The organism is Thermohalobaculum xanthum (assembly GCF_016623495.1).
Lineage (GTDB): Bacteria > Pseudomonadota > Alphaproteobacteria > Rhodobacterales > Rhodobacteraceae > Thermohalobaculum > Thermohalobaculum xanthum.
This window is the reverse complement of sequence record NZ_JAEHHL010000007.1, coordinates 222,470-277,946: the sequence shown is the minus strand read 5'-3', so window position 1 is coordinate 277,946 and position 55,477 is coordinate 222,470. Positions and strand designations below refer to the sequence as shown.

The 55,477-nt window shown below is 67.6% G+C and carries 56 protein-coding genes, 1 tRNA gene and 1 pseudogene (2 of these 58 cut by a window edge); 26 read left to right on the top strand and 32 right to left on the bottom strand.

Going from position 1 to position 55,477, the window contains the following annotated elements:
• Both H0I76_RS13065 and H0I76_RS13060 read right to left on the bottom strand, forming a co-directional pair.
• On the bottom strand, positions 1–1,446 hold the 5' portion of the coding sequence (locus H0I76_RS13065) for an aminotransferase class I/II-fold pyridoxal phosphate-dependent enzyme (protein WP_200610484.1). It extends 1,299 nt beyond the left edge of the window; the window shows 1,446 of its 2,745 coding nt (coding positions 1–1,446); it begins with the start codon at positions 1,444–1,446; its stop codon lies off the left edge, out of view.
• 142 nt (positions 1,447–1,588) lie between these two features.
• Positions 1,589–1,783 carry a hypothetical protein gene (locus tag H0I76_RS13060; protein ID WP_200610483.1) on the bottom strand — a complete coding sequence of 65 codons (195 nt, stop codon included), beginning with the start codon at positions 1,781–1,783 and terminating at the stop codon, positions 1,589–1,591.
• Between the two features lie 298 nt (positions 1,784–2,081).
• On the opposite strand from H0I76_RS13060, the gene H0I76_RS13055 reads away from it, so the two are divergent.
• From H0I76_RS13055 to H0I76_RS13025, 7 genes are all read left to right on the top strand, one after another.
• Positions 2,082–3,731 carry a hypothetical protein gene (locus tag H0I76_RS13055; RefSeq protein WP_200610482.1) on the top strand — a complete coding sequence of 550 codons (1,650 nt, stop codon included), beginning with the start codon at positions 2,082–2,084 and terminating at the stop codon, positions 3,729–3,731.
• Between the two features lie 189 nt (positions 3,732–3,920).
• Positions 3,921–4,376 (top strand): hypothetical protein, encoded by a 456-nt coding sequence (locus H0I76_RS13050; RefSeq protein WP_200610480.1) that lies wholly within the window; start codon positions 3,921–3,923, stop codon positions 4,374–4,376.
• Between the two features lie 3 nt (positions 4,377–4,379).
• Positions 4,380–5,609 (top strand): HlyD family secretion protein, encoded by a 1,230-nt coding sequence (locus H0I76_RS13045; RefSeq protein WP_200610478.1) that lies wholly within the window; start codon positions 4,380–4,382, stop codon positions 5,607–5,609.
• Between the two features lie 517 nt (positions 5,610–6,126).
• Complete coding sequence (locus H0I76_RS13040; RefSeq protein WP_200610476.1) at positions 6,127–7,779, top strand: bifunctional aspartate transaminase/aspartate 4-decarboxylase; 1,653 nt, start codon at positions 6,127–6,129, stop codon at positions 7,777–7,779.
• 107 nt (positions 7,780–7,886) lie between these two features.
• Positions 7,887–8,672 (top strand): DUF2092 domain-containing protein, encoded by a 786-nt coding sequence (locus H0I76_RS13035; protein ID WP_200610466.1) that lies wholly within the window; start codon positions 7,887–7,889, stop codon positions 8,670–8,672.
• Entirely contained in the window at positions 8,669–8,890 is a 222-nt protein-coding gene (locus tag H0I76_RS13030; protein ID WP_200610464.1) for a hypothetical protein, read from the top strand. The genes H0I76_RS13035 and H0I76_RS13030 overlap by 4 nt, the downstream gene beginning before the upstream one ends.
• A gap of 77 nt (positions 8,891–8,967) precedes the next feature.
• On the top strand, positions 8,968–9,606 hold the full coding sequence (locus tag H0I76_RS13025; protein ID WP_200610462.1) for a lipid-binding SYLF domain-containing protein: 639 nt from the start codon (positions 8,968–8,970) through the stop codon (positions 9,604–9,606).
• A gap of 258 nt (positions 9,607–9,864) precedes the next feature.
• Here H0I76_RS13025 and H0I76_RS13020 read toward each other — a convergent pair whose 3' ends face one another.
• Positions 9,865–10,749: a bile acid:sodium symporter family protein gene (locus tag H0I76_RS13020; RefSeq protein WP_200610460.1), complete on the bottom strand. Its 885-nt coding sequence runs from the start codon at positions 10,747–10,749 to the stop codon at positions 9,865–9,867.
• A gap of 771 nt (positions 10,750–11,520) precedes the next feature.
• Positions 11,521–11,610 (bottom strand) — tRNA-Ser (locus H0I76_RS13015).
• A gap of 165 nt (positions 11,611–11,775) precedes the next feature.
• On the opposite strand from H0I76_RS13015, the gene H0I76_RS13010 reads away from it, so the two are divergent.
• Positions 11,776–12,075: a hypothetical protein gene (locus H0I76_RS13010; protein WP_200610458.1), complete on the top strand. Its 300-nt coding sequence runs from the start codon at positions 11,776–11,778 to the stop codon at positions 12,073–12,075.
• 7 nt (positions 12,076–12,082) lie between these two features.
• Here H0I76_RS13010 and cobT read toward each other — a convergent pair whose 3' ends face one another.
• From cobT to H0I76_RS12990, 4 genes are all read right to left on the bottom strand, one after another.
• Positions 12,083–13,978 (bottom strand): cobaltochelatase subunit CobT, encoded by a 1,896-nt coding sequence (gene cobT / locus H0I76_RS13005; RefSeq protein ID WP_200610456.1) that lies wholly within the window; start codon positions 13,976–13,978, stop codon positions 12,083–12,085.
• Complete coding sequence (locus H0I76_RS13000) at positions 13,978–14,676, bottom strand: aspartate/glutamate racemase family protein (protein WP_200610448.1); 699 nt, start codon at positions 14,674–14,676, stop codon at positions 13,978–13,980. Before H0I76_RS13000 ends, cobT begins: the two co-directional genes overlap by 1 nt.
• 11 nt (positions 14,677–14,687) lie before the next feature.
• The gene (gene cobS / locus H0I76_RS12995) at positions 14,688–15,677 is read right to left on the bottom strand and encodes a cobaltochelatase subunit CobS (RefSeq protein WP_234455295.1); all 990 of its coding nucleotides are present in this window, start codon (positions 15,675–15,677) and stop codon (positions 14,688–14,690) included.
• A gap of 247 nt (positions 15,678–15,924) precedes the next feature.
• Positions 15,925–16,596: a J domain-containing protein gene (locus H0I76_RS12990; RefSeq protein ID WP_200610437.1), complete on the bottom strand. Its 672-nt coding sequence runs from the start codon at positions 16,594–16,596 to the stop codon at positions 15,925–15,927.
• Positions 16,597–16,698: 102 nt separating this feature from the next.
• Here H0I76_RS12990 and H0I76_RS12985 point away from each other — a divergent pair, with 102 nt between their 5' ends.
• Positions 16,699–16,968 (top strand): BolA family protein, encoded by a 270-nt coding sequence (locus H0I76_RS12985; RefSeq protein WP_200610435.1) that lies wholly within the window; start codon positions 16,699–16,701, stop codon positions 16,966–16,968.
• Positions 16,969–16,976: 8 nt separating this feature from the next.
• On the opposite strand, the gene H0I76_RS12980 is transcribed toward H0I76_RS12985, so the two are convergent.
• From H0I76_RS12980 to fabA, 3 genes are read right to left on the bottom strand one after another with little or no spacing between them, the layout of a single operon-like run.
• Positions 16,977–17,780 carry an enoyl-ACP reductase FabI gene (locus tag H0I76_RS12980; RefSeq protein ID WP_200610433.1) on the bottom strand — a complete coding sequence of 268 codons (804 nt, stop codon included), beginning with the start codon at positions 17,778–17,780 and terminating at the stop codon, positions 16,977–16,979.
• A 14-nt stretch (positions 17,781–17,794) separates the two neighbouring features.
• Entirely contained in the window at positions 17,795–19,021 is a 1,227-nt protein-coding gene (gene fabB / locus H0I76_RS12975) for a beta-ketoacyl-ACP synthase I (RefSeq protein WP_200610431.1), read from the bottom strand.
• Positions 19,022–19,062: 41 nt separating this feature from the next.
• Complete coding sequence (gene fabA / locus H0I76_RS12970) at positions 19,063–19,578, bottom strand: bifunctional 3-hydroxydecanoyl-ACP dehydratase/trans-2-decenoyl-ACP isomerase (protein ID WP_200610429.1); 516 nt, start codon at positions 19,576–19,578, stop codon at positions 19,063–19,065.
• A gap of 170 nt (positions 19,579–19,748) precedes the next feature.
• Between fabA and irrA the strand changes: the two genes are divergently transcribed.
• On the top strand, positions 19,749–20,174 hold the full coding sequence (gene irrA / locus H0I76_RS12965) for an iron response transcriptional regulator IrrA (RefSeq protein WP_200610427.1): 426 nt from the start codon (positions 19,749–19,751) through the stop codon (positions 20,172–20,174).
• A 12-nt stretch (positions 20,175–20,186) separates the two neighbouring features.
• On the opposite strand, the gene H0I76_RS12960 is transcribed toward irrA, so the two are convergent.
• The gene (locus H0I76_RS12960) at positions 20,187–20,786 is read right to left on the bottom strand and encodes an SH3 domain-containing protein (protein WP_200610426.1); all 600 of its coding nucleotides are present in this window, start codon (positions 20,784–20,786) and stop codon (positions 20,187–20,189) included.
• 163 nt (positions 20,787–20,949) lie between these two features.
• On the opposite strand from H0I76_RS12960, the gene H0I76_RS12955 reads away from it, so the two are divergent.
• From H0I76_RS12955 to H0I76_RS12930, 6 genes are all read left to right on the top strand, one after another.
• Positions 20,950–21,936 (top strand): 2-hydroxyacid dehydrogenase, encoded by a 987-nt coding sequence (locus H0I76_RS12955; protein WP_200610424.1) that lies wholly within the window; start codon positions 20,950–20,952, stop codon positions 21,934–21,936.
• Between the two features lie 33 nt (positions 21,937–21,969).
• Positions 21,970–23,001 carry a GNAT family N-acetyltransferase gene (locus tag H0I76_RS12950; RefSeq protein ID WP_200610422.1) on the top strand — a complete coding sequence of 344 codons (1,032 nt, stop codon included), beginning with the start codon at positions 21,970–21,972 and terminating at the stop codon, positions 22,999–23,001.
• An 81-nt stretch (positions 23,002–23,082) separates the two neighbouring features.
• Positions 23,083–23,826 carry a poly(R)-hydroxyalkanoic acid synthase subunit PhaE gene (locus H0I76_RS12945; RefSeq protein WP_200610421.1) on the top strand — a complete coding sequence of 248 codons (744 nt, stop codon included), beginning with the start codon at positions 23,083–23,085 and terminating at the stop codon, positions 23,824–23,826.
• Positions 23,823–24,917, top strand: coding sequence for an alpha/beta fold hydrolase (locus H0I76_RS12940; RefSeq protein WP_200610420.1), 1,095 nt, complete (start codon positions 23,823–23,825; stop codon positions 24,915–24,917). The genes H0I76_RS12945 and H0I76_RS12940 overlap by 4 nt, the downstream gene beginning before the upstream one ends.
• 159 nt (positions 24,918–25,076) lie before the next feature.
• Positions 25,077–26,828, top strand: coding sequence for a tetratricopeptide repeat protein (locus H0I76_RS12935; protein ID WP_200610419.1), 1,752 nt, complete (start codon positions 25,077–25,079; stop codon positions 26,826–26,828).
• A 53-nt stretch (positions 26,829–26,881) separates the two neighbouring features.
• Positions 26,882–27,721: a 4-(cytidine 5'-diphospho)-2-C-methyl-D-erythritol kinase gene (locus H0I76_RS12930; protein ID WP_200610591.1), complete on the top strand. Its 840-nt coding sequence runs from the start codon at positions 26,882–26,884 to the stop codon at positions 27,719–27,721.
• Positions 27,722–27,788: 67 nt separating this feature from the next.
• Here the strand turns inward: H0I76_RS12930 and H0I76_RS12925 are convergent, their stop codons facing one another.
• Entirely contained in the window at positions 27,789–28,805 is a 1,017-nt protein-coding gene (locus tag H0I76_RS12925; RefSeq protein WP_200610418.1) for a polyprenyl synthetase family protein, read from the bottom strand.
• Positions 28,806–28,932: 127 nt separating this feature from the next.
• On the opposite strand from H0I76_RS12925, the gene H0I76_RS12920 reads away from it, so the two are divergent.
• The 6 genes and pseudogenes from H0I76_RS12920 (at position 28,933) to H0I76_RS12900 (ending at position 32,093) form a co-directional block, all read left to right on the top strand.
• Complete coding sequence (locus H0I76_RS12920; RefSeq protein ID WP_200610417.1) at positions 28,933–29,163, top strand: putative signal transducing protein; 231 nt, start codon at positions 28,933–28,935, stop codon at positions 29,161–29,163.
• A complete protein-coding gene (locus H0I76_RS12915; RefSeq protein WP_200610416.1) occupies positions 29,160–29,963 on the top strand; it encodes a tRNA1(Val) (adenine(37)-N6)-methyltransferase in 804 nt (267 codons plus the stop codon). Before H0I76_RS12920 ends, H0I76_RS12915 begins: the two co-directional genes overlap by 4 nt.
• Positions 29,960–31,159, top strand: a complete 1,200-nt coding sequence (locus H0I76_RS12910; protein ID WP_234455294.1) for a M20 aminoacylase family protein — start codon at positions 29,960–29,962, stop codon at positions 31,157–31,159. Before H0I76_RS12915 ends, H0I76_RS12910 begins: the two co-directional genes overlap by 4 nt.
• Positions 31,144–31,203, top strand: a pseudogene (locus H0I76_RS19805) (hypothetical protein); the annotation flags it as partial. The gene H0I76_RS12910 and the pseudogene H0I76_RS19805, both read left to right, overlap by 16 nt.
• Before the next feature lie 94 nt (positions 31,204–31,297).
• Positions 31,298–31,471 carry a YdcH family protein gene (locus H0I76_RS12905; protein ID WP_200610414.1) on the top strand — a complete coding sequence of 58 codons (174 nt, stop codon included), beginning with the start codon at positions 31,298–31,300 and terminating at the stop codon, positions 31,469–31,471.
• Between the two features lie 157 nt (positions 31,472–31,628).
• Positions 31,629–32,093, top strand: a complete 465-nt coding sequence (locus tag H0I76_RS12900; protein WP_234455293.1) for a DUF302 domain-containing protein — start codon at positions 31,629–31,631, stop codon at positions 32,091–32,093.
• Between the two features lie 22 nt (positions 32,094–32,115).
• Here H0I76_RS12900 and H0I76_RS12895 read toward each other — a convergent pair whose 3' ends face one another.
• The 5 genes from H0I76_RS12895 to H0I76_RS12875 all read right to left on the bottom strand — a co-directional run bounded on the left by H0I76_RS12895 (position 32,116) and on the right by H0I76_RS12875 (position 36,238).
• Positions 32,116–32,859, bottom strand: a complete 744-nt coding sequence (locus tag H0I76_RS12895) for a type 1 glutamine amidotransferase (RefSeq protein ID WP_200610412.1) — start codon at positions 32,857–32,859, stop codon at positions 32,116–32,118.
• A gap of 67 nt (positions 32,860–32,926) precedes the next feature.
• Positions 32,927–33,874: a transcriptional regulator GcvA gene (gene gcvA / locus H0I76_RS12890; protein ID WP_200610410.1), complete on the bottom strand. Its 948-nt coding sequence runs from the start codon at positions 33,872–33,874 to the stop codon at positions 32,927–32,929.
• A 117-nt stretch (positions 33,875–33,991) separates the two neighbouring features.
• Entirely contained in the window at positions 33,992–34,150 is a 159-nt protein-coding gene (locus H0I76_RS12885) for a hypothetical protein (RefSeq protein ID WP_200610409.1), read from the bottom strand.
• A 105-nt stretch (positions 34,151–34,255) separates the two neighbouring features.
• Positions 34,256–34,978, bottom strand: coding sequence for an acetoacetyl-CoA reductase (gene phbB / locus H0I76_RS12880; protein ID WP_200610408.1), 723 nt, complete (start codon positions 34,976–34,978; stop codon positions 34,256–34,258).
• Positions 34,979–35,062: 84 nt separating this feature from the next.
• Positions 35,063–36,238 carry an acetyl-CoA C-acetyltransferase gene (locus tag H0I76_RS12875; RefSeq protein ID WP_200610407.1) on the bottom strand — a complete coding sequence of 392 codons (1,176 nt, stop codon included), beginning with the start codon at positions 36,236–36,238 and terminating at the stop codon, positions 35,063–35,065.
• A 267-nt stretch (positions 36,239–36,505) separates the two neighbouring features.
• Here H0I76_RS12875 and phaR point away from each other — a divergent pair, with 267 nt between their 5' ends.
• A complete protein-coding gene (gene phaR, locus H0I76_RS12870; RefSeq protein ID WP_200610406.1) occupies positions 36,506–37,177 on the top strand; it encodes a polyhydroxyalkanoate synthesis repressor PhaR in 672 nt (223 codons plus the stop codon).
• Here the strand turns inward: phaR and H0I76_RS12865 are convergent.
• From H0I76_RS12865 to H0I76_RS12830, 8 genes are all read right to left on the bottom strand, one after another.
• Positions 37,158–38,483 (bottom strand): EAL domain-containing protein, encoded by a 1,326-nt coding sequence (locus H0I76_RS12865; protein WP_200610405.1) that lies wholly within the window; start codon positions 38,481–38,483, stop codon positions 37,158–37,160. The genes phaR and H0I76_RS12865 overlap by 20 nt on opposite strands.
• Positions 38,484–38,682: 199 nt before the next feature.
• Positions 38,683–40,158 (bottom strand): M20/M25/M40 family metallo-hydrolase, encoded by a 1,476-nt coding sequence (locus H0I76_RS12860; RefSeq protein ID WP_200610404.1) that lies wholly within the window; start codon positions 40,156–40,158, stop codon positions 38,683–38,685.
• 69 nt (positions 40,159–40,227) lie between these two features.
• Positions 40,228–40,497, bottom strand: a complete 270-nt coding sequence (locus tag H0I76_RS12855) for an HPr family phosphocarrier protein (protein WP_200610584.1) — start codon at positions 40,495–40,497, stop codon at positions 40,228–40,230.
• Between the two features lie 8 nt (positions 40,498–40,505).
• On the bottom strand, positions 40,506–40,913 hold the full coding sequence (locus H0I76_RS12850; RefSeq protein WP_200610402.1) for a PTS sugar transporter subunit IIA: 408 nt from the start codon (positions 40,911–40,913) through the stop codon (positions 40,506–40,508).
• Positions 40,914–40,939: 26 nt separating this feature from the next.
• Positions 40,940–41,860 (bottom strand): RNase adapter RapZ, encoded by a 921-nt coding sequence (rapZ, locus tag H0I76_RS12845; protein WP_200610401.1) that lies wholly within the window; start codon positions 41,858–41,860, stop codon positions 40,940–40,942.
• On the bottom strand, positions 41,857–42,345 hold the full coding sequence (locus tag H0I76_RS12840; RefSeq protein ID WP_200610400.1) for an HPr kinase/phosphorylase: 489 nt from the start codon (positions 42,343–42,345) through the stop codon (positions 41,857–41,859). Before H0I76_RS12840 ends, rapZ begins: the two co-directional genes overlap by 4 nt.
• On the bottom strand, positions 42,342–44,003 hold the full coding sequence (locus H0I76_RS12835; protein WP_200610399.1) for a stimulus-sensing domain-containing protein: 1,662 nt from the start codon (positions 44,001–44,003) through the stop codon (positions 42,342–42,344). Before H0I76_RS12835 ends, H0I76_RS12840 begins: the two co-directional genes overlap by 4 nt.
• A 101-nt stretch (positions 44,004–44,104) precedes the next feature.
• Positions 44,105–44,806 (bottom strand): response regulator transcription factor, encoded by a 702-nt coding sequence (locus tag H0I76_RS12830; protein WP_200610398.1) that lies wholly within the window; start codon positions 44,804–44,806, stop codon positions 44,105–44,107.
• Positions 44,807–45,221: 415 nt separating this feature from the next.
• Here H0I76_RS12830 and H0I76_RS12825 point away from each other — a divergent pair, with 415 nt between their 5' ends.
• Positions 45,222–46,826 (top strand): phosphoenolpyruvate carboxykinase, encoded by a 1,605-nt coding sequence (locus H0I76_RS12825; RefSeq protein WP_200610397.1) that lies wholly within the window; start codon positions 45,222–45,224, stop codon positions 46,824–46,826.
• 136 nt (positions 46,827–46,962) lie between these two features.
• The gene (locus tag H0I76_RS12820) at positions 46,963–48,483 is read left to right on the top strand and encodes a gamma-glutamyltransferase (protein ID WP_200610396.1); all 1,521 of its coding nucleotides are present in this window, start codon (positions 46,963–46,965) and stop codon (positions 48,481–48,483) included.
• A gap of 3 nt (positions 48,484–48,486) precedes the next feature.
• Here the strand turns inward: H0I76_RS12820 and H0I76_RS12815 are convergent, their stop codons facing one another.
• Positions 48,487–49,266 (bottom strand): sulfite exporter TauE/SafE family protein, encoded by a 780-nt coding sequence (locus H0I76_RS12815; RefSeq protein WP_234455292.1) that lies wholly within the window; start codon positions 49,264–49,266, stop codon positions 48,487–48,489.
• 289 nt (positions 49,267–49,555) lie between these two features.
• On the opposite strand from H0I76_RS12815, the gene H0I76_RS12810 reads away from it, so the two are divergent.
• On the top strand, positions 49,556–51,250 hold the full coding sequence (locus tag H0I76_RS12810; protein ID WP_200610395.1) for an acyl-CoA dehydrogenase family protein: 1,695 nt from the start codon (positions 49,556–49,558) through the stop codon (positions 51,248–51,250).
• A gap of 31 nt (positions 51,251–51,281) precedes the next feature.
• On the opposite strand, the gene H0I76_RS12805 is transcribed toward H0I76_RS12810, so the two are convergent.
• The 5 genes from H0I76_RS12805 to H0I76_RS12785 form a co-directional block, all read right to left on the bottom strand.
• Positions 51,282–51,947, bottom strand: coding sequence for a hypothetical protein (locus H0I76_RS12805; protein WP_200610394.1), 666 nt, complete (start codon positions 51,945–51,947; stop codon positions 51,282–51,284).
• A 171-nt stretch (positions 51,948–52,118) separates the two neighbouring features.
• On the bottom strand, positions 52,119–53,657 hold the full coding sequence (locus H0I76_RS12800) for a M81 family metallopeptidase (RefSeq protein ID WP_200610392.1): 1,539 nt from the start codon (positions 53,655–53,657) through the stop codon (positions 52,119–52,121).
• Between the two features lie 44 nt (positions 53,658–53,701).
• A complete protein-coding gene (locus H0I76_RS12795; protein ID WP_200610390.1) occupies positions 53,702–54,292 on the bottom strand; it encodes an MOSC domain-containing protein in 591 nt (196 codons plus the stop codon).
• 73 nt (positions 54,293–54,365) lie between these two features.
• Positions 54,366–55,007 (bottom strand): uracil-DNA glycosylase, encoded by a 642-nt coding sequence (locus H0I76_RS12790; RefSeq protein ID WP_325166448.1) that lies wholly within the window; start codon positions 55,005–55,007, stop codon positions 54,366–54,368.
• Positions 55,008–55,028: 21 nt separating this feature from the next.
• Positions 55,029–55,477 carry the 3' portion of a LabA-like NYN domain-containing protein gene (locus H0I76_RS12785; protein WP_200610381.1) on the bottom strand. Its footprint extends 145 nt past the window's final position, so only the last 449 of its 594 coding nucleotides appear in the window; its start codon lies beyond the right edge, outside the window; it ends in the stop codon at positions 55,029–55,031.

Genomic DNA, 55,477 nt, shown 5'->3' with positions numbered 1-55,477 from the left:
CACGCGGCGGGTGTTGTAGATGTGCCCGTCGAAGGTGCAGTTCGTGAGGTCGACCATCTTAGCCCGGTCGAGCCGCCCCTCGGCCTTGAGGTCGAGCAGCGCCTTCTTGATCGAGGCGAGCGGCACCGCCCCGTACATCGAGTACTCCGTCATCGGAAACGCCTCGATGTAGAGCGGCTGGCCGCCGGCCAGCACCAGCCCATAGTGGTGCGACTTGTGGCAGTTGCGGTCGAGCAGCACGATGTCGCCGGGCGCCACCAGCGCCTGGTGCACCATCTTGTTCGAGGTCGAGGTGCCATTGGTCACGAAGAAGACGTGGTCGCAGCCGAAGGCGCGGGCCGCCATCTCCTGGGCTTCCTTGATGTTGCCCGTGGGCTCAAGCAGGCTGTCGAGCCCGCCGGTCGTGGCCGAGGACTCGGCCAGGAAGATGTTCAGCCCGTAGAACTCGCCCATGTCGCGGATCCAGTCGGACTTGAAGACCGACTTGCCACGCGCGATCGGCAGCGCGTGGAAGGTGCTGATGGGCCGCATCGCATACTTCTTGAGATTGTCGAAGAACGGCGTGCGGAAGCGGTCACTGATGCCCTCGAGAACGCAAAGATGTAGCTCGAGCAGTTCCTCGACCGAATAGAGGACGCGACGGATGCCCGCGGCGCGTGGATCGCCCGCGATATGTTCCACGTGGCGGTCCGAGAGCATGTAGAGATCAAGCTCCGGCCGGATCCGTTTCAGCACATCGGCGAGTGACAGGGGAAGGTCGTCGCCCGCGATATGTGCCGCGTCATATCCGGCCGAGGCGAGGAAGTCGCGAAGAACCGGGGCTTCGCCCTGCGCCTCGTGAAAGAACCCCTCGTAGAGGGTTACCGCGGCGATCGTGGGATTGAGAATGACCGCGCAGATCGCCTCCTCGAAGCTGCTGACCGGTACGGCCTCGTAGATGAACGCATCCTCCGGCCGGCGCAGGCGGCGCACTTGCTCGATGATGCTGTCGCCACGGGTCGATGCGCCTGGTGCGACAACGAGCATCTCGAAATACGGACGCCGTCCCATGCCGCGGGCCATCGTGGGGGTGTTCAGGTCGGGCGTTGCCTCGGCCGCCGCCTCGGCGGATTGCCAGTCCGTCGCGTCGGCCTTGTACGATTTCGTGAGGATCGCCTCGGAAATCCGCTGCGCCAATGCCGCCGCGGCTTCGGCCTGGTCGCCGTCGATCCGCTCGCGGAGGCTGGAGAGAAGCTTGTTACCCGGATAGGCGAAGAAACCCTCGTAGGAACCCAGAGCATCGAACAGCGCGCGTACGCCCGCCCGGTCGCTGCGGCCGCGGCGGGCCCAATCGCGCGCGGATGCGTGAAGGGCGCGCCATCGGTCGGCGCGTGCGCCCGGCAGCGAAAAGAAATGGTCAATTCTGCGGTTGGAAGCGCCTTTTGAGGTGGCGGCTTTGTCCGTCATCGGTGCGTTCCTCGGTAATGCTTCTCGTTGGGCAATTCTGGGCATCGGAATGCTACGGGCCGCGCGCCTTCGGCCTCCATCGCGTTTGTGTAGCTTACTGTTAGCAAGGGGCATCGAGCGCTGCCCGTGCGCTCGACCCGAGCTACCCGCTGCCACAGGACGAGAGGTACTTGTGAAGTTCGTCCTCGAGCTCGCGCAGCAATCTCCGATAATCCTGGACCTCGGGGCGAAGCTCGGCGTCGTCCCGCGCCTCGAATCGTCGGAGAGACGCGATCGAAGCCGCGTAATCCTCGCAGGCCTCACGGAATCGTTCATCCTTGAGGTAAAGCTGCCTCACGTCGGTCGCACGTTCCGGGAAGTGCTCCACAACATAGTCAATAGTGCGCATTGGTGGTCCGCGCCTCCTTGGGTCATGCTCCCGTGGACGCAAATCAATTGCCTTGATCATCGCAAGGAAATGCATTTACATTCATGGTGATCGGGTAATTTACAGTAAATCTTCGCCATCAGCGAAGTGCAGAGAATCAATGATTGAGCCGGAATGGACGTGACGATTCTCCGTTGATGCCCGACTTCAAAGCGCTGCCGACGGCACGCCACCATGAGTTTGCCGAAGACTGGCAAGGTGAGAACCGATGGATCCGGAAGTTGAGAAGGTGACATCGGACGACGATGAAAGCGCGCGACAGGAACTTCGGCGTATCCTGGCGTCGGCATCCTTCGAGGTGTCGGAACGCAACCGGCAGTTTCTGAGTCACGTCGTCGAAGAGACCCTGGCGGGCCGCGCCAGCCGGATAAAGGCCTACAGCATCGCAACCCAGGTTTTCGGGCGCGGAGACGACTTCGATCCCATCCAGGACTCGATCGTCCGGATCGAGGCCTCGCGGTTGCGCCGGGCGCTCGAGCACTTCTACCTCAAGGAAGGCGAGACGCCGGGCGTGCGCATCCTGATTCCCAAGGGGACATACGTGCCCGAGTTTCAGGCCGTCGAGCGTCCCGGTGCCAAGAACCCGAGTCCGCCGCAGGCAAGCACCGTGCTGCCGCCACACAGCCGCGGCCCCCGGATCCTGGTGTGCAACTTCGAGCAGGATGGGGACCTCGACCGGTATCCGACGATCGGCCGGCAGCTCACGCGCCAGGTCATTTCCGCGCTCACGAAGTTCTACGAGATCTTCGTCTACGGGTTCGAGACGTCCGATCAACAGGGCGACGGAGCCCGCAGCGGAGCCCATGCGGCAGCGCTGGATGTCGATTACAAGCTGTTCGGCACGGTCACGATCTCGAGCAAGGCATTGAGCGTCGAGCTCTTGCTCCAGAATGTTCATGATTGCCGTTTCGTTTGGGCCTACAGCGTCGAGAGACCGATCGGCGGCGCGCCGGAACCTGCCCAGCATCTGAGCCTTGGCGCCGAGATTGCCGACCACCTCGCGCGCATCATTGCCGAGCGGGACGGCGTCATCGACAGCCAGGCACGCGACTCGGCGGGCAACCCGCCGCAGCATTTCGCGGGATACCAGAAGATCCTTGAGTTTCACGACTACTGGCGAAGCCTCGATCCGAGCCTGTTCGAGCCGCTCCGGCGTGATCTGGAAGCGACCGTCGCGACCGACCCGCACTTCGCGACGGCGTTTACCTGCCTCTCGCTCATGTATTCCAACGCGGCGCGCTACGGGTATGACCTTGGACCGGAGTGTCGCACGCCGCTGGAGCGCGCGATGGACCTGGCGAAGAAGGCGATCTACCTCGCCCCGAACTCGAGCCGGGCATACCATGCAAGGGCAATCGCCGAGTGGTTCTCCGGCATGCCGCTGGTAAGCATCGCGACGCTGAAGATTGCCCGCGCGCTCAACCCGAATGACTCTGAAATCATGGCGGAACTCGGGTTTAGACACGCGATGCGGATGGAATGGTCGTTGGCGAACCCGTTGATCGAGCAATCCTACGAAAGGAACCCGCTGCAGCCGGCCAGCTACCGGATGGGCATGTTCTTTTATCATTTCGCGGAGGGGCGCTACGAGCGCGCCTTAAGCGAGGCGATTGCGACCCAGGCGCCCACGGTGCCCTATGTCCACATCGCCGCCGCCGCAGCACTGAGCGGGATCGGCCGGTTCGACGAGGCATCTGATCGCCTCGATGAGGCCGAGCGGCTCAAGCCCAACCTGCTGCGAAGCCTGCGGGCCGATCTGACCTCGCGCCAGATCCATCCCGATCTTGTCGATGCCATCGTCGGCGCAATCGATCGGATCAGGCCGTCAACCAGCGCAGGAAGCAAGAGGACCGCCTGAGCCCGATGACCGGCAGCAACCGTAACAGCGACTTACATCCCGCTGTCTCGGCCTGGCACGGCCTGGCTCGTAAGCTTTTTTAGGCTCGGCCCTTCGGCATGGGCGCGATATGTTGAACGTCCTGGTCCCGAGCGATGCTACCCGCTGAAGGATCCGACACTCTGCTTGCAGCGATCACGGAGGCTAGCCGTGGCTACGGAAACTGGACACGGCGGTGCGCATCCGGGACTGCATCCTGACGCGACGCATCATCTGCCGATCTTCGTGACGGCACCCGGCGAAACGGACTGGCTGTTCGTCACGATGGCCATTTTCGTCGTGCTCCTGATCGTTGGCATCGGCGTCTTCTATTTCAGGCTCCACGCCCTGCCCGAGCACATGGCTCACCGCGGCCAGAAGCTGCAGTACGAGATCGTCGCGGTGCTGGCACTGCTCGCGCTCTTCACGCACAACCACGCCTTCTGGATCGCGGGGTTGCTGCTCGCGATGATCCCGATTCCGGATTTCGTGACGCCGGTCAGCACCATGGCGCAATCATTGCGCACCATCGCCGAGCAAAGAGCGGGCGGCAAGCCGACGCCGCCCCCCGGCGCGGCCGATCCGGAGGCGGATCAGCCGGACGCGGAACATCGGACCGAGGGCTGATCCATGTTTGAATTCATGCTCTGTTCGATGCTGACGATCCTGCCCGACTATCTCTACCGCCGCTATGTCCAGGGCAAGCGGATCGGACACGAGATCACGCTCTACTCGGTCTGGTACGAACTGCGGTGGGGCATCACGCTGTGCCTGATGCTGACCATCAGCCTGATCACCGCGATCTTCTATTTCCACCCATCGACGAAGGCCGCCACCTCGACATTCCGCACGGTCACCATCCTGCCCGAAACGAATGGGCGGGTTGCCGAGACCTTCGTCGACATCAACCAGGCGGTGAACGAAGGGGATCCATTGTTCCGCCTCGACGACGCGAAGCAGAAAGCGGCGGTCGAGACGGCGACCCGCGAGGTTGCCGTCATCGACGCGCAGATGAACGTGGCCCGGGCGGAACTCAGGGAAGCCGAAGGCAAGGTGAGCGAGGCACGCGGACGACTGCAGCAGGCCGTCGACGAGTTCGAGACCCGCGACACCCTGTTCCGGGGCGCTGCCAGCACGGTCTCGGAGCGCGAGGTCGAACGCGCGCGCGTCCAGGTGGAAACCGCGCAGGGCATGGTGGAGGCGGCTCTGGCCAACCGCGAAGCGATCGCGGCGCAGATCGACACCTACTTGCCGGCGCAAAGGGATCGCGCCGAGGCCGCGCTTGCCGAGGCAGAGGTAGAGCTGGCGAAGACACTTGTGGTCGCCGGCACTGACGGGATCGTTCAGCAGTTCGCGCTGCGCCCGGGCGATGTGGTGAACCCGATGCTTCGGCCCGCGGGCATTCTCGTCCCTGCGCGCAAGGTCACCGGCCTCGCGGTCGGCTTCGGGCAAATCGAGTCGCGGGTCATCAAGCGCGGCATGATCGGCGAGATCACCTGCCTTGCGAGGCCATGGGAAATCATCCCGATGACGGTGACCCAAGTTCAGAACGTCATCGCCGCGGGTCAGATTCGCCCCACGGATCAGCTTGTCGACATCGAGAACATGTCGAAGCCGGGCACGATCACGGTGATCATGGAGCCGCTCTTCCAGGGCGCACTGGACGACTTGCCGCAAGGTGCCGTCTGCATCGCCAACGCCTATTCGAGCTTCCACGACAAGATGCAAGACGAGAACCTGAGCACGCTCAAGCGCTTCGGGTATCATGCCATCGATACCGTCGGGCTCGTTCACGCGGCCATCCTGCGCGTTCAGGCGTTACTCCTGCCCATCCAGACGCTGGTGCTCAAAGGCCACTGATCCCAGCCCGAATGCCCCGTCCAAAAAAGGGGTGCCCTTCGCCGGGATGGCGGTTCAGGGGCATCTGCGTGGGCGCATGCGGCTTGCCTGTTCGGATGGATGGCGCTGCGGCAGTCGTCGAATCTTGTCCAGCCCGACGGGTCAATCGCGTGGGCCAAGTGCATCCGGCCCTAGAACGCTCACGCCTGACAGTTATTAACCTGTAAAGCGATGGCGAGAGTGCGGACTCGCATCAAAAATGCCTGAAAATTCATGAGTTTTGGGCGCCAGAGTGTCGGTTCATCCGCCGTCATTCTGGCTTTCGCCCAGCCGGATGGCAGGCGCAGACATGAGTGCCGTTTGGGAAATGAAACAGATCTCAATCAAGGGGCCTTGGAGATTCAAGTCAATCTCGATCGAGAAATGTTGTTGAGAATGATGCGGCTCGTAAAGCGCATGGCTCCGAAGGATTGATCAAAGAAGTTAGTGCGAGAGCGCATCACCGATAGGCGCTCCGACAAGCAAAAGGACAAGGGTGGTGGACAGAAGTTACTTCGAAAGTCTCTCGGTTCTCAGCCCGTTCGAGATCAAGGACGAGTTGATCAAGCTTGCGCGCGCCGGATCGGAACGGTCTGCGAAGGCGTTCCTGAATGCCGGCCGCGGGAACCCCAACTGGATCGCCTCGCGCGCGCGTGAAGCCTTCTTCCTGCTTGGCCAGTTCGCCTTGATCGAGGCCAAGCGCACCTATCATGACCCCGAAGCCGGCATCGCCGGAATGCCGCCGCGCGATGGCGCCTACATACGCTTCTCCCGCTGGGTGAAAAGGCAGCAGCAGGCGCAGGAGGAAGGCTGGATCGAGGAGGATGGCGTACCGCCTGCCCGCACCCTGGGCGACGCGGTCGATTTCGCCATCGAGAAGTTCGGTTTCGATCCGGATGACTTCGTGCACGAGCTGACCGACTCGATCATCGGCGACAATTATCCCGTGCCGGACCGGGCCCTCCATCACAACGAGATCATCACCCACGAATACCTGATGTGGGCAATGTGCGCGGGTCACCGCCCCGACGTGAAGTTCGACCTCTACCCGGTCGAGGGCGGCACCGCGGCCATGTGCTACATCTTCAAGGCCCTGAAGAACCAGCGGCTTCTCAATCCCGGCGATACGATCGCGCTGGGCACGCCGATCTTCACGCCGTATCTGGAGATGCCCGAGCTCGAGGATTATGCGCTTCACACGATCAACGTGAGCGCCGAGCAGGAGGACAAGTTCCAGCTGACCGAGGACGATCTGAAGGCGCTGGAGGATCCCAAGGTCAAGGCGCTCTTCCTGGTGAATCCGGGCAACCCGTCGGCGGCAGCCATGGACCCGGATGCGATCGCGCGGCTGGTCAACCTCGTCAACACCAAGCGCCCGGATCTGATGATCCTGACCGATGACGTCTACGGGACCTTCGTGCCGGGCTTCGAGTCGCTGCTCGGACACCTGCCGCGCAACACGATCGGGGTCTACTCCTACTCGAAGTACTTTGGCTGCACGGGGTGGCGGCTGGGCGTCATCGCCGTGGCACAGGACAACATCTTCGACACAAGGATCCAGGAACACCCCGAGGAGATCCAGAAGCTGCTCGATGACCGGTATCGGGCACTCACCCCGAAGCCGCGCGAGATCAAGTTCATCGACCGGGTGGTGGCCGACAGCCGCGACGTTGCTCTGAACCACACGTCAGGGCTCTCGCTGCCTCAGCAGGTGATGATGACGCTGTTCGGGCTGGTCGAGATGATGGACAGCGAGAAGGTCTACCAGAAGGCCTGCATTGCGATCTGCGAGCGGCGGTTTCGCAATCTCGTCGAGGGAATGGGGGTCGAGTCCAATCCCGGAAAGTACTTCGACTACTACTACGGCATCATCGATCTGGAATTCTGGCTGCGCAAATATGTCGGCGAGGAGGTCGTGCAGTGGGTCAAGGAGAACATCCACCCGCTCGACATCCCGTTCCGCCTGGCCGAGGACCATGGGATCGTTCTGCTGAACGGGTCGGGCTTCGCCGCTCCGAACTGGTCGGCACGGGTGTCGTTCGCAAACCTGCACGACGACGCGTATTCCGAGATCGGCCGTGCCGTCCGATCGATCGCGCGCGGCTATGTGCAGGCGTATCAGGCGTCGAGAGGCGAGGAGATCACCGCCTGACAACCGGCGCGCCACGCGCGCCGGGTTTCCGTGATTGCCGCTGTGTTGGTGGCCGACCCTGAACCGCTCGAGAACCGGAGGACAGCATGTCCGCGAAGCGACCCAGAATGACACAGGCCGTCCAGGCTTCGGCGCGGGCGATCTCGCTGGCGGTGCCTCTCTTGCTGTTCGACGGGTCTGCCGCGCGGGCCGGCGAGAGCCACGCGAAGGAAATCCTGAAGGCGATGTCGGACTATCTCGCCGCGCAGGAGCGGTTCTCCTTCGAATACGACAGCACGCTCGAGGTCGTCACCAAGGAGGATCAGAAGCTTCAGCTGGCGAGCTCGGGAACGGCCGCGATCGAGCGTCCCAATCGGATCCGCTCGACCCGTTCGAGCGGCTTTGTCGACGTGGAGATCATCTTCGACGGCTCCACGCTCACGCTCTTCGGCAAGAATGCCAACGCATACACGCAGGTCAGGATCGAGGGGTCGATCGACCACTTGGTGGAGGAGCTTCGCTACACCTATGGCCGTCCATTGCCGGCGGCCGATCTGCTCCTGTCACAGCCCTACGCCGAGTTGATGAAGGATGTGACGGACATCAAGGATCTCGGCAGTGGCGTGATCGGCGGTCAGGAATGTGACTTTCTCGCCTTCCGGACCGAGGAGGTCGACTGGCAGATCTGGGTTGCTCACGGCGACGCACCCTATCCCTGCCGATACGTGATCACGTCGAAGGACATTCCCGGCGCACCGCAATACAGCATTCAGCTGCGAAACTGGTCGACGGATGCTGCTGACGTCGACTTCAGTTTCCAGCCGAGCGCCGACGCGAGAAAGATCGAACTTGAGGATCTCCAGACGAAGATCCGGGAACTCCCTGAGCACTTCAAGATGGGAGAAGCGCAATGAGAACCTCGAAGCGACTGGCGATCGCCGTTCTGATGCTTGCAGGTTTCGCGATTGGGTTGGAGGTCGGTCATGACGCGGGCGTTCCGGGCGTACCAAGCGTGGTGTCCGAGGCTCAGGCCGTGGTCGGCCGGCCGCTCACGCCGGTCAGCGTCGCCGGCGTCTCGCGACGAACGTCCCGCCGTGCCGTCCGCCGCTGTGCGGCTGGCGTGACCTGCTGACGCGGGAATGCCCGAGTTCATGCTCAACCATACCAATTGGTTACGAAACGGGTCGGTAAAGCCCAGGAGGTAAACAGATGGCACTCAAATCCATGGCCTCGTTACGGGGCCTCCTAGCTGCCTCGCTCGTCGGAGCGCTCGCCTTTGCGCAGGCCCATCCGGTCACCGCGGCAAGCATCGAGCACCCCGTGATGTCACAGTACTCGATGCCCGAGCCTCTGCCGTTCAGGGCGAAACAGGAGGAGATCGATCAACTCGACGCGGACACAAAGGCCCTGGTCGATCAACTCAGGGCGGGAAGCCCGTCCGCCGTCGCTTACGCCGAGCGCGCCCATGGCGTTCTGATCTTTCCGAGGGTCGAGACCTCGAACTATTTCCTGCTCGGGGAAACGAAGGCGTTCGGCGTCCTGTACGTCAAGGACGATGCGGGCAAGTACGAGAAGTCCGGGTATTACTTCGGCGAGCGAAACGCGCTGGGCTTCAGCCTGGGCAAGCAGACGTCCAGCCGGGTCTTCATGTTCATGAAGGAGAAGACGCTCGAGGAGTTCCTGGCGGGCGATGTCACGGCATCCTATCTGGTCGTGGATCCCGAAACCGGTGAAACGGCGGGTGAGCCTGACGCAGATGTCGCGCTCTTCATCACGAACGTCGAAGGCGACGTGAGCGAGATGAGCTTCAAGGGCCTGATGATCGTCCCGGTCAGCTTCATCGAGTGAGCTGCCACCGCTCGGCCCAGCGGCACCAAGCCCATTCCAGGGCACCAGGCGCTGGCGCCGAAAAAATGGCGAGCACGACCGCCGCCTCGTGAGGGGCAGGTCGCGCTCGCCGCGCGGGGCCGAGTGACGGTCGCCTGAGCGGCTCACCTCAGTCCCGTTTGCCGGTCGTCGATCGATAGTCGCGAGGTTACGCCGACCGCAGTCGGCATTGACTGCCCTGCGCGCACGTGGAGACGCGTATTCCCTCGGCCCGAGGCGTCAACCGGCGTCTGCCACTCGCCGTGAGCCGGGTCCGGTCATGCGGCGCCGGATCAAGTGGCAATACGCCAGCATCAGGGCAGCTTGAATCAGGCAAAATCCGCAGGCGAAACCCAGGATCGCCTCGTTCGCCATGAGCCCCTGACCGACGAGAATGATCGCCGCGCCGTTGCGCGTCGACACTTCGATGATGACGGCGCTGGAATCGCGCGGGGCCAGGAACCGCGTTGTGACGTATCCAACGACAATCGCCCCGAGCGTGAACAGGACAGTTGCGAGCAGGATGTCGCCGAACTTGCCGACGAAGTAGTCCCAACCCGCATGGACGCTCAGGGCCAGCGTTACCACCACGGTGACAGACACGACCCGTTCCAGGTGGCGGCGGTACTGTGAGACCCTCTCGGGGAACAGATGCCTGATCAGTGCTCCAGCCGCCACCGGGAAGGACAGAACGAGCACCAGCTTTAGCATCGCCGTGTTGGTGGTGATCCCGTCCACGACCTGACGGAACCCGGGCTCCATGCTGGCCAGGGCGGCAACCTGCGGGAAGAGAAGCGTGAATGCGAAGGTGCTCACGATTGTCAGGGCAATCGACAGGGTCACGTTGCCGCGCGCAAGGTAGGTGTATGCGTTCGAAAGCGATCCGCTCGGCACCAGGGCGACGACGGCCAGCCCCACCGCCACCATCGACCCGACCGGCGCAACCGTGGCCACCGCCATCGCGACGACCGGCAGGACGGCAAGCTGCGCAGCGGTGCAGAGGAGGACGGATCGGGCCGAGAGCGCGCGAAGTTGCTTGTCGACGACGACGTCGGTTCCGACCACGAGCATGAGCAACGCGGTGGCCATCGGCACGACGATCTCGACGAGAACCTGGGCTTCCATCGCAATCAGCTTTCCGCATCCCGTGCCGAGACCGCCCAGTCACGTAACCTCGGTCCCGATGTTCGACCACCGATCGCGGTTGGCGCTTCGGATGCTAACCTGTTCGGCAACTGACCGCGGCCGACGCGGCGCCTGCCTTTGCGCTCCACTACAAGACTCCGGTCCCTCTCCTCGGTGCTCACCCTGAAGTCGAACGCCCCCCAGATCAACAGTTCCCAAGCCATGCCCGACATCGCGGAACTCGGTGACAGCCACGCAGCCCGGATCGCCGAGCGTCAGCTGCATCCTGCATGGAGCACCGGGGGGCGAAGCGCAGATCCAGATGGCCGCGTAACGCTTCGTCGCGATGAAGGTCCGTCGCCGACGTGCTTTCAGGAACCGTGAGGTCGAGCGCGCAAGCATGTCCCGTCAGATCAATTTGAGCCAGCCTCAGATTGGTGGTCAGCGCTGGCTTTCAAGCCAAGCCGAAGCCGCTCCTGACGAGCGGCAGTTCTGTCGACGCTGACCTCTTCTCGGCTCGAAGCGCATCGTCCCGGGCTGAAGTGGTTCGAGACTGAGGCATGACCAGCGGCGACCTTCCGCAGACTTCGCATGCGCCCGAACCGGAGCAACGTGCGCACCCGTTATTGGAGTGGCGCCCCGCGACGCTCGGCATTTCCAGGAGCGGATCTGAAAACCTGAAGATCTCAGATGCGTTGCCGCCCCGCTAACGCAGGGAAGGTCCGGGAAATTCCGTCGCACACGGGGACTAGCCGCGGAGGCCGGTCTGGGTGGCGGAGAGAGCGGGATTCGAACCCGCGATACCGTTGCCGGTATACACGCTTTCCAGGCGTGCGCCTTCGACCACTCGGCCACCTCTCCGACGCGCCGGGACGCTAGCGGCAGTGCGCATGAATGGCAAGTGTTGCGAGGGGCTGATTTCGCTGCCAGAAGTTCCGCTGCACTGGCGCCATCGGGGTGGCGGTCGCGGTCGGGGCGGCCGTGACACGGCGGCACGTCCCGGCACGCGCATGGGAAGGATGACGGATGCTTTTCTGCAGGTTTCTCGGGCTCGTGTTTCTTGGTTTCGGGCTCGTCGTGCTGGGCGCCGACGTGGCGGCGGCTTACTCAAGCGACGACGGGTTTCGCCTGTCCGCTCTGGGCGAGTGGTGGTTCGCGATCCACCCCGATAGCCTTCAGCTGCTGCAGCCGGCGGTCGAGCGGCATCTGAGCCCGGCGCTCTGGGACCCGGGGATCCAGAGCTTGCTCGAATGGCCACTGGCGCTCGAGGCGCTGGCGCTTGGCGCGCTGTTCCTGCTCCTCGGGCGCCCCTGGCGGCGGCTCTGAGGTCGTCTCAGGCCGCGCGCCGGTTGCGCCGCCCAGCACGTTGGCTCGCGCGCTCGCGCAGCTTCGGGTCGCTTTCGAAGAGAGCGGCAAGCTGCTCGGTCACGGCGCCGGCAAGCTGCTCGGCATCGGTGATCGTGACCGCGCGCTGGTAGTATCGGGTCACGTCGTGTCCGATCCCAATCGCCAGCAACTCGACGTTGCGGCGGCGCTCGATCATCGAGATCACCTCTCGCAGGTGCCGCTCGAGATAGTTCGACGGGTTGACGCTGAGGGTCGAGTCATCCACGGGCGCGCCGTCGGAGATCACCATCAGGATCTTGCGCTGCTCGTGCCGCGCGGTGACGCGCTGATACGCCCACTCCAGCGCCTCGCCGTCGATGTTCTCCTTGAGCAGGCCTTCGCGCATCATCAGGCCGAGATTGCGGCGCGCCCGCCGCCACGGCGCGTCCGCCCCCTTGTAGACGATGTGGCGAAGGTCGTTGAGCCGGCCCGGGTTCGGCTGCCTCCCGGCGTTGAGCCAATCCTCGCGACTTTCGCCACCCTTCCAGGCGCGCGTGGTGAAGCCCAGGATCTCGACCTTCACCTGGCAGCGCTCCAGCGTCCGGGCGAGCACGTCGGCGGTGATGGCGGCGATCGAGATCGGCCTGCCGCGCATCGAGCCCGAGTTGTCGATCAGCAGCGTCACCACCGTGTCGCGGAACTCGGTGTCCTTCTCGACCTTGAAGCTCAGCGGGGTCGTGGGGTTCGCGACGACGCGGGCGAGACGGCCGCAGTCGAGGATGCCCTCTTCGCGGTCGAACTCCCAGCTGCGGTTCTGCTGGGCCTGAAGCCGGCGCTGAAGCCGGTTGGCGAGGCGCGACACGGCGCCCTTGAGCGGCTCGAGCTGCTTGTCGAGGTAGCCGCGCAGCCGTTCGAGCTCGGCCTCGTCGGCGAGCTCTTCGGCCGTGACCACCTCGTCATGCTTCTGGCTGAAGACGCGGTAGTCGGGATCTGCCGCGGACGGCGGGGGCGGGGTGCGCTCCTCGGGCGGCGGCATTCCCTCCTCGGCATCGAGCGCCTCCATCTCCTCGGCATCCTCGTCCGAGTCGGCGAGCTCGACCTCCATCTGGCGGCTGTCCTCGCGCTCGCCGCGCTGATCGTCCGGCAGGTATTCCTGGTCCTCCTGCTGGTCGTCGCCGCCGTCCTCGCCTTCCTGCTCCTGATCCTCGGACTCGCCCTCGTTCTGGTCATCGATCTCGTCCGGGTTGGGCTCGTCCGGGTCCTCGCCAAGCTGGTCGCCATAGCCCAGCTCGTCGATGATCCGCCAGGCCTTCTTGGCGAAGGCGACCTGGTTCTCGAGATCATTGCCGACGTTCTCGACGCTTTCGCCGAGATGGCTCTCGAAAAACCCGCGCCAGATATCGAGGAGGTGGCTCGCGTCCTTCGGCAGGGGGCGGCCCGTGATCGCCTCGCGCAACATCAGGCCCGCGGCCTCGGCCATCGGGGCGTCCTGCGTCGAGGTCATCGAGGCATAGCCGCGCTTCTCGGCCACGCTCGTCAGCCGCGCGTCGAGATTGTCAGCGACCCCCGGCATGGCGCGCGCGCCGATCGCCTCGCAGCGCGCGTCCTCGAGGGCATCGAAGATCGCGCGGGCCATCTCGCCGCGTGGCGCATAGCGGGCATGGCAGCTGTCGGAATGGAACCGTTCGCGCAGGGCGTAGGCGTCCGCGGTGCCGCGGGCGAGCATCACCTCGGCCCGGGTCATGCGGCGCGACACCTGGGGCAGCCGGATGCCGGTATTCGTCCGGCCCGGCGGGTCGGCGGAATAGGTGACCTCGATCTCGTCCTGGCCGGCCAGCGCCCGGGTCGCCTCGCCGAGGGCCTTCTTGAACGGGTCCGCCGGATTGTCGGACTTGTAGCTCATCACGCGGCCTCCAGGTCGCCCGGCGTCACGGCACCGGTTGCAAGCCGGGCAAGCAGACCGACGTGAACATCGAGCGCGTCGATCACCCGGTATCCCGTCTCCTGCCCGTCGAACGCGAGGTTGAGATCCGTCCCCGCGAGCACCACCGCGTCGGCGCCGTGCTCCTCGACCATCCGCCTGCCGGCATCGAGGAAGAGCGCGCGCTGCGCCTCGGTGCAGCGGCCCGCCACGGCCATGTCCTGATAGGCCTGGCCGATCGTGTCGATCTCGTCCCCGAGCACAACGGCCTCGGTCTTCCGCAGCTGACCGAACAGCCCGGTGCGCATGACCACGCGCGTTCCCAGCAACCCGACCCGGGCAAGTCGTTCGGCCGCGAAGAAATCATCGAGCGGGCTGACCGCCGAGATGAGAGGCAGGGATGAAATCGCCCGCGTCTCCTCGAAGCAGAAATGCCCGCCAAGCGACGTGATGGCGGCACACTGCGCCCCGGCTGCGCGCAGGCGGTCGATCAGTGGCGCATAGATCGCCGCCTGCTCGGCTCGCGCATCGGCAAGGTTGTTGCGGATCAGCTCGTGCACATCGGCATGGACGATCGTCAGATCGAGCTTACCCCCGAGCCGCTCGACCGCGGCCGTAAGGCGCTGATAATAGACGACCGTTGCCGCCACGCCGATCCCGCCGATCAGCCCGATATGCATGCGGTTGCTCCTCAGCCGAGGCTCACGCTCGCGGCGCTCTCCGGCAATTCCTCGCCAAAGCACTTCTGGTAGATCTCGGCCACCAGCTGGCGCTCGAGCTCGTCGCACTTGTTGAGGAAGGTGAGGCGGAAGGCAAAGCCGATGTCGTTCCCGAAGATCTCGGCGTTCTGCGCCCAGGCAATCACCGTGCGAGGCGACATCACGGTCGAGAGGTCGCCATTCATGAAGGCCTGGCGCGTGAGGTCGGCGACCGTCACCATCTGGCTGATGGTCTTCTCGCGGCCGTTGGCGTATTCGGGGCACTTCGCGAGCACGATCTGCGCCTCGGCGTCATGCGGCAGATAGTTCAGGGTCGTGACGATCGACCAGCGGTCCATCTGGCCCTGGTTGATCTGCTGCGTGCCGTGATAGAGCCCGGTGGTGTCGCCAAGCCCGACAGTGTTCGCCGTCGCGAAGAGGCGGAAGGACGGGTGCGGCTTGATCACCTGGTTCTGGTCGAGCAGCGTGAGCTTGCCGTCGACCTCGAGAACGCGCTGGATCACGAACATCACGTCGGGGCGGCCGGCGTCATATTCGTCGAAGACGATTGCGGTCGGCGTGCGCAGGGCCCAGGGCAGGATGCCTTCCTGGAACTCGGTCACCTGGACGCCTTCGCGCAGGCGGATGGCGTCCTTCCCGATCAGGTCGATCCGGCTGATGTGGCTGTCGAGGTTGACGCGCACGCACTGCCAGTTCAGCCGCGCGGCGACCTGCTCGATATGGGTGGATTTACCGGTCCCGTGATAGCCTTGGATCATGACCCGGCGGTTGTGGGCGAAGCCCGCGAGAATGGCCAGGGTCGTGTCGCGGTCGAAGCGGTAGGTCGCGTCGATCTCGGGTACCCGGTCGGTCGGCTCGGCGAAGCCCTTGACCGTCATGTCGGTGTCGATCCCGAAGAGATCACGCACCGAATATTCGACGGTCGGGAGTTCCGCGGGGTTTCTGTTGCCGCCGTCTGCCATCTCGTCCTCCATCAGCGTCCGCGACCCCGTGTGAACCATAGACCGGGGCGATGCAAGAGCAAGCGCGACATCGCGCGCGGCGCGTGTCGACCTCCTGCGGTCACGGCTGGGTGATCGGGATCCGGCCGATATAATGCGCTTTCCGCATTCAGGGAAGCCTGAACCGCAAGGGCCCGCGGATCGGGCGCGGATCGCCTGAATGCGGGCACGATCGCGCGCCCGATGGCCCGCGCGCGCGGCTTGACTGTCAGCTTCGGAAGTTGCGGCTCTTGCGCAGGATCTGCCATGCCTTGAGGACCTGGGCGAGCCGCTCGGGCTCGGGGTTCTCGCCGCCGTTCATGTCGGGATGCAGGTCCTTGACGAGGGCGCGGTAGCGCTGGCGAACCTCGGCGCGCGTTTCGACCTGATGGGGCAGGCCCAGGGTGTCCATCGCCTTCTGTTCCTCGCGCGTCAGGCGCCGCCGCGGTCGCTCGGCGCCCGCGGGACGCGCGGGGTTGAGCGTCGCTGCCGCGCCCAGAACCTCGAGCGGATCACTCACGCCAAAGCGCTCCCAGGCGCGGCCGTCGGTGTGGCCGTGCAGGAAGCCCATCGCCGCCGAGGGCCCCTTTCCCATGCGCCATGTCGGCCGTTCCCAGACATTGGCGTCGCGCAGCTGCTGTGCCAGAGCGTCCTCGTCGAGCCCCTCGAAGAAGTTCCACGCCGCGTTGTAGTCGCGCACATGGTCGAGGCAGAACCATCGATACTCGTTCAGCTTGTCGGGGCTCGCCGGGGCGCGGTAGCTGCCCTTGGCGGCGCATCCGGGCCATTCGCAGCCGCGCCCGGATGCCTCGAACGCGCCCGACATGCCACGGGTGCGCGTCCGGCGCCGCTTGTCCGCGGAGACCGAGACATCGTAATCGAGGTGCGGGTTCGGCGGCATCGGCTTCCGTTCGCTTTACCGTGGTCTTGCCCCTCATGTAGTGAGCACAAGATCATAGCCTATAGAAAATGAAGTCCAATTCTTGACATGAGGAATCCGTGAATGCCGGTCGCTACGACAATCGAGGACAAGTTGCGCCAAGCCTTCGCGCCCGAGGCGCTGGAACTGATCGACGAAAGCGAGCGGCACCGTGGTCACGGTGGCTGGCGCGAGGGCGGCGAGACGCATTTTCGCCTGCGCATGACGGCGGCCGCGTTCGCGGGCCAGGGCCGCGTGGCGCGTCAGCGCGCCGTCAACAAGGTGCTGGCCGAGGAACTCGCCGGCCCGGTGCACGCTCTCGCGATGGAGCTGCGCGCGCCCGGCGAGGCCTGAGACGGTCGTCAGCCGGTTTGGTTCGGCAGGTTCTCGAGCTGGGCCATCCCCAGCACGTGGTATCCGCCGTCGACGAACAGCACGTCGCCCGAGGTCGATGCCCCGAGATCCGACAGCAGGTAGACCGCCGCGCCACCGACATGCTCGAGGGCTGCATTCTTGCGCAGCGGAGCGTTGTCCTCGGTCGCCCGGAACACGCGCCGCGCGCCGCCGATGGCCGAGCCCGCCAAGGTGCGCATCGGTCCGGGGCTGATCGCGTTCACCCGGATGCCCTGCGGCCCGAGATCGTTCGCGAGGTAGCGCACCGAGGCCTCGAGCGCGGCCTTGGCGACACCCATCACGTTGTAGTTGGGCATGACCCGCTGCGCGCCCAGATAGGTCATGGTCACCAATGCGCCGCCGTCGGGCATCAGGTCTGCGGCGCGGCGTGCCACGTCGACGAACGAGTAGCAGGAGATGTCCATCGAGCGCAGGAAGTTGGCCCGGCTGGTGTCGGCGAAGCGGCCGGTCAGCTCGGCCTTGTCGGAATAGGCGATTGCATGGACAAGAAAATCCATGCTGCCCCACTGGGACTTGAGCGCGGAGAACACCTCGTCGAGGCTGGCGTCGCTGGTGACGTCCGCGTCCATGACGACATTGGCGCCAAGGCTTTCGGCGAGCGGGCGCACCCGGCGCTCGAACGCATGGCCCTGATAGGTGAACGCCAGCTCGGCACCCTGCGCGTGGAGTGCCTTCGCCACGCCCCAGGCGATCGAATGGTCATTCGCGACGCCCATGATGAGCCCGCGCTTGCCCTGCATGAGACCGGACATCGGAAGCCCTCCGCTCACCCGTGATACCGGCTGAGCGCGAGTGTCGCGTTCGTGCCGCCGAAGCCGAAGCTGTTCGAGATCATAGTATCAAGGCCCGCGCCGTCGACCCGCGAGGTGACGACCGGAGCGCCGGCAAAGTCGGGGTCGAGATCCTCGACATTCGCGCTCGCCGCGATGAAGTCGCCCTGCATCATCAGCAGGCAGTAGATCGCCTCCTGCACGCCCGTCGCGCCGAGGCTGTGGCCGGTCAGGGATTTGGTCGACGAGAAGCGCGGCTCGGTGCCCGTGCCGAAGACCTCGCGGATCGCCTCGACCTCCTTCTTGTCGCCGACCGGGGTCGAGGTGCCGTGGGTGTTGATGTAGTCGACCTTGCGCTCGCCAATGGTCGAGATGGCCTGGCGCATGCAGCGCACGGCCCCCTCGCCCGACGGCGCCACCATGTCGTAGCCGTCCGAGGTCGCCCCGTATCCGGTCACCTCGGCATAGATCTTCGCCCCGCGGGCGAGCGCGCGGCCAAGTTCCTCGAGCACGACGACGCCCGCGCCGCCCGCGATCACGAAGCCATCGCGGTCCTTGTCGTAGGCGCGGCTCGCGCGCGTCGGCGTGTCGTTGTACTTCGAGCTCATCGCGCCCATGGCGTCGAAGAGGCAGGACAGGGTCCAGTCGAGCTCCTCGCCGCCGCCGGCAAAGACGATGTCCTGCTTGCCCCACTGGATCTGCTCGACGCCATTGCCGATGCAATGCGCCGAGGTGGAGCAGGCCGAGGTGATCGAGTAGTTGATGCCCTTGATCTTGAAGGGCGTGGCAAGCGTCGCCGAGTTGGTCGACGACATGGCCTTGGGCACCGCGAAGGGTCCGATCCGGCGCGGGCCGCCCTTGTGCAGCACCGTCTGGTGCGCCTCGAAAAGCGCCTTGGTCGATGGCCCGCCCGACCCCATGATCAGGCCGGACCGCTCGTTGCTCACCTCGGCCTCGGTCAGGCCCGCATCGGCGATCGCCTGCTCCATCGCAATGTAGTTCCAGGCCGCACCGTCGCCCATGAAACGGCGAACGCGCTTGTCGACAAGGCCCTCGATATCCACCTCGGGCTTGCCGTGAACCTGGCAGCGGAAGCCATGCTCGGCGTAATCGGGCGCGAACACGATGCCCGAGCGCCCTTCGCGCAGGCTGGCTGTCACCTCCTGCGCGTTCGAGCCGATGGATGAGACGATACCAAGTCCGGTGATGACGACACGACGCATGAGCCGCTGCTCCCCGTGTTTCTCCGCCCCTCGCGGGGCCGTCAGGCGCCGGCTTCCGTGAAGAGGCCGACCCGCATGTCGGTGGTGGTGTAGATGACCTGCCCGTCCGCTTCCATCTGCCCGTCGGCGATACCCATCTTGAGCTTGCGATCGATCACGCGCCTGAGCGTGACCGTGTAGCGAACGAGCTTCGTGACCGGCGTGACCTGGCCCGAGAACTTGACCTCGCCCACGCCCAGTGCCCTGCCGCGTCCGGCCATCCCGCGCCAGCCCAGATAGAAGCCGGTGAGCTGCCAGAGCGCGTCAAGCCCGAGGCAACCGGGCATCACCGGGTCACCCAGGAAATGACACTTGAAGAACCAGAGATCGGGATTGATGTCGAGTTCCGCAACCACCTCGCCCTTGCCGTGAACCCCGCCATCCGCGGTGATCGAGGTGATCCGGTCCAGCATCAGCATCGGGGGAGCGGGCAGCTGCGCATTGCCCGGGCCGAACAGCTCGCCCCGCGCACAACTCATGAGGCCTTCGTAATCATAGCTGTTCGCGCGCGCGCTCATCGGCCTTCCCATCTCACGTCCTCGTCCGCAGCCTCCCTAGCACCCGTGCCAGAACCAGACAAGAACGTGATTGCCCAAGCGGAAGGCGCAAAAGCTTTGGTCTGGCGGCGTCGACGCTTTTCGGGTTAAAAGACCGGTTGGAAAACTTGGGCTGCGAAGGGTTTTGCGCGATGGACGAACGGGCAGGGACGCCCGCCTGGCGCGCGGCAAACTGGTTGGCAAGCGCGGGGCTGCGGCCGACGCGCCAGCGTCTCGTGCTGGCCGAGCTGCTGATCGGCGACGGGAACGACCGCCATGTCACGGCCGAAAGCCTCTACGAGGCGGCATGCGGGACCGGCACCAATGTCTCCCTCGCGACGGTCTACAACACGCTGCGCAGCTTCACCGTGGCGGGCCTGCTGACCGAGATCACGGTGGATGGCACGCGCTCGTATTTCGACACCGACGTGTCGGACCACGCCCATTTCTACTGGGAGGACGACGGACGCCTTACCGACGCCCCGCTTGGCGCGGTGCAGTTCGAGCGTCTTCCCGACCCGCCGGAAGGCGCCGAAATCGCGAAGGTCGACGTGGTGATCCGCCTTCGCCGCAGCTGACGGCGCGTGGTCTCAGTCGGGCAGCGTCTCGTCTGGATCGACGCCCCAGACAGCGTCCTTGCGGACCCAGCCCGAGATGTCGTCGGTCTCGATCTCGCACCAGTCCGGCTCGCATTCCACCAGCGTGGCGACCACGCCTTGCTCGGCGCGTGCGGTGACGGGGGCGCTCGCGCTCGGCTCGTCGTGCAGTTCCGCGATGGGTGCGGTCACCAGCACGGTGCGGCGCCCCGACAGCAGCGAATGGAAAACCCAGCCGCCGGCATCGTCCGAGTCAACGATCCGGCGCCAGTCCCGGTACTCGTCGATGATCCGCACCGGCAGGCCAGCCCTGCGGAACACCCAGTCGATGCGGTAGATCTGTCCCGGGCCACGGCGGACATTGATCTTGTTCGACCGGAGCGAGACATACCGTGGCATCGGCAGCTTGGTGACCGGACCCACGGCGGCGTCGCTGGCCTCGGGCGTGTCCTCGCGCGCGGGTGGGGCGGGCGGCGTGGTCTGGGCCTTCGCATCGGGCACCGCGCCCCATGTCATGAGCCCGACGATAACGAGAAGCGCCGCGCGTCGCGCGCCGGACCGGGCCCGACCGGACCCACTTCCTCGATGTGTCATGGCCCGCACTGCCTTCACGTCCCGCGTCGTCTCCCGCGCCGTGCTCATATGCGCTGGCGTCCCGGGTGTCGCGTGATTTCTTGTCCGGGGAGGAAATGCCCTCTTCAATCCACCCGCGCAAGAATCTAACACATGGGACAGGCCCAAAGGAAAGGGAATTGGGATGACCCGCAAGCGTCTCTCCGTCGTCGTGACCCGCAAGCTGCCGGAGGCCGTCGAGACACGGATGCGCGAGCTCTTCGAAGTTCGCATCAACGAGGACGACCATCCGATGAGCGAGGCCGAGCTTGCCGAGGCGATCCGTACCGCCGACGTGCTGGTCCCGACGGTGACCGACAGGATCGGCCAGAAGCTCCTGGCCCAGGCCGGCGAACAGCTCAAGCTGATCGCCAATTACGGCGCCGGCTTCGACCACATCGACGTCGAGACGGCGCGCGCCCGTGGCATCCTCGTGTCCAACACGCCCGGCGTGCTGACCGAGGACACGGCCGACATGACGATGGCGCTGATCCTCGCCGTTCCGCGCAGGCTGGCCGAAGGGATCGAGCTGATGCAGTCGGGCAAGTGGGAGGGTTGGACGCCCACCGCGATCATGGGCCACCGCATCTGGGGCAAGCGGCTCGGGATCGTCGGCATGGGCCGGATCGGACAGGCCGTGGCGCGGCGCGCGCGGGCCTTCGGCCTGCAGATCCACTACCACAACCGCCGACGCCTTCACGAAAGCATCGAGGAATCGCTCGAGGCCACCTACTGGGAAAGCCTCGACCAGATGCTCGCCCGCATGGATATCGTCAGCGTCAACTGCCCGCACACGCCGGGCACGTTCCACCTGCTCTCGGCCCGGCGCCTCGCGCTGATGAAGAAGAGTGCCTACATCGTGAACACCGCGCGCGGCGAGATCATCGACGAGAACGCGCTGACCCGAATGCTGGTCAAGGGCGAGCTGGCGGGGGCGGGGCTCGACGTGTTCGAGCACGAGCCCGGCGTCAATCCGCGCCTGATGGGGCTGCCGAACGTCGTTCTGCTGCCGCATATGGCGTCGGCCACCTTCGAGGGGCGGCTCGAGATGGGCGAGAAGGTCATCATCAACATCAAGACATTTGCCGACGGTCACCGGCCGCCCGACCAGGTGCTGCCCTCGATGCTCTGAGCCGAGTGTCCGTAACCCGGGAGGCGGGGCTCTATGCATGTGATCCGGCCGGCGGTGCCGACGGACGCCGCAGCGATCGCGGCGATCCACACCGCCTCGTGGGGCGATGCCTATGCGCCGCTCCTTCCCGACGGCGCTCTGGGCCCGGGCCTCGCCGCCGAGCATCGCGGGTTGTGGGAGCGCGTCCTCGCGCCGTCGGCAAGCATGCGGGCGGTGCTCGTGGCGGTCGAGGGCGCGCGGGTGCTCGGCTTCGCTGCGACCCATCCTGACCGCGACGATCCCGGCGCCGACCACCTGGCCGCACTTCACACCGATCCGCGCGCCCGCGGGCAGGGCGTCGGCGCCGCGCTGATGCGCGAGGTTGCGGACCGGCTCGGCGCGCTCGGCCGCCAGCGGCTCTGGTGCTGGGTGCTGAGCGCGAACGCGGGCGCGCGGCGCTTCTATGCGCGCCTCGGCGCGGTCGAGGGTGCGGCCACCCTGGCCGAGATCGTGCCCGGCATCGCCGCCGAGGAGGTGCGGGTCGAGTTCGCTTCGCTGCGCGCGCTTGGGGCCGCGGCACGCGCGTCGCGCGTCGCGCGGCTGGATCCGCCTCTGGTTCTCGCCTCGGCGGACGTGGCGGGCGAGCAGGGCGCGCCCCATCCGGTCGCATCGGCCGAGAGCGCGCGCCGGCGGGTGAAGCGGCGCCTCGGCGACCCGTTCGGCCTCTCGCAGTTCGGGGTTAACCGGCTGGAGCTCGAACCCGGCGCATCGTCCTCGATCCCGCATGCGCACAGCCACGAGGACGAGTTCGTGATGGTGCTCGAGGGCGAGGCCTGGCTCGTCTCGGGCAAGGCCGAGACGCGGCTCGGTCCGGGCGATTGCGCGGGCTTCGCGGGCGGCGGCGGGCGGGCGCATCATCTCGAGAATCGGAGCTCGGCACCGGCCGTGGTCCTCGAGATCGGCAGCCGCCTGCCGGATCGCGACGAGATCGACTATCCGCGAGACGGCCTGCGGATCGTCCAGCGCCCGGACGGGCTCAGGGTGTATCGCCGGCGTGACGGGTCCGAGATCGGGCCGAGCGACTGAGCCGCCCGCCACCCTTGGCGCACTGGCGATCCGTGCGAAAGCGGTGTAGCAACCTCCAGAGAGTGACGAAGGGGGCACGCTATGTCCGATGGCGGCGGCGCCGAGGGCGATCTCTTCCGGCTTTGGCTGGAAGGCGCGCGCGCCTTCGCCGACTCCAACGCCGCCGGATCGGCGGCCTGGCAGCGGGCCGAGGCGCTGCACAAGGCGTGGTCGCGCTTTGCCGAGGCCTTCGCCGAGGCCCACGCAGCGCGCCATTCCGAGCCCGGCGCGAGCCCGCTCGATCCCGCGGGCTGGCTCCGCCCCGCGGGCCAGGGCGGCATGGCCGATCTCTGGCGGTGGTTCGAGGGCCCAGAGCTTGCTGATATCCTGCGCGAGGAGCGCGAAGCGATCCGGTCCACGCGGGAGTGGATCGCCTTCTCCGCCGCACTCGAGCAGTTCCGCGCCGTTGTTGCCGAGGGCTGGATGCGCGCCTTCAAGGCGTTCGTTGAGCGGCTCTCGGCCGAGCTTGCCGCCGCGCGGGACGAGAAGCGCCCGGATCCCGACTGGGCGCAGATGACGGCGCTCTGGCGCGAGGTGGCGGATGCCGAGATGGCGCGCACGCACCGCTCGGACGCCTTTCTTGCCGCGCAGCGCGATCTCATCGAAGCCCAGATCGCCGTGCGCGGAACGCTGCGGAAAAGGATCGACCGGCTCGCGGGGTTCCTCGGCTTGCCCACGCGTGCCGAACTCGACGACCTCCATGCGACCGTCCACGCGCTCCGGCGCGAGGTCAGGGCGTTGCGGGCCGGCGGTGGCGGCGAACAAGGTCCGGATCACGAGAGGTGAGCGCGGGGGCAGAAAGCGATCGTAGCGTGGCGCGCATGGCCGAGCTCACGCGGCGCATGACGAGGCTCGCGAGGCGGCTCGGCGAGTCCGGCACACGCCAGGTCGAGATCGCGACCACGCCGAAGGACCTCGTCTGGCGCGACGGCAAGGTCAGCCTGTCGCGCTACCGGCCGGTTGCCGAGCCCCATCTTGGTCCGATGGTGATCGTGCACGGGCTGATCGGCCGGGCGACGATGAGCGATCTCGAGCCGGGCCGCTCGCTGGTCGAGCGCCTCGTCGCCGCCGGGGTCGACACCTATGTGGTCGACTGGGGAAACCCGACCCGGGCCGATCGTTTCCTCGATTTCACCGATTACGCCGATGTCTTCCTTGGCGAGATCCTCGCCGCCGTCGCCCGCACGAGCGGCGAGAGCCGCGCGGTCATCTTCGGGATCTGCCAGGGCGGAGATTTCGCGCTTTGCCACGCGGCGCTGCACCCGCATCGGCTGAAGGGCCTCGCGCTCGCGGTCACGCCGGTCGATTTCCACGCCGATGTCGAGGACCCCGAGCCGACACATGGGCATCTCAACCTGTGGACGCGCAGCCTCGACCCCGACCTGATCCGGCGGATGGTCGACGACTGGGGCAATCTCCCCGGCGAGCTGACGGGCGCGGTCTTCCAGAACCTCGCGCCGGCGCGAACCGTGTCGAAATACAGCGCCGACCTGCTCGAGATCGCCGAGGACGACGACGCCTTCGAGACCTTCCTCAGGATGGAGAAATGGCTCGCCGACCGGCCCGACCATCCCGGCGAGGCGGCCAAGGACTGGCTCATCGGCCTCTATGCCGAGAACCGGCTCGTGAAGGGCAGCTTCGTGGTCGGCGGCCGGCCCGTGCGGCTTGGCGACATCGCCTGTCCGGTCATCAACATCTACGGCCTGCGCGATCACATCATTCCACCGCCGTGCTCGAAGGCCCTGCGCCGCCACCTGCGCAATGTCGCCTACCGTGAGGTCGAGGTTCCCACCGGACATATCGGTGTCTTCGTCTCGCGCCGCGCTCAGCAGATCGTGCCGCCCGCGCTCGTCGATTGGCTGTCGGGGCTGGACTGAGTGCAACGCTTCGGGCTCGACGCACGGCCGCGCGGCGATATTTCCTTTCCGGAGGACCGTATTGCGATAATCTGTCGGTCGGTTGGCGCGATGCGCTAGGATTTCCACGCTGCGGCCCCCATGTGCCGCCTGTAAGGCTACCATTCCGAGGAGACCGCATTGGACTGCTGCTTCTCTTTCGTGACCCGCGCGGTGGGCGTTTCGGCCATCGCGCTCCTCCTCGCAGGCGCGCCCCGGCCGGGCATTGCCGAGCCTGCCGTTGGTGCCTATCTCGCGGCCGAGCAGGCCGTGCGGAACGGTGATGCCGCCGGCGCGGCCGAGTATTATGCCCGGGCCCTTGCCGGCGATCCGTCGGACAAGACCCTGCTCGAACGCACGATCCTCGCCAAGGTCGCAGCCGGTCAGGTCGATACCGCGATTCCCCTTGCGAGGCGGCTCGAGGAGGTCTCGCCTGGCCACAATCTCGGCGCCCTCGTCCTCGCCGCCGACGGCCTGAAACGCCGGAAGCCCGACGAGGTGCGCGCGGCGCTGGACGCCGTGCCCGAGGATGGCGGCCAGTTTCTCGGGCTTCTCATCGAGGCATGGGCGCATGTCGCGGCTGGCGACACGAATGCCGCGCGCATGGCGATCACCGACCTCCAGGCGGACACCAACCTCGGCCCCGCGGGACAGCAGCTGGCATCTTATCATCTCGGACTGATGGAGGCGCTGGCGGGCAATGACGAGGCCGCGGTCGAGGCCTTCTTGAAGGCATCCGACAGCCCTGACACGGCGGGATTTCGCCTCGTCCGCAGCCAGGCCGGCGCGCTGGCGCGGCTCGACCGCACCGACGAGGCGCGTGCCCTGATCTCGCAGCGCCTGGGCCGCACGCTCGGCGACGACCGGCTCGAGGACCTGGAGCGCTCGATCGCGCAGGGCGACCTGCCGTCTCCCGTCGTCACGAGCGCCGAGCAGGGCACGGCCGAGGCGTTCTTCGACCTCGCGGGCTTTCTCGCGCGCGGCGCGAACCGGATGGTCGGTCTTGCCTACGCGCGGCTGGCGAATTTCCTCGACCCCGACCTGATCGAGGCCAAGCTCTTGACGGCGCAGATGCTGCGTGCGTCCGACCAGTACGACCAGGCGATCGCGGCCTACGAGACGGTGCCGCGCGACGTGCCCGAGGCGATGCAGGCCCAGATCGGCCGCGCCGAGACCTTGCAGCTCTCGGGTCGTGTCGAGCCCGCCATCATCGCGATGCGCGAGGTCGCCGCCCGCTTCCCGCGATCGATCGAGGCGCAGAACGCGCTCGGCGACCTGTTGCGGCGCGAGGAGCGTTTCGACGAGGCGGCGCTGGCCTACGACGCGACGATCCGCCTTTTGCCCGAGGTCGAGCCCTATCACTGGGTGCTGTTCTACCAGCGGGGCATCGCCTATGAGCGCTCGAAGCAATGGGACCTGGCCGAGCCCGACTTCCTGAAGGCCCTTGAGCTCGAACCCGACCAGCCTCTGGTGCTGAACTACCTGGGGTATTCCTGGGTCGAGATGGGCCTCAATTTCGACGAGGCGCAGGCCATGATCGAAAAGGCGGTCGAGCAGCGGCCGCAGGATGGCTACATCGTCGACAGCCTGGGCTGGGTCCTGTACCGGCTGGGCGATTTCGAGGCTGCCTCGACCCATCTCGAGCGCGCCGTCGAACTGATGCCGGTGGATCCGGTCATCAACGATCACTATGGCGACGCCCTGTGGATGGTCGGCCGCAAGACCGAGGCACGATTCCAGTGGAAGCGCGCCCTGTCGTTCGAGCCCGAGGAAAAGGATCTCAAGCGGATCCGCCGGAAGCTTGAGGTCGGCCTCGACACGGTGCTTGCCGAGGAAGCCGCGAGCGGAACGCCCGCGGTGATCGGGGCGACGGACGCGAAGAACGGCGGCTGACAATGACCCTGACGTCGTCCGACCCCGCCGCGTCCCGCGCGGCCGGCGGGGGCATGTCCGATGCCGCGCCGGCAAAGGTCAACCTGTTCCTTCATCTGCGCGGCCTGCGGGCCGATGGCTATCACCTGCTCGAAAGCCTCGCCGTGTTTCCCGGGGTCGGGGACGTGATCGAGGCCGAGGACGGGCCGGGCCTGTCGCTTTCGCTCGATGGTCCGTTCGGCTGGGACCTTCCGGCGGGTGGCGACAACCTCGTGCTGCGGGCGGCCGAGATGCTGGCGCAGGCATGCGCGATCGCCCGGCCGCGTGCGGCGCTTCGCCTGACCAAGAACCTGCCTGTCGCGTCGGGCATCGGCGGCGGTTCGTCCGACGCCGCGGCGGCGCTGCGGGTTCTCGCCAGGCGCTGGGGCGTCTCCGTGCCCGAGGGGCTCGCGGAACGGCTCGGGGCGGACGTGCCGGTCTGCCTCGCCGCACCGCGCGCGACGCTGATGGCGGGTGTCGGCGAGCAACTGACACCCGGGCCCGCGATGCCGGACTTCTGGATGGTGCTCGTCAATCCGCTGCGCAGCGTCGAGACCCGTGCCGTCTTTCGCGCGACGGTCGAGAAGGATCATCCGCCGGGTCCTGCTGCGCCCGGCCAGGGGTTTCGGGACTTCCCGTCCCTGGTCGACTGGCTCCGGGCACAGCGCAATGATCTCGAGCCCGCCGCACGACATCTCTGCCCCGAGATCGGCGAGGTTGTCGCGGCGCTTGGAGATGCCCCGCTTGCGCGGATGTCGGGGTCGGGTGCCACATGCTTTGCCCTGCACCAGACGGCCGAGGCCGCGCTTGCGCATGCCGACCGGATCCGCGCGCAGGCGCCAGGCTGGTGGGTGACGGCGGCGCCCGTCGCCTAGTGCGGCGGCCAAACACCAAGGTTAGCCGCAGCCGTCAGTTCACGCTTCGTCGGGTATTGACGCCGCGTCACACCGTGCGCGCGACCACGAACTCGGCGATATCGGTCAGTGCGGTCTTGATCGGCCCCTCGGGAAAGGCGGCCAGGGCGCCGATCGCGCGCGCCGCCTCGTCGCGCGCGGCCTGCCGCGTCGCTTCCAGCGCGCCGGTCGCATCGAGGTAGGCCAGAGCCTGTTCGAGATCGCCCTCGCCCTGCTGCCCCCTGGCGATGGTGCGCTGCCAGAAGGCGCGCGCGGCCGCGTCTCCCCGCTGCACCGCGAGGATCACCGGCATCGTCACCTTGCCTTCCCGGAAGTCGTCGCCGGTGTTCTTGCCAAGCGCGTCGGCCGACCCGCCATAATCGAGCCAGTCGTCGGCCAGCTGGAAGGCGATCCCCAGCGCGTCGCCATAGGTGCGCATCGCCGTGACCTCGTCTTCGGGCCGCTCGGCGATGACCGCGCCCACTTCGGTCGCGGCGGCGAAGAGCGCCGCCGTCTTTCCCCGGATGACCTGCTCGTAGCGGTCGAGCCCCGTGGTCAGGTCATGCGCGGTGATCAGCTGCAGCACCTCGCCCTCGGCGATCACGGCCGAGGCCGAGGAGAGGATGCCGAGCACCCGCACCGACCCGGTCTCGACCATCAGCTGGAACGCGCGGGAAAACAGGTAGTCGCCGACCAGCACGCTCGACTTGTTGTCCCAGAGGATGTTCGCGGTGGCCCGTCCCCGCCGGCGCGCGCTCTCGTCGACCACGTCGTCGTGCAGCAGCGTGGCGGTGTGGATGAACTCGACCGTCGCCGCCAGCTTGATGTGGTCATCGCCGCGATAGCCGCAGAGCCGGGCTGCGGCCAGCGTCAGGATCGGCCGAAGCCGCTTGCCGCCCGCCTCGATCAGATGGGCCGAGATTTCCGGAATGCGCGGCGCGTGCTCCGAACTCATGCGCTCGCGGATCACCAGGCCCACGCGCTCGAGATCCTCGGAGACCAGCGCGACCAGCCGCTCGAAAGGGCCGGGCGCGGTGTTGGGGCTCGTCGCGGAGGTCGAAGGCATGCGCACAGGATCCTTGGGCTGGGTCAGTCAGGAGATGTGGGCGAATCGATGCCGCGGATGCCCGTTGCGGCGTGCTGGCTGTGCCGCCACTCGACGCCGCGGGACGGTTCGCGTAACGCTGCACGGCATGGAAGAACTCGTCCGCACCACCGACCCGACGCTGATCCCCTTCGCGAGGGCGCTCCTCGCGGCCGAGGATATAGACTGCTTCGTCTTCGACCACAACATAAGCGTCCTCGAGGGGGGCATCGGCGCCTTCCCGCGCCGGATCATGGTGCGCCGCGAGGATCTGTTCCGGGCGCGCGTGATCCTGCGCGAGAACGGGATCGACATCTACGAGCCGGGGCGGTGGGGATGAGCGCCGGCACCAGCGAGCCAGCATCGCCCCGAAGCGCCGATCCGGAACTGCGCGAGGACCGGCTGCTTGGCGGCCGCGTGCGCCTGCTCCAGCCCCTCTCGGGCTACCGCGCCGCGACGGATCCGGTGCTCCTCGCCGCGGCGGTGCCGGCAACGCCAGGCCAGAGCGTGCTCGAGCTCGGGATCGGTGCGGGTGCCGCGACGCTCTGCCTTGCCGCGCGGGTTGGCGGCCTCTCGCTCGCGGGGCTCGAGATCGAGCCGCTCTATCTCGGCCTCGCGGCGCGCAATGCCGCGCTCAATGGCGTCGAGATCTCGCTTGTCGAGGGGGACATCGCCGCGCCGCCGCCCGAACTGCGGGCGCGATCGTTCGATCACGTGATCCTGAACCCGCCCTATCACCCGAGTGCCAGCCCCCCGTCGCCGGTCGCGGTCCGCGACCGCGCGCATCGCGAAGGTGGTGCCGGCATCGACGACTGGATCGGGGCGGCGCTGGCGCGGGCACGGCCGCGCGGGCGCATCGCCTTGATACACAGGGCAGAACGGCTGCCCGAGATCCTCGCCGCGTTGACCGACCGCGCGGGCGCGATCGAGGTTCTGCCGCTCGCCGCCCGCGAGGGGCGCGACGCCAAGCGCGTGATCGTGCGTGCGCGCAAGGGCGTGCGCACGCCCTCTAGACTGCTCGCGCCTCTTGTCCTGCACGAAGGCCAGGCGCATCTTGCGGATCAGGACGACTTCACCCGACGCGCCCGCGCGATCCTCCGCGACGCCAGGCCGATCGATTTCGAGGAGACCAGCCGTTGACCGCATCCGCCACCGGATCCCTGAAGCCCATCGCAAACTCGATCGCGGCCATGGCGCCCGAGCTCGCCGAGTGGAGGCAGGATTTCCATCGCCACCCCGAGCTTGGCTATCACGAGGAACGGACCGCGGCGCGGGTGGCGAGCCTGCTCAGGGACTTCGGCCTCGATCATGTCGAGACCGGCATCGGCGTCACCGGCGTGGTTGGCGTGCTGCACGGGCGCGGCGGCCCGGGCACCGAGGCGATCATGCTTCGCGCCGACATGGATGCGCTGCCGATGCACGAGGCCAGCGGCGTGGCGCATGAATCGCTCGAGCCGGGAAAGATGCATGCCTGTGGCCATGACGGGCACACGACGATGCTGCTGGGCGCGGCCAAGCATCTGGCCTCGACGCGCAACTTCGCCGGCACGGTGTATTTCTGCTTCCAGCCGGCCGAGGAAGGGGGCGCGGGCGCCAAGGCCATGCTCGATGACGGGCTGCTGCAACGCTTCCCGGCCAGCCGGGTCTTTGGCATGCACAACTGGCCCGGCATGGCGGCGGGGCACTTCGTGCTCCAGGATGGCCCGGTCCTCGCCTCGGCCGACGAGTTCACCATCACGGTGAAGGGGAAGGGTGGCCACGCGGCCAAGCCGCACCTCGCGCGCGACCCGATCGTGGCGGGTGCCGCGCTCGTGTCGGCGCTGCAGTCGATCGTCAGCCGGGTGGTCGATCCGCTCGAGCCCGCGGTTGTGTCGATCACCCAGTTCCATGCCGGCTCGACCCACAACGTCATTCCCGAGAGCGCGCTGCTGATGGGCACGACGCGCACCTTCTCGGACAAGGTGCAAGCCGTGATCCAGGCCGAGATGGACCGGATCTGCGCCGAGATAGGCCGCAGCTTCGCGGTCGAGATCGAGATCGACCGCGGGCCGACGCCATATCCGGCGACGGTCAACGACCGCGCCGTCACCGATTTCACCGAGGCCGCGCTGCGCGACATCTTTGGCGACGCGCGCGTGGTGCGCGGCCACCCGCCGACCATGGGAAGCGAGGATTTCGCCTTCCTCAGCCGCGAGGTTCCGGGCTGTTTCGTGCTGATCGGCAACGGCGACAGCGCGCCCCTGCACCATCCTGCCTATGATTTCTCGGACGAGGCAGCCCCCGCCGGCGTCGCCTTCTGGTCGGGGCTGGTGGAACGGGCGCTGCCGGCGGGCTGAGTCTTCCACAGCCGGGTGTGAGTAACCGGCGGCACTGGGGATAACCACTTGTGACTGAACCGGTTTCGACGAATTCGTGACAGCGGGCGCGAATCCTGCTGTAGTTGTATCGTCACAATCGGCAACAGGAGGACGGATATGAGTCTCACCTCACATCTCGACCAACTCCGGCAGAAGCATCAGGCGCTTGAAAAACAGATTGAGGACGAGCAGCGCCGACCGAGTTCAGATCCCCTCGCAATCGCGACACTGAAGCGTCAGAAGTTGCATCTCAAGGACGAGATCACGAGGCTCGCTCCCGACTACCACTGAGAGAGACGACACACGGGGCCGGGTAACCGGCCCTTTTTTAACGCGCGGGCATCATGCCCCGCGCGAATGTGAGTTTTGTGACCCGGAATGCGCCGTGCGGCGCGCACCATGTCGGGCTAGGCTGGGGCCTCACACCGACGCAACCGGGGGTCAAGCCATGACTGTCACGACCGTATTCCGCCCGCTCGTTGCCGGCGCCGCGATGTTCGCGCTGGCAACCGGGTCCGCGATGGCGGCGGATCTTGTCCGTGTCGCAAGCCCGCATACGGTGAGCGAGACGGCTGATCGGCTGGTGGCGGCTGTCGAGGGCGCCGGCGCGAAGATCTTCCTGCGGGTCGACCACGCGGCCGGCGCGCAGTCCGTGGGCGAGGCGATCCCGGCAAACCAGGTCGTGATCTTCGGGAACCCCGCGCTCGGCACCGGGGCGATCAAGGACGCTCCCGGCATGGGGCTCGATCTTCCCCTCAGGGTCCAGGTCGTCGACGAAGGCGGAGCGACCGTGATGATCTACCACGCCCCGGCCAGCGTCGCCGCCGATCATGGCCTTGCCGCCGACCACCCGGTGATCGTCACGATGACCGGCGCCTTGGGCAAGCTCACGGCCAGCGCGGCTGCCGAGTGAGCCTTCTCGGGCGGCGGGGGCCTCAGGCTGCCGCGGCGCGGCGTTTGGCGTATGCCGCAAGGTAGTTCACGCACCACCGGGCGAAATCGTCGGCATGCACGGCGCTGCCATACGTGGCCAGCGCACGGTCGGCCTCATCGTCGGTGAAACGCACGCCCTTTCCCATGGCAACGAGGTCGTAGCCGTACTCGGCGTCGAACTCGGGATGCGGCTGGATCGAGATCGCGTCCGGTGTCTCGGGGTCGCCATAGGCGACAAAGGCGTGCTCGCAGAACGGCGAGGTCGCAAGGGGCGTCGCGTCGGCGGGCAGCGACACGACCTGGTCCTGGTGGATCGCGTGGAAGGCGAGGCGGTCCGGGGCGTCCGCCATCCAGCCGGGGCGCCGGATCACCTCGTATTCGTGCACGCCGATGCCCCAGCCCTTCTCGGACTTCACCGCCTCTCCGCCCAGCGCCTCGGCCAGGATCTGGTGGCCGAAGCAGATGCCGATCATCGGCCGGCCGGCCTTGCGCGCGGCACGCAGGAATGCCTTGAGCGGCTCGATCCAGGGCAGGTCGTCATAGACGCCGTGGCGCGAGCCGGTAATCAGCCACGCGTCGCATTCCTCGGCGCTTTCCGGCAGCACGCCGTCGACGACGGAATAGGCCTGGAACTGCAACTCGGGACCGGCCAGGCCCAGAAGCCGCTCGAACATCGGGGGGTAGGTGCCGTGCTTCGACACCAGCGACTCGTTGACCTTCCCGGCCTCGAGAATCCCGATCAGCATCTTCGTCAGCCTCCGCGATCACCTGCGGCGCGAACATAGGCGAGCGCGGGCACGCGGAAAAGGGGGCTCAATCCGGGAAAGGCCGCAAATCGAAACGCGTGCCCATCGCGGCGATCGAGGCGACCTCTTCGCGCATCCAGTCGAGGAAGGTTTCGATCCGCGGCTCGGCCTCGGCACCCTTGCGACAGAGGAAGTAATACTTGCCCGGCGTCATCAGCCCCATCGGCAATGGCGTCACCAGCCGGCCGGCCGCGAGGTCGCGCTCGATCAGCGAGGCGCGCGCGAGGATCACGCCTGCGCCCTCGACCGCCGCGTCGATCGCGTGATCCGCGCTCGAGAACCGCGAGCCGCGCTCGGCCTCGGCGCCGGGCGCGAGCCCCGCCGCGCGCAGCCAGACCGCCCATGTCATCGCCGGGCGAAGATGGTTGATGCTGTCGTCATGCAGCAGCGTCTCGTGCAGGATGTCGGCCGGTGTCGCGATCCGCTCGGCCACGGCGGGCGCGGCGGCGGGGATGACCCACTCGTCGATCATCAGTTCGCAATAGGCAGTATCGTCGGGCCGCGGCGTGTAGCGCACGGCCACGTCGATGCCGTCGCGGTCGAAATCCATGATCTTCAGCGACGCCACGAAACGCAGCTCGATCTCGGGATGCGCCTCGGCGAAGCGGAAGAACCGGGGCGCGAGCCATTTCGCGGTGAAGGCCGGACCCGCCGTCACCGTGAGGGGCGCGCCCTCCTTCATCCGCTCGACCGCGCGCACCGCCTCGTGCATCTCGCGAAAGGCCGCCGCGAGCCCGGGCTGGAGCGCGCGGCCCGGCTCGGTCAGTTCGACGGCGCGGTTCAGGCGGCGGAACAGGGTGACGCCGAGGTGCTCCTCGAGGCTCTTGATCTGGAAGCTGAGTGCCGCGGGGGTCACGAACAGCTCCTGCGCGGCCTTCGCGAAGCTCAGATGACGGCTCGCGGCCTCGAAGGCGCGCAGCGCGGTCAGCGGCGGGAGGCGCGATGAGTCGGACAAGATTTTCTTACCTGACGCTCCGAGGAAACTCGTTTGTAAAAGCCATAACTAACCACGATCTTTAGGGTCAGCAAGAGCGCATTGCCTTGCTTGATGAAATGGAGATTGACTGAAATGTCACAGCACGATCGCCATGAATTCGAACGGATCGATCTCGCTGCGGCGCAGCGCGCCGCTTACGAGCGCGGCATGGCCGAACGCTCGCGCATCCTGCGCAGCATGGTGCGTGCCGCGATCGCGTCGGTGCGTGGTCTCCTCACGGCGCCGCGCCGTCATCGTCCCAAGCCTTGCGTCGCATGCTGACGTGACGCAGGCGCACAGAATCCAAGCGGCCGGCCACCGTTTCCGGGTGGCCGGCCGCAAACACGCTCTCCGTGGGCGTCAGCTGAAGAACTGGGCGCCGTTCGCCGAGATGGTCGAGCCATTGATGAAGCTCGCATCCTCCGAGGCCAGGAACACCACGCAGCGCGCGATTTCCCCGGGCTCGCCCAGCCGGCCGGCCGGGATCTGGGCGATGATCGACTCGCGCACCTTCTCGGGCACGGCCATCACCATCTCGGTCGCGATGTAGCCGGGGCAGATGGCGTTCGCCGTGATGCCGTTGCGCGCGCCTTCCTGCGCCAGCGACTTGACGATGCCCAGGTCGCCCGCCTTGGTGGCCGCATAGTTGACCTGCGCGAACTGGCCCTTCTGGCCGTTCACCGACGAGATGACGATGACGCGGCCGAACTTGCGGTCGCGCATGCCGGGCCAGACCGGGTGGACCGTGTTGAAGACGCCGGTCAGGTTGGTGTCGATCACCTGCTGCCACTGCTCGGGCGTCATCTTGTGGAACGGCGCGTCGCGGGTGATGCCCGCATTGGCGACCACCACGTCAACGGGTCCAAGATCGGCCTCGACCTTCGCGATCCCGGCCTTGGACGCCTCGTAATCGGCAACGTTCCATTTGTAGGTCGGGATGCCGGTGTCGGCGGAGAACTTCGAGGCGGCCTCGTCATTGCCCGCGTAGTTCGCGGCAACCGAGTAGCCGGCTTCCTTCAGTGCGACCGAAATGGCCGCGCCGATGCCGCGCGAGCCGCCGGTGACCAGAGCAACACGTCCCATGGTCGTCTCCTCTCCTTTGTTCGTTGATCTCTCGTCGGGTCGTGGAATGGCCGACGGGGCCGCAAGGCCCCGCCGAAATCCTGGTCAGGGGCGCTCGACGCACATCGCGACACCCATGCCGCCGCCGATGCAGAGCGTGGCCAGCCCCTTCTTCGCGTCACGCCGCTTCATCTCGAACAGCAGCGTGTTGAGCACGCGGCACCCCGAGGCGCCGATCGGGTGGCCGATGGCGATGGCGCCGCCGTTCACGTTCACGATCGAGGGATCCCAGCCCATGTCCTTGTTGACCGCGCAGGCCTGGGCGGCGAAGGCCTCGTTGGCCTCGACGAGATCGAGATCGCCGACCTTCCAGCCCGCCTTTTCGAGCGCCTTGCGCGAGGCAGGGATCGGCCCGGTGCCCATGATCTTGGGGTCGACGCCGGCGGTGGCGTAGCTCACGATCCGCGCGAGCGGCTCGATCCCGCGGCGCTCGGCTTCCTCGGCCGTCATCAGCAGCACGACGGCCGCGCCGTCATTGATGCCCGAGGCGTTGCCGGCGGTCACCGTGCCGTCCTTCTCGAAGGCAGGGCGCAGCTTCTGCATGCCCTCGAGGGTGGCGCCGTGACGGATGTACTCGTCATCCTCGACCATGACGTCGCCCTTGCGGGACTTGACGGTCACGGACGTGATCTCGTCCTTGAACTTGCCGGCCTTCTGCGCGGCCTCGGCCTTGTTCTGGCTGGCAAGCGCGAACTCGTCCTGCTGCTCGCGGCCGATCTGCCACTGCTTGGCGACGTTCTCGGCGGTCGTGCCCATGTGATAGCCGTTGAAGGCGTCCCACAGGCCGTCCCGGATCATCGTGTCGATGAACTTCACGTCGCCCATCTTGGTGCCGGCCCGCAGATAGGCGGCGTGGGTCGACAGCGACATGCTCTCCTGGCCGCCGGCGACGATGATGCCCGCGTCGCCCAGCATGATGTGCTGTGCGCCCAGAGCGACCGCGCGCAGCCCCGAGCCGCAGACCTGGTTGATGCCCCAGGCGGCCGCGCCTTCGTGGAGGCCGGCGGCGATATGCGCCTGGCGCGCGGGGTTCTGTCCCTGCGCCGCGGTCAGCACCTGGCCAAGGATCGTCTCGGAGATCTCGGCGGCGTCGACGCCGGCGCGCGACAGGGCGGCGCGGATTGCCGTTGCGCCAAGCTCATGCGCGGGCACCGTTGCGAAGGCGCCGCTGAAGCTGCCCACCGGCGTTCTTGCAGCCGAGGCGATCACGATATTGGTCATGGGCCTTACCTTTCTCCCCTTGGACGAAGCGTCTTGAACCGACGCCTTGGGGCGTTGTGTTGCACGTTGGGCGGGGTCGGCACAATGCGACAATTGTGCGGTGCACAATAAATTTTCCGCCGGCCCCGCCAACGTTTCCGTTTGTCGGGCGAGGATGCCGCGCCGCGCGGCGCGGGGCAATGGGGAGGACGCGATGCGGCGCAGTTTCGCAAGTGCAACGAAGTGTTGCCCTGACCGGCGGGGGATGCAAGATTGAGATCGCCAGCGATGGCGTTCGCGCGCGAAGTCTGGGAGGAGGCGCTAGTGTCTGCAGCTGAAAAGGAAGCGCCGGAAGCGGCCGAACGCGTGATCATCAAGAAATACGCCAATCGACGCCTCTACAACACGGCCCGCAGTTCCTACGTGACGCTCGATGATCTGGCCAAGATGGTTCGCCAGGGTCAGGACTTCGCGGTCTTCGACGCGAAGACGGGCGAGGACATCACCCGCTCGGTGCTCACCCAGATCATCTTCGAGGAGGAAGCCAAGGGCCGAAACATGCTGCCCACGAACTTCCTTCGCCAACTGATCCGACTTTATGGCGATGCGCTGCAATCCGTGGTGCCGGGGTATCTCGATGCGTCGATGGACGCCTTCGCCAAGAACCAGGAACGCATGCGCGCGGCTTTTGCCGCGAACCCCGCCATGCAGAATTTCGAGGCGCTGACCCGCTCGAACATGGAGTTCGTCGAGCAGGCAATGCGGATGTTCAGCCCCTTCGGCGCACAGCAGGGTCGCCCCGGCGGTGAGGGGGAGCAGCCCGCCGGGCCGCGTCCGGTCCCGACGCCCGAGGCGCCGCGCGGCGCGCCCGGGAAGCTGAGCGAAGATCTCGACGCGCTGCAGCGTCAGCTTCGCGAGATGCAGGCGCAGCTCGAGAAACTCACCCGCGATAAAGGCTGAAGCGCGCCGGCAGCTTGCGCGGCGCCATCGGCGCCGACAACTCGTCGGGCGCCGAATCGGGAGCCGCGATGAGGCGGCCCTGGACATGGCTCGCGCCCGCCTCGCGCAGCCAGTCTGAATCGTCCGCGCGCTCGATCCCCGTCGCCACGACCATCAGGTCGGCTGCGCGTGCAAGCGCGATCCGCTCGCGCAGGCGAGCGTGCCGTCCGGGCGCATCCGCGATCAGGTGGCACAGTTCAGGGGCGAGCTTGACGATGTCGACCCGGAAGCTCGCAAGCTCGGCCGCGGACATGGGCGCGACGCCGTAGCGATCGAGCGCGAGCGCCACGCCGCAGCGGCGCACCGCCGCCAGAAAGCCGCCGGCGATCGCGGGCACCGCCAGGACGTCGGACTCCGTCAGCTCGACGATCAGCCGGTCCCCGAGGCTGAGATCCACCGCCGAGCGCCCCGTCAGCAGGCCAAGCCACTCGCGGTCCTCCATCGTCTGGCGCGAGACGTTGACCGAGAGCCGCGCCATCGGGTTGACGGTCATCAGCAGAAGCGCGCGCTCGAGGGCAAGGCGGTCGAGCACCGGTGCCTGACCCGCCTCGATCAGACTGGACATGAACCGCACTGCCTCGACGGGCGGCGCCCCCTCGTTGGGCAGGCGCGCGAGGCATTCGAAGAAGGCGGATGGTCCGCCCTGGTCGGCCCTGCGCACGGGCTGGTAGGCGAAGGTGACGCGCCCCGCCTCGAGATCCCGCAGCGCTGCGGCCCCGATGTCCGGCGCGTCGTCGCGCCTGGCCGCCGGGACGATCCGGCATCGCCCGCGCCCCGCGCGCCGTGCATCGCCAAGCGCGCGTTCGGCCGTCGGTCCAAGGAAGGGCAGCGCTTCGGCGTCGGCGACGGCGCATCCGGCCGAAACCGTCACGAAGAGCCGCCCCGCCGGCGTGGCGAGCCCCTCCTGCGCCACGAGGCGCTGAAGCTGTCGCGCGGTCATCCGGATCCCATCGAGGTCGGCGCCGGGCAGGCTGATCGCGAGCTTGCCGCGCCCGGGATTCCAGAACCCCGCCTCGGCCGTCAACGCCGGCAGCACGCGTTCCTCGATCGCGTGAAGGATCCCGCGCGCCGCTTGGTCGCCGAAGAGGGCCTCGTATGATGCGAAGTCGTCGATCGCGAGCAGCACCAGGCCGTGCATCTCGGCCGCAAGGTCGTCTGCCGCGCGCAAGGGCTCGGCCGGCCGGGCAGGCTGCGCTGGCGGCTGGTCTTCGGCGGTGATGGGCTCGGCGGTGCCGGCGTCGATGCCAAGGCCCGGGTCCGGCGCCACGGGCTGCCGCCGCCGTCGGAGGCCGATGCGCCTGAGAAACTCTTCGATACGCTGCACTCGCAAACCCGCGCCGGTCTCGGCGCGCCCCTTCACTGACTCCCGGATGCCCAGCGAGGGTGCCGCAGTCCGCTTTCCAAAGCGTGAAGACCAATGGTTAACGAGGCGTGAGGGCGGCCCGGCCGATCCCGCGCCGCCCGGCTCAGTCCGGCGCGGCGGCGTTGCGGATCAGCTGTTCGTAGAACGTGATGATCTCGGCATAGTTCTCCGTCGAGATCCGCTCGTCGACGCCGTGCAGACGCGGCACGTCCTCGGGTCCAAGCCGCGTTGGCAGGAACCGGAAGACTTGGTCCGCGACATCGACGTAATGGCGCGCATCGGTGGCGGCGAGCACCAGGGCCGGCGCGACCAAGACGTCCGGAAACACCTCGCGGACCGTCCTGGCGAGCAGTGCGTACTCTCGCGATTCGGGATCCGCGACCGGCGAGGGATCGCTCGGCGCGCCGAGCACGTCGACCGCGATGCCGGATCCCTCGAGCGCGTCGCGGATCAGGCCGATCTGGCCCTCGACGGGGCGGCCGGGCACCAGGCGGTAATTCACGATCGCACGCGCGTGGCTGGGCATCACGTTGTCGGTGTCGCCCGCCTGGATCACCGTGAGCGTGCCGGTCGTCGAGATCATCGCGCGTGCCTCGGGGATGGTCATGAGAATGTCGACCAGCACCGGATCGAACAGCCACCGGTTCGCGAGCGCCAGCCGTGGCAGGAAGCCCATATGGGGTGCAATCGCCGCGAGCGTGTCCGAAAAGGGCGGCGCGATCGCGCCCCTGTCCGAGACGCGGTAGAGATCGACCATCGCCTCGGTCATCACCCGCATGGCCGAGGCGCGCGAGGGCACCGACGAATGTCCGCCGCTGGTATGGGCGTTGAACTCGACCGACAGATAGCCCTTCTCCGAGGTGCCGACCAGCGCGACGGGCGCCTCGATCCCGGGGACGAGGCCGTGCCCGATCGGCGAGCCCTCGTCGAGCACGAAGGCAAACCGCAAGCCGCGCGCGCGGAACAGCGCCGCAATGGCCTTCGCGCCGTTCTCCCCGTCGATCTCCTCGTCATGGCCGAACGCGAGGTAAATCGATCTTCGCGGCCGGAACCCCTCCGCGATCAGCGCTTCGACCGCCTCGAGGATGCCAAGGACCGAAACCTTGTCATCGAGCGCGCCACGGCCCCAGATGTAGCCGTCCTCGATCAACCCGCCGAAGGGCGGCCGGCTCCACGTGCCGTTCGGGGGAACGACGTCGAGATGCGCCGTCAGGAGGATTGGCTGTGCAGCCGGGTCTGTCCCTTCCCAGTGAAACACGAGGCTGAAGTCGTTGACCTGCTCGCGGTCGAGCGTGCGGTGGACGCGCGGATAGCTGCGCTCGAGAAAGCGGTGCAAGGCCGTGAACGCGTCGGGATCGACCGGCACACCTGGCGCCATCGAGCGGGTGTCGAACCGGATCGCCTCGGCCAGCCGCGCGTTCGCGGCCTGGTCCATGGCAGCTGGCGCAGCCCCGCCTGTCGCCGGAGGGTCTGCCGGCGCGGTGCGAAGGGTGTTGAACACGAGCGTTGCCGCGAGCCCGGCGCTGGCGACAAGAATCCCTCCGACGATCTTCCTGGCAATCCGTCCGCGGCGCGTCACCCGAGGTTCCATTCTTCCGCAGTCTTTCACGCTTGGGCGCCGGGGGCCCGCGGCTTGCTGCCCGATGCGTCAGGCCGCCTCGCCGAAACGGCTCGCCACCAGCTCGGTGAGCGCGTCAAGCAGGACCTCGGCCTCGGGTCCTTCGGTCTCGACGAGGATCGATGTGCCCCGTGCAGCCGCAAGCATGAGCAGCCCCATGATCGAGTCGCCCTCGACCGATTGCCCGTCTCGGCTGACCCGCGCGCGGGCATCGAAGCGTTCGACGGTTTCGACGAACTTGGCGGATGCACGGGCGTGGAGCCCCTTGGCGTTCACGATGTCGAGGTTCCGCGACGGCATGATGCAGGTCATTCCCGGGCCTGCGGATCCAGCATGCGTGCGGCGGAATCGATGTATTTCTCACCAGCCTCGATGGCCAGGCGCACGGCTTCCGACAGCGGTCGCTCGCGCGATTTCGCGAGCTTCACCAAGAGCGGCAGGTTCGCGCCGTAGATCACCTCGATGCCGGGACGCGTCATGGCGCCAAGCGCGAGGTTCGACGGGGTGCCGCCGAACATGTCAGTGATCAGGACGACGCCCGATCCGTCGTCCACGGCCTCGACCAGCGCGTTGATCTCGGCCTGGCGGGCATGCAGGTCGTCGGATGGCGCGATCGCCACCGCATGGGCCGTCGGCTGGGGCCCAACAACATGCTCGGTCGCGTCGAGAAGCGACTGTGCCAGGCTGCCGTGGGCGACGATCACGAGACCGATCATGCAGCTATCATGCGGGTCACCGCCTCCTACCTGCGCCGCTCGAGCTCGGAATGCCGCAGCGACACGGGCCAGCCCGCCGCCTCCAGCCGGCGCCCGAGGGACTCCGCCACGACGACGGATCTGTGCTGACCGCCGGTGCAGCCCAGAGCGACAGAGAAAAAGACCTTCCCGTCCTCGAGATAGGCTGGCAGCATCATCAGGGTCATCTCGGTCAGTCGGTCCAGAAAGGCGTCGAACCGGGGATCGGCGCCGACGTAACCCTGTATAGCCGAATCGCGCCCGTCAAGGCTGCGAAGCGACTCGTCCCAATATGGATTGCGCAGAAACCTGCAATCGACCGTCAGCTCGGCGCTGGCAGGGGCGCCGCGCTTGTAGCTGAACGAGGTCAGGCCGACCGTCATGCGGCGCGCCCGCCCGGGCGAGAAGCGCGCCTCGAGCTCGGCCCGGAGGTCGTGCGGCGTGAGTTCGGTCGTGTCGAGAACGATGTCCGCCGCGGCGCGGATCTCGTCCAGCAGGTCGCGCTCGCGGGCGACACCCGTCGCCGGCTCCTCTGCCGGCGCGAGGGGGTGACGTCGGCGCGCGGCGATGAATCGGCGCTCGAGCACCGCGTCGGCGCAGTCGAGGAACACCAGCAGTGGCGCGGAATCGAGCCGTGTGCGCAGGAAGTCGAGCGCACCGCCCAGCGAGCGGGCCGAAAAACCCCGCGTCCGGGTCTCGACGCCCAGCGCGAGCGGCTGGCTGCCGTCGCGCGCCTCGATCAGCGCGTCGAGCATCGAGAGGGGAAAGTTGTTGAGCACCTCGTAGCCCATGTCCTCGAAGGCATGGATCGAGGTCGTGCGGCCCGCGCCCGACATCCCGGTCACGATCACCACCCCCGGGGCGGGTTGCGCGGCGGGCTCGCCGCCGCGATCCGCGGGTTCGGCCAGAGGTCCGGATGCGATGCTCATGGTGTGCCCTCGTGCGCGAAGTACTCGGGATCGGGCAGAACGCCTGCCGCCAGGATCGCCATCAGCGCGGCCGCGGCGCCGCTCCAGCCGGCGCAGGCAATCACGGGCACGCTGTGTCCGGCAAGCTCGATCTCGCGCCGCGGCGGCATCCGTTCGGATTCGCTGCGGTCGAGATCGGCGGCGAGCCAGAGCGGCGCGGCGGCGGCATGGCGCGCCAGCTTCAGGATCCCCGCGCCGCGGATCTCGACAAGGCCCGCGAGATGCGGGACCGGCGCAAGCGCGGGGCCGCTCGCCGTGTCCGCGATGGCGACGCGGTCGTCCGCGACCAGGTCGGCCCCGAGCGCGATCATGCCGAGCGCGAGCGAGGTCTTGCCGCTCCCGGCGGCGCCGAGGATCACGCATCCCCTGCCGTGATGGGCGACCGCGCTCGCATGGAAGACCGGCCGGTTCGTGGCGTCGCCGCGCCGCGGCGCGGAGCGCGTCACAGCTGCGCCCGCCCGCGGCTCATCGCGCCGGGCGCGACCGGCAGCTCCACGACGAAGCGCGCGCCCCTGGGCCGGGCGTCCGGCTGGGCGCCGGCCTCGCGGATGTTCTCGGCCCATATCCTGCCGCCATGCGCCTCGACGATCTGGCGGCAGATCGACAGGCCAAGGCCCGAGTGATTGCCGAAGCCCTCGGCCGGCCGCTCGGAATAGAAGCGCTCGAAGATCGACTCGAGATTATCCTCGGGGATGCCCGGCCCCTGGTCCGTGACCGCGATCCTGACCGCGCCATTGGGCAGCATCCGCCCCTCGACGGTGATCGTGCCGCCTTCGGGCGAGAAGGAAAGCGCGTTGTCGAGGAGGTTCGTGAACACCTGCGCGAGGCGCACCTCGAGCCCCGCGACCACCAGCGCGTTCCCTGGCATGCGGGTCACGACCCCGATGCCGCGTTCCTGGCCCTGGGTCGCTGTGATCGACGTCATGGTGGTCACGATCTCGACCAGGTCGACATGGTCCATGCGCTCGCGCACCAGCTCCGCATCCAGCCGCGAGGCGTTGGAGATGTCGGTCACCAGCCGGTCGAGCCGGTTCACGTCCTTCTGGATGATACCCATCAGCCGAAGCCGCTGCTCGTCGGTTTTGGCGTATTCCAGCGTCTCGACCGCCGATCTGAGCGAGGTGAGCGGGTTCTTGATCTCGTGGGCGACGTCGGCGGCGAAGCTCTCGATCGCCTCGATGCGGGTGTAGAGCGCCGAGGTCATGCGGATCAGCGAGTCCGAGAGATCGCCGATCTCGTCGATGCGGTGGGTGAGATCGGGGATCTCCACGCGCTCGGGATTGACGAGGCGGCCGCTGCGCTCGCCCTCGGGGTCAGCGGCCTCGGCCAGCCGCTGGATCGGCGCGGCGATCGTGTTGGCGAGAATGATCGACAGGAGCACCGAGACCGCCGCCGCGACCACGAAGACCTGCAGGATGATCACGCGCTCGCGCTGGACGATGCGGTTGATGTCGCCGCCCTCGGTCGACATGACCAGCACGCCCTGGACGACCGAGAGCCGGCGCACCGGCAATGCCACGGAAAGGATCAGCTCGCCGGCCGAGTTCACGCGGATCGACGAGGCGACCCGCCCCGCCGCCGCCTGAACGATCTCGGCGTCAGTCGCGACCTCGGTCGTGGGCACTTCGGTGAAGCCTGGCCGCGAGCCGGGGATGCCCTGCACGAGGGTGTCGTAGGCGGCCTCGGCGCGGTTTAGGACGCTGTCCTTGACCCCCGTGGGTGGCGCCGGCAGCGGGGTGACCGCGATCGGCAGCTCGCCCCCCGTGTCGGGGCTGCGGGAATCCGCCATGAGGCGCAGCTCGGTGTCGAAGAGCCGGACCCGCAGATCGAGCGGCCGGCCCAGCGACGCGATGGTCGCCCGCGCCGCCTCGGGGTCGAGCGGCGCCGCCTCGGCATTGGGGTCCTCCTCCGTCGCGCCGCCGGTCAGGGCGATCGCGATGATCTCTCCCTGCATCCGCATGGCCTGGACCCGCTGCTCGATCAGGCTCGAGCGGAACTGGTTCAGGTACAGCACGCCGAAGACGAGGACGGCGAGACCCATCAGGTTGAAGAAGATGATGCGCCGCTGAAGCGACGAGAATGGCGCCGACTTGCGCAGCCCCATCAGGATGCGGCTTCGGGTCGATGCCGGCCTGCGGCGCCGGTCCAGCCCGACGGGCCCGGCGCCTATGTCGCGATTCCGCCTGCCTGCCTCCAATCCCGCTCTCAGGCCTCCTTGTAGCGGTAACCGACGCCATAGAGCGTCTCGATCGCGTTGAACTCGTCGGCGACGTCGCGGAACTTCTTGCGGATACGCTTGATGTGGCTGTCGATCGTGCGGTCGTCGACATAGACCTGGTCGTCATAGGCCGCGTCCATCAGTTGGTCGCGGCTCTTCACGAAACCGGGCCGCTGCGCCAGCGCGTGCAGGATCAGGAACTCGGTCACCGTGAGGGTCACGGGCTGGCCATCCCAGGTGGTCGAGTGGCGCATCGGGTCCATCTCGAGCTTGCCCCTGCGCAGGATCTTCTCGGTCTCGGTGCGCTCGACGGGGCCTTCGCCCGCCATCTCGCGCCGGCGCAGCACCGCGCGGATGCGCTCGACCAGCAGGCGCTGCGAGAATGGCTTGCGCATGTAGTCGTCCGCGCCCATGCGCAGCCCGATCAGCTCGTCGATCTCCTCCTCCTTCGAGGTGAGGAAGATCACCGGCAGGTCGGTCTTCAGGCGCAGCCGGCGCAGCAGCTCCATGCCGTCCATCCGGGGCATCTTGATGTCGAAGACGGCGAGGTCGGGAGGGCTTTGTTCAAGCCCCTGGAGTGCGCTCGCCCCATCGTTGTAGGTGCGGACCTCGTAGCCCTCGGCCTCGAGCGCCATCGAGACAGAACTGAGGATATGCCGGTCGTCGTCGACAAGCGCGATAGTCGCCATGACGGTTTCTCCCGATCGGTGCGGCCCTCGCCCGTGGGCCGTCTTTTCTGCTCGTTTGCCTGCCCGCTCTCGGCCTACGCATCGTACCGGCGGACTTGGAGGTCGTTAACCCGACAGGATGATTGCACGGCGCGGCTGTCAACGCAATTTTCTGGCGATTGGTGTGGCGATGCGAATCATGGCCTGCGGCTGCGGGGACACGCCCGCCTGTGCCGCGATGTCGCCGCTGATCGGGGTGGACCTAGCACCCGGCGCTGCTTATAGAGCCTGCGACTCGACCATGCGGGACCAGCCCGCACACCAAGATGAGGGCCGTGCCGGACCGGAACGCGGACGCAGCCCCCGGGAGAGCTACTGGGAGAGGATGCCCGGCCGCAGGTTCGCCGGCGCATCCGGGTGATGGAGATCGATGAGAATGCAGCGTGGAATCGTCAATCCGAACTGCCGCCTCGAGGACATGGGCATCGAGGGCGTCGGAACCGTCCACTACAACCTGCAGGAAGCCGCGCTTGTCGAAGCTGCCGTCCGGCGGGGCGAGGGCGAGATCGGCATCGGTGGCGTCTTCCTCTGCAATACCGGCAAGCACACCGGCCGCAGCCCCAAGGACAAGTTCGTCGTGCGCGAGCCCTCGGTCGAGGCCGATGTCTGGTGGGAGAACAACGCGCCGATGGCGCCCGATGCCTTCGAGCGCCTCTACCAGGACATGATCGCCCATCTGAAGGGCCGCGAGGTCTTCGTCCAGGATCTCTATGCCGGCGCCGACGCGACGCACCGGCTCAAGGTGCGCCTGGTGAACGAGCTGGCCTGGCACAACCTCTTCATCCGCCACATGCTGCGCCGGCCCGAGGTCGCCGAGCTGGCCGATTTCGCGCCCGAGTTCACGGTGATCAACTGCCCCGACTTCAAGGCCGACCCCGCGCGCCATGGCTGCCGCTCCGAGACGGTGATCGCGGTCAGCTTCGAGCGCAGGCTCGTGCTGGTGGGCGACACGTCCTACGCGGGCGAGAATAAGAAATCGATCTTCTCGATCCTCAACTACATCCTGCCCGGCAAGGGCGTCATGCCGATGCACTGCTCGGCCAACCATGCCAATGGCGACCCGTCGCAGGCGGCGATCTTCTTCGGCCTCTCGGGCACCGGCAAGACGACGCTCTCGGCCGACCCGGCGCGCACGCTGCTGGGCGATGACGAGCATGGCTGGACCGAAGGCGGGATCTTCAACTTCGAGGGCGGCTGCTACGCCAAGACCATCCATCTGAGCCCCGAGGCCGAGCCCGAGATCTTCAAGACCACCTCGATGTTCGCGACCGTGATCGAGAACATGGTCTACGACGAGCACACCCGCGCGCTGGATTTCGAGGACGACAGCCTCACCACCAACATGCGCTGCGCCTACCCGCTGCACTACATCTCGAACGCGTCGTCGACCGGCGTCGCGGGCGTGCCGAAGAACGTGGTGATGCTGACCTGCGACGCATTCGGCGTGATGCCGCCGATCGCGCGGCTCTCGCCGGCGCAGGCCGAGTACCACTTCCTCACGGGCTTCACCTCGAAGATGGCCGGGACCGAGAAGGGCGTGACCACCGCGCAGCCCACATTCTCGACCTGCTTCGGCGCGCCTTTCATGACCCGACGCCCCGAGGTCTACGGTGCGCTCCTGCGCGACAAGATCGCCAAGACCGGGGCGACCTGCTGGCTGGTGAACACCGGCTGGACTGGCGGCGCATATGGCGAGGGCAGCCGGATGCCGATCAAGGCGACGCGTGCGCTGCTGTCGGCGGCGCTCGACGGCTCGCTCAACGGCGTCGAGTTCCGCGTCGATCCGAATTTCGGCTTCGAGGTTCCGGTCGCGGTGCCGGGTGTCGATGCAAGCCTGCTCGACCCGCGCTCGACCTGGAAGGATCCGGCGGCCTATGACCGGCAGGCGGTCGAGCTTGTCTCGATGTTCGCCAAGAACTTCACGCAGTACGAGGCGCATGTCTCGGACGACGTGAAGGCCGCCGCCCTGCGCGCGGCGTGAGCGCAGCCGGCATTCCCATGCCTCTGAACTTCGGAGACCGCTGCGACCGTGTCGTGGCGGTCTTCGCGCGTTTCGCGCCCCTCCGCGACGGCGGGCTCCACGCCGCGACGCAAGGGGTGGCGCCAAGGGTGCCGCGATGAGCTGGCGCTTCGCCATCGCTGCCGGCCACCAGGTGACCGCGGATGCCGGCGCCGAGGTCCTGCGCGCGGGCGGCAACGCCGTCGACGCCGCGGTCGCGGCCGCCTTCACCGCGATGGTTGCCGAGCCGGTCCTCGCCGGCCTGATGGGCGGCGGCTTCATGCTGGTGCGCGACCCGAAGGGCGGCGCGCGCATCCTCGACGCCTTCGTCCAGACCCCGCGCCGCAAGCGGCCACTGTCCGAGCTCGACCTGCGCGAGGTCGAGGCCGATTTCGGCGAGACCCGGCAGCGCTTCGTCATCGGGGCGGGAACGGTTGCCGGCTCGGGCTTCGCCGCGGCGCTCGAGGGCGCGCATCGTGATCTCGGGCGCATGCCGATGGCCGAGCTGGTCGGGCCGGCCGTCCGCGCGGCGCGCGAGGGCGTCCGCGTGACCGCCTTCCAGTCCGGCATCGGCCGGATCGTGACGCCCATCCTCTGCGCCACCGACTCGATCCGGGCGCTGATGTGCGACGAGGGCGAGCCCAAGGCCGAGGGCGCTCTATTCACCAACCCCGCGCTGGCCGACGTGCTCGAGGTCTTCGGCATCGAGGGCGCGCGCCTCATCCAGGAAGGCGAGGTCGCGGCCGCGCTCCTGCAGGTGATGGAGGAGGGGGGCCATCTCACGCGCGACGATCTGCGCCGACACCGCGCGGTCTGGCGCGAGCCGCTGCGCCACGCCAGGGGCATGGCCGAGATCGGGCTCAACCCGCCGCCGGCGCTGGGCGGGGCGCTGATCGCCTTTGCCCTGGCGATCGCGCCGGACCGTCCGGGTGCGGCCGACCTCGCCCGCGCCTTCGCGCAGACGGTGCATGCGCGGCTCGAGACCCGGCTCGACGATGATGTCGTCGCCGGGACGGCGAAGCTTTTCGATCCGGACCTTCTCGCCCGCTACCGCGCCTCCGTGCAGGGGCGGCGCGCCGCCCTGCGCGGCACCACCCAGATTTCCGTGGTCGACCCCGCGGGGATGGGCGTCTCGCTCACGCTGAGCAATGGCGAGGGTGCGGGCTTCGTGGTGCCCGGCACGGGGATCGTGCCCAACAACATGCTGGGCGAGGACGACCTCGTCCCGGGCGATCCGCTGAACTGGGAGGCCGACCGCCGGCTTGCCTCGATGATGACGCCGCTCGAGGTCGGTTGGCCCGACGGGCGCGTCGCGCTGATGGGCTCGGGCGGCTCGAACAGGATCCGCACGGCGCTCGCGCAGGTGCTCGTGCAGCTCTGTGACCACGGGGCGTCGCTCGAGGCCGCGATCACCGCGCCGCGGCTGCATGTCGAGGGGCGCGAGCCCGAGATCGACTTCGAGCTCGAAGGCCTGCCCGACGCGGCGCGCGAGGCGCTGCTCGGCGCCTGGCCCGAGGCGCGCGGCTGGGCCAGCCGATCCATGTTCTTCGGCGGCGTCCACGCGGTGATGCGCGACGCGCGCGGCAATGTCGACGCGGCCGGCGACCCGCGGCGCGACGGCGTCGCCATCATCGGCTGAGATTCAGAACAGCCCGCGCCGCAGCAGGTTGAGCCCGGCGATGCACAGCACCGCCAGCGTCATGCGCCGGAACAGGCGCTGATCGAGCCGGTCCTGCACCGCCAGCCCCAGCGCCATGCCCGCCGCGACGGGCAGGCACATGGCCAGCGAGAACGGGATCGTCACCGCGTTCAGAAGGCCGCTCTGGAGATGGGCGCCGACCAGGATCACCGATCCCAGAAGATAGGCGATGCCCTGCGCCCGGATCATCTCGATCTTCGGCGTGGCAAGCGCGATCAGGAAGAACAGCACCGGCGGCCCCCACACGCCCGAGATCCCGCCGGTGATCCCCGCGATCAGCCCGGCCGCGACCTCGCTCGCGGTGCGGCCGGGCCCGGTCTTCGGCGCTTGTGGCCGCCAGCCCCAGAGCTGCAACCCCGCGGCCACAGTCACCACCACGCCCAACGTGACGAAAAGCGTGCCCGAGGAGATTCGCGGCACCAGCTGCGCCACGACGCCGATCGTCAGCGCCATCATGATGTTGAGCCGCCAGAACTCCTTGAGGGTCCAGATCGCCGCAAGCGGGCCCTGCCGCAATGTCTGCCAGAGGTTCGAGAGAAAGGTCGGGATGATCAGGACCGCGACCGCCTCCTGCGCCGTGAGGAAGCTTCCCAGCCCGGCGATGCTGATCATGGGCAGCGCGAAGCCGACCGCGCCCTTCACGAACCCGCCAAGGCCCATGACCGTCGCCGCAGCGACGAACAGGCCGATCTCGAAACCTGCAAGAGCGTCGGCGTGTTCCAAGCGTCCGGTCCGGAAAATGCTGCGGGATCGGCGCCCCTCTTACACGGACGATTGCTGCCTGTCCCGGACCATCTGGAATAATTTCCCCGGCCACGCCCAAACCTTTGTGAGCAGCAGGCGCACGCGCGATTGCAGGCAAGAAACAACCTTCATGCCCATGTGGAGCGCAAGAATCTTGCGTTCACTCCCTTGACCGCTGCCTCTGCCACGGCTAGGACAATTCGCAGATGCAATATTGATTCCGCGCCGCAGCACGAGCCGCCTGTGGCCGCCGCCGAGGAGCCCGCCGATGACCGCCTCACCCGCACGCGTCGACGCCCCCGCATCGCTTGCCGCCGATCCCGCGCTGGTCAGCCTGGGTCGCGAGTCGGTGACCGCGGCGGAGGCGCTGCTGATCGAGGCGCGCGGGCGCCTTGCACGCGAGGTTAGCGCCCAGGGCCGCGTCTCGGGGCGGATGCTCGACGACCACCAGTACGCGGCCCACGGGCTCGCCTGGCTGGCGACCTATGTCGAGGCGCTCCGCCAGATGACCGGCTGGGCCGGGCGGCTCGAGGAAGCGGGCCGGCTGGGCGAGATCGAGCGCCTGATCTACGCCATCGGCATGGGCGAATACCTCGCCCAGATCGCGGGCGGCATCCCGATGAGCCAGGGCGAGATCGCCCGCCCGTCCGAGCTTGGCCTCGGCCCGGTCGAGCTCGCGGGGTTCTCGACCGACGCCGTGCAGCGGCTCATCGCCGAGGGCAACACCGATGCCCACCGCATGCGGCTGGTGCAGATCATGACCGAGCGCGAGGGCGCGGCGACCTTCGGCGACTGCGGCCTCGATGACGAGTTCGAGATGATCCGCGACCAGTTCCGCCGCTTTGCCGACGAGCGCGTGGTGCCCCACGCCCATGGCTGGCACCTGCGCGACGAGCTGATCCCGATGGAGATCATCGAGGAGATGTCCGGCCTCGGCGTCTTTGGCCTCACCATCCCCGAGGAACATGGCGGCTTCGGCATGGGCAAGACTGCGATGTGCGTCGTCTCCGAGGAACTCTCGCGCGGTTATATCGGCGTGGGCTCGCTCGGCACGCGCTCGGAGATTGCGGCCGAGCTGATCCTCGGCGGCGGCACCGAGGCGCAGAAGGCGCATTACCTGCCCAAGATCGCGAGCGGCGAGATCCTGCCGACCGCGGTCTTTACCGAGCCCAACACCGGCTCGGACCTCGGCGCGCTGCGCACCCGCGCCGTGCGCGAGGGCGAGGACTGGGTGATCACCGGCAACAAGACCTGGATCACCCATGCCGGCCGCACCGACCTGATGACGGTGCTGGCCCGCACCATCCCCGACACGAAGGATTATTCGGGCCTCTCGATGTTCCTCGCCCCCAAGACGCGCGGCACCGACGAGACCCCCTTCCCCGACGCCACCATCGAGGGCGGCGAGATCGAGGTCCTCGGCTATCGCGGCATGAAGGAATACACCCTCGCCCTCGACGGTCACCGCGTGCCGGGCGATGCGCTGCTCGGCGGGGTCGAGGGGCAGGGCTTCAAGCAGCTGATGCGCACCTTCGAATCGGCCCGCATCCAGACCGCGGCCCGCGCCATCGGCGTGGCGCAGTCGGCGATGGAGATCGCGCTCCGCTATGCGCAGGAGCGGGTCGCCTTCGGCAAGCCGCTCTCGGCCTTCCCGCGCGTCGCATCCAAGCTGGCCATGATGGCGGTCGAGGTCATGATCGCGCGTCAGATCACCTACTATGCCGCGCGCGAGAAGGACGCCGACCGGCGCTGCGACCTGGAGGCCGGGATGGCCAAGCTGCTTGGCGCCCGGGTCGCCTGGGCGGCGGCGGACAATGGCCTCCAGATCCACGGCGGCAACGGCTTCGCGCTCGAATACCCGATCAGCCGGGTGCTCTGCGACGCGCGCATCCTCAACATCTTCGAGGGCGCGGCCGAGATCCAGGCGGGCGTGATCGCGCGACGCGTGCTCGAGGGGAACTGAGCGAACCGAATTACTGCTCGCCGCAACAAATCTACTCGATCATGCAGAAACGTTGCCTGTATTCGCGAGCCAGGGCGATGAAGGCGGGGGCATCCTCGGGGCGCAGCTTGACTACCGCTTCATACACCGAACCTACATAGACGATCCTGCCATCTTCCTGACTGCGATAGTGGTTTGACCGAAGGTGCTCGCCGAACATGCCATCCAGGACCCCCGGCGCCATCATGATCCGGGCTGCCCTGGAGGGGCTCGGGTCACCATTGAGCTTGAAGTGATATTCTAAGGTCTTTTCCGTCTCATGACGCAACGTACCACCCCGCCGATGGTCGGCCAGCCACCTGGGATCGAGTTCGAAGGACGCAACGAACGTCGTCGCATCGAACTGCGTAGGCTCGGAATCGACCGAGTATTTCCCGAGTTCCCAAGACATGACTGCGCGCGACTGGTCGTCCCAGTGAAATTCGAACTGGCAGTCGGTGATGCGTAAGAATGAATTCACCGGGCCAGTGATATATTCGGTCGAGGAACCAGCCGGAGCGCGACGACGAATGTCGGGGCCAACATACCGAGACGCGAGCCGCATCATTTCTTCCGCCATTTCCTGCTGGGTCGCCGGCTCGCTGGCGACCGAGATCGAGGTGGAAATCGAAATCGAAAGGCTTGTGAGTGCCGCAACAAGCAGTCTGATGAAACTCATGGATATTCCGCACCCGTCGTCAAAATACTTCCGAAAATAATCATGTCGGCGCGTTCGATAGGGCGCAATGCTCGATCGAAGTCTAACACCACGACCGCCCCAAACACCGCCTCGGACAACCCTGCCGTCAGGCGTGGCATGTTCGTGTTTTAGCGCGAGCAGCAGTAGCTGCTATGGGACCCGGCCCGTCGATTTCTGGTACTGCACCATGCCCTGAGAACAGGGGCCACATGGCCCCAGCCGAACGCCCGGACGAAGCCGGCGATAGGGGATCGCGGCCAGATCGCAGGGAAAGCCCCCGGGCGCCGCCGCGATCAGCGTCTGGGCCGCGATCGGGTCGAAATCGGCGCGGAAATGGGCCGTGCTCTTGACCGCGACGATGCGCTGGCGGCTTGGGTCGATCCCGATATGGGTGAAGATCGCACGGTCGAGGCACTGGCTGCGGTGGCTGCCGACGACAACGCGTACATCGGCCCGCGCGTCCTCGACCCGCAGCACCGCCGTCGGGCCCAGCACGGCGATCCCGCCGCCATACATCTCGCCCGTGAAGCGGCATTGCCCGTCGCTCAGCGCCTCGACCCGGAACCGGCCCTCGAAGGGCGCCTGACCCGGCAGGCCGGACTTGCCGCCGAGCGGCCCGGCGATCACCTCACCAAGCCCCGCCGCATGCGCGCGCGCCGCCATTTCGGGATCATTGAGCAGCCCCAGCACCGCGCCCTCCGCCCCCTCGGCCACCAGCGCGGCGAGCAGCCCGGTCGAGTCCGAGCTCGCCCCCGCGCCGGGGTTGTCCTGCACATCGGCGATCACCACGGGCCTGTCGCCGCGGTTCGCCATCGCGACCCGCACTGCCTCGGCCGGGCTCAGCATCCCGCAGTCGAAGGCGCCCTCGGCAGCCGCGATGGCGCCGATGAGCCTGTCCACGACGGCATCGGCCACCGCCTGATCCGGCGCATAGGCCACCACCGACGGCCCCGCATCGAAGATATCCGCCGCCGTGAAGCCGAGCGCGATATCGGCCGAGACGCCCTCGCCTCCGAACTCCTCCAGCGCGCGATAGAGCGACCGGCAGGGCTCGGCCCCCGTGAACTGGGCGTGGAGGGGGATGAGATAGGGCGCCTGCCGGAACGCCTTGCAGGGCGCCGCCCCTTCGATGGCGCGCATCAGGATCGGCAGGCAGCGCGCTCCGCTCGCCGCCATGTCGAGATGCGGATAGGTCCGGTAGAGCGTCAGCGCGGTGGCGTGCCCGACCATGGCGGGCGTGACATTCGCATGCAGGTCGAGACTCGCGACGATCGGCAGCGCCCCGCCCAGCTCGGCGCGCAGGCGGCGCAGCAGTTCGCCCTCGCCGTCATCATGGCTCTCGGTCACCATCGCGCCGTGCAGGTCGAGATAGAGCCCGTCGATCCGCCCCGCGCGGCGGAGACCGTCGATCAGCATCCCCGCGATGCGCTCGAAGGCCTCGTCCGTGACATGGCCCGAGGGCTCGGCCGCGCACCACATGAGTGGCACCAGTTCCACGCCGTGCGCGCGCCGCGCCGCGGCGGCAAAGCCGGCGACGGGCAGGTTCAGGCCAAGCGTCTGCGCGATCACCGCCTCGCCAGCCAGAAGGCCCGGCCATGAATCGGCGATGTCGAACTCGTGGAACCCGGCCTTGCCGGTGGCGAAGGTGTTGGTCTCGTGCTGGAAGCCGGCGATGGCGATCCGGGTCATCCTCGGGCGAAGCTCCGATCCGCTGGGTCTCGTGGGCCCGGTCGTCAGCCGGCCAGCTTGCGCACGGCGTCGCCGGCGGTCACCGTCCCGTCCTGCACGACCCGGGCATAGATCCCGCGCAGCCGGTGCGTCTTGCCGTCGCCGGTGTTGACGAAGACGCAGGCGTCGCGGCCATAGCGGTCGATGAAGCTCTGGCAACCGTTATGCGGCTCGGCGGTGATCTCGAGGATGCACGACCCGATCGCGATCCGACTGCCGGGCGGCAGGTTCGCGGGCGTGAGGTTCATGTCGATGAACAGGTTGTCTCCCGCCGCGGCCCATCGCGCGCGTTCGCCCGCGATCGCCCCGATCATGCGCGACATCATCAGGCAGATCTGGACGTCGGGATGGGGCCGGCCGTCCTCGGTCGTGCGCCAGCAGCCGCGCGACCAGTGGTCGCCCTCGACCCCGTGGCTCGCCGTCAGGCGCGTATGCGCGACGTCCCGGCGCAGCCCGTGCTCGGGCCGCACGACGATCATGTCGAGCGTCCCCACATCCGCCAGCGCGGCCAGGATATGGGGCAGCGCTGCGGCAAGCTCGGCCCGGTCGCGCGCGCGGTCGGTGGCGCTGGGGTGGGGCGTGGTCTGGCTGGCCATATGTCGGTGATCCTTCGATGCGCGGGCGCCCGATCCTATGGCGGCCCGCGCCGGCGCGCCAGTCGCCCCGGAGTCAGCGGGGCGCACCCGCGGTCGCGGCTGCGAACACCGCCTCGAACATCTCGGGCGTCAGCCGGCCGGTATTGGTGTTGTAGCGCGAGCAGTGATAGCTCGCATGGATCCGCAACTCGCCGATGCGCGAGGCCGCGCCATGCCCGAAGGGATGCTGCGCCACCCGGCCGCCCAGCGCGCGAATCGTCGAATCATGCGCGATCTTGCCCAGCGTCACGATCGTGCCGAGCCGCGGCAGCGCCGCGATGCGGGCGGCCAGGAATGAGCGGCAGGCGTTCACCTCGGCCCCGGTCGGCCGATTCTGCGGCGGCACGCATCGCACCGCGTTCGTCACCATCGCCCCGCGCAGCTGCAACCCGTCATCGGGCCGCGCCGCGAAGACGCCGCGCGTGAGACCGAACTTCGCCAGCGTGCCATAGAGCAGCGAGCCCGCGAAATCGCCGGTGAAGGGCCTGCCGGTCCGGTTCGCCCCGGTCACGCCGGGCGCGAGGCCGACCACCAAGAGCCACGCATCCGGGTCGCCAAAGCTCGGCACCGCGCCGTTGAACCAGTCAGGCTCGGCTGCGCGATTCGCGTCGCGATAGGCGACCAGCCGCGGACAAAGCGTGCAGTCGCGCGGCGCCTCGGATGCGGGTTGGGGCACGGTAATGCGCGGGGCTGTGGATCAGCCCTCGGCGCCGTTGTCGGCTTCTTCCGTCTCGCGGCCGTTGCGGGGGGCGGCGCGGTCCTCGCGCGGCGGGCGGCCGATCACTTCGCGCAGCTCCTCGAGCTCGATGAAGTTGTCGGCCTGGCGGCGCAGGTCGTCGGCGATCATCGGCGGCGACGAGCGGATGGTCGAGACGACCGAGACGCGCACGCCCTTGCGCTGCAGCGCCGCCACCAACGGGCGGAAGTCGCCATCGCCCGAGAACAGCACGATGTGCTCGACATAGTTGGCCATCTCCATCGCGTCGATCGCGAGCTCGATGTCCATGTTGCCCTTGACCTTGCGCCGGCCGGTCGAGTCGGTGAACTCCTTGGCGGGCTTGGTCACCAGCGTGAAGCCGTTGTAATCGAGCCAGTCCACCAGCGGGCGGATCGGGGAATATTCCTCGTTCTCGATCAGGGCGGTGT

What these genes read in the sequence shown, in the direction of transcription:
- fabA (WP_200610429.1), bottom strand. Translation starts at nt 19,578, where the DNA reads ATGAGCGCGCGCGCGAACAGCTATGATTACGAAGGCCTCATGAGTTGT.
- phaR (WP_200610406.1), top strand. Translation starts at nt 36,506, where the DNA reads ATGGCGTTCGCGCGCGAAGTCTGGGAGGAGGCGCTAGTGTCTGCAGCT.
- H0I76_RS12900 (WP_234455293.1), top strand. Translation starts at nt 31,629, where the DNA reads ATGACTGTCACGACCGTATTCCGCCCGCTCGTTGCCGGCGCCGCGATG.
- H0I76_RS12835 (WP_200610399.1), bottom strand. Translation starts at nt 44,003, where the DNA reads ATGGGGCTGCGCAAGTCGGCGCCATTCTCGTCGCTTCAGCGGCGCATC.
- H0I76_RS13020 (WP_200610460.1), bottom strand. Translation starts at nt 10,749, where the DNA reads ATGGAAGCCCAGGTTCTCGTCGAGATCGTCGTGCCGATGGCCACCGCG.
- H0I76_RS12800 (WP_200610392.1), bottom strand. Translation starts at nt 53,657, where the DNA reads ATGACCCGGATCGCCATCGCCGGCTTCCAGCACGAGACCAACACCTTC.
- H0I76_RS12920 (WP_200610417.1), top strand. Translation starts at nt 28,933, where the DNA reads ATGGAAGAACTCGTCCGCACCACCGACCCGACGCTGATCCCCTTCGCG.
- H0I76_RS12885 (WP_200610409.1), bottom strand. Translation starts at nt 34,150, where the DNA reads ATGACGGCGCGGCGCCGTGAGGAGACCACGCACCGACGCGATCGCGGC.
- H0I76_RS12915 (WP_200610416.1), top strand. Translation starts at nt 29,160, where the DNA reads ATGAGCGCCGGCACCAGCGAGCCAGCATCGCCCCGAAGCGCCGATCCG.
- H0I76_RS12990 (WP_200610437.1), bottom strand. Translation starts at nt 16,596, where the DNA reads ATGCCGCCGAACCCGCACCTCGATTACGATGTCTCGGTCTCCGCGGAC.
- H0I76_RS12985 (WP_200610435.1), top strand. Translation starts at nt 16,699, where the DNA reads ATGCCGGTCGCTACGACAATCGAGGACAAGTTGCGCCAAGCCTTCGCG.
- H0I76_RS12945 (WP_200610421.1), top strand. Translation starts at nt 23,083, where the DNA reads ATGTCCGATGGCGGCGGCGCCGAGGGCGATCTCTTCCGGCTTTGGCTG.
- H0I76_RS13025 (WP_200610462.1), top strand. Translation starts at nt 8,968, where the DNA reads ATGGCACTCAAATCCATGGCCTCGTTACGGGGCCTCCTAGCTGCCTCG.
- cobT (WP_200610456.1), bottom strand. Translation starts at nt 13,978, where the DNA reads ATGAGCTACAAGTCCGACAATCCGGCGGACCCGTTCAAGAAGGCCCTC.
- irrA (WP_200610427.1), top strand. Translation starts at nt 19,749, where the DNA reads ATGGACGAACGGGCAGGGACGCCCGCCTGGCGCGCGGCAAACTGGTTG.
- H0I76_RS13030 (WP_200610464.1), top strand. Translation starts at nt 8,669, where the DNA reads ATGAGAACCTCGAAGCGACTGGCGATCGCCGTTCTGATGCTTGCAGGT.
- fabB (WP_200610431.1), bottom strand. Translation starts at nt 19,021, where the DNA reads ATGCGTCGTGTCGTCATCACCGGACTTGGTATCGTCTCATCCATCGGC.
- H0I76_RS12875 (WP_200610407.1), bottom strand. Translation starts at nt 36,238, where the DNA reads ATGACCAATATCGTGATCGCCTCGGCTGCAAGAACGCCGGTGGGCAGC.
- H0I76_RS12825 (WP_200610397.1), top strand. Translation starts at nt 45,222, where the DNA reads ATGCAGCGTGGAATCGTCAATCCGAACTGCCGCCTCGAGGACATGGGC.
- H0I76_RS12955 (WP_200610424.1), top strand. Translation starts at nt 20,950, where the DNA reads ATGACCCGCAAGCGTCTCTCCGTCGTCGTGACCCGCAAGCTGCCGGAG.
- H0I76_RS12805 (WP_200610394.1), bottom strand. Translation starts at nt 51,947, where the DNA reads ATGAGTTTCATCAGACTGCTTGTTGCGGCACTCACAAGCCTTTCGATT.
- H0I76_RS12960 (WP_200610426.1), bottom strand. Translation starts at nt 20,786, where the DNA reads ATGACACATCGAGGAAGTGGGTCCGGTCGGGCCCGGTCCGGCGCGCGA.
- H0I76_RS12930 (WP_200610591.1), top strand. Translation starts at nt 26,882, where the DNA reads ATGTCCGATGCCGCGCCGGCAAAGGTCAACCTGTTCCTTCATCTGCGC.
- H0I76_RS13055 (WP_200610482.1), top strand. Translation starts at nt 2,082, where the DNA reads ATGGATCCGGAAGTTGAGAAGGTGACATCGGACGACGATGAAAGCGCG.
- H0I76_RS12820 (WP_200610396.1), top strand. Translation starts at nt 46,963, where the DNA reads ATGAGCTGGCGCTTCGCCATCGCTGCCGGCCACCAGGTGACCGCGGAT.
- H0I76_RS12950 (WP_200610422.1), top strand. Translation starts at nt 21,970, where the DNA reads ATGCATGTGATCCGGCCGGCGGTGCCGACGGACGCCGCAGCGATCGCG.
- H0I76_RS12980 (WP_200610433.1), bottom strand. Translation starts at nt 17,780, where the DNA reads ATGTCCGGTCTCATGCAGGGCAAGCGCGGGCTCATCATGGGCGTCGCG.
- H0I76_RS12795 (WP_200610390.1), bottom strand. Translation starts at nt 54,292, where the DNA reads ATGGCCAGCCAGACCACGCCCCACCCCAGCGCCACCGACCGCGCGCGC.
- H0I76_RS12810 (WP_200610395.1), top strand. Translation starts at nt 49,556, where the DNA reads ATGACCGCCTCACCCGCACGCGTCGACGCCCCCGCATCGCTTGCCGCC.
- H0I76_RS12905 (WP_200610414.1), top strand. Translation starts at nt 31,298, where the DNA reads ATGAGTCTCACCTCACATCTCGACCAACTCCGGCAGAAGCATCAGGCG.
- cobS (WP_234455295.1), bottom strand. Translation starts at nt 15,677, where the DNA reads ATGGCAGACGGCGGCAACAGAAACCCCGCGGAACTCCCGACCGTCGAA.
- H0I76_RS12895 (WP_200610412.1), bottom strand. Translation starts at nt 32,859, where the DNA reads ATGCTGATCGGGATTCTCGAGGCCGGGAAGGTCAACGAGTCGCTGGTG.
- H0I76_RS13010 (WP_200610458.1), top strand. Translation starts at nt 11,776, where the DNA reads ATGCTTTTCTGCAGGTTTCTCGGGCTCGTGTTTCTTGGTTTCGGGCTC.
- H0I76_RS12850 (WP_200610402.1), bottom strand. Translation starts at nt 40,913, where the DNA reads ATGATCGGTCTCGTGATCGTCGCCCACGGCAGCCTGGCACAGTCGCTT.
- phbB (WP_200610408.1), bottom strand. Translation starts at nt 34,978, where the DNA reads ATGGGACGTGTTGCTCTGGTCACCGGCGGCTCGCGCGGCATCGGCGCG.
- H0I76_RS13035 (WP_200610466.1), top strand. Translation starts at nt 7,887, where the DNA reads ATGACACAGGCCGTCCAGGCTTCGGCGCGGGCGATCTCGCTGGCGGTG.
- H0I76_RS12855 (WP_200610584.1), bottom strand. Translation starts at nt 40,497, where the DNA reads ATGCCGTCGCGGAACCTCGACATCGTGAACGCCAAGGGGCTCCACGCC.
- H0I76_RS13045 (WP_200610478.1), top strand. Translation starts at nt 4,380, where the DNA reads ATGTTTGAATTCATGCTCTGTTCGATGCTGACGATCCTGCCCGACTAT.
- H0I76_RS12830 (WP_200610398.1), bottom strand. Translation starts at nt 44,806, where the DNA reads ATGGCGACTATCGCGCTTGTCGACGACGACCGGCATATCCTCAGTTCT.
- H0I76_RS12925 (WP_200610418.1), bottom strand. Translation starts at nt 28,805, where the DNA reads ATGCCTTCGACCTCCGCGACGAGCCCCAACACCGCGCCCGGCCCTTTC.
- rapZ (WP_200610401.1), bottom strand. Translation starts at nt 41,860, where the DNA reads ATGAGCATCGCATCCGGACCTCTGGCCGAACCCGCGGATCGCGGCGGC.
- H0I76_RS13000 (WP_200610448.1), bottom strand. Translation starts at nt 14,676, where the DNA reads ATGCATATCGGGCTGATCGGCGGGATCGGCGTGGCGGCAACGGTCGTC.